Source organism: Acidovorax sp. NB1 (assembly GCF_005405905.1).
Classification (GTDB): Bacteria; Pseudomonadota; Gammaproteobacteria; order Burkholderiales; family Burkholderiaceae_C; genus Acidovorax.
On the sequence record NZ_BJHU01000009.1, the window covers coordinates 169,786 to 224,115 of the forward strand.

Annotated in this window: 52 protein-coding genes and 1 tRNA gene (1 of these 53 only partly in view); 28 read left to right on the forward strand and 25 right to left on the reverse strand. The window is 65.1% G+C overall.

The genetic code is table 11. From position 1 onward, the window contains the following. On the forward strand, nt 1-127 hold the final stretch of the coding sequence (locus tag AvAM_RS04150; protein ID WP_137745893.1) for an EamA family transporter. The gene continues 776 nt to the left of window position 1, outside the view; the window shows 127 of its 903 coding nt (coding positions 777-903); its start codon lies off the left edge, out of view; the stop codon is at nt 125-127. Nucleotides 128-401: 274 nt separating this feature from the next. Here AvAM_RS04150 and AvAM_RS04155 read toward each other — a convergent pair. From AvAM_RS04155 to AvAM_RS04185, 7 genes are all read right to left on the reverse strand, one after another. Then, nucleotides 402-476: transfer RNA gene (locus tag AvAM_RS04155), tRNA-Arg, on the reverse strand. 53 nt (nt 477-529) lie between these two features. Continuing rightward, nucleotides 530-4,888 carry a translocation/assembly module TamB domain-containing protein gene (locus tag AvAM_RS04160; RefSeq protein ID WP_171012132.1) on the reverse strand — a complete coding sequence of 1,453 codons (4,359 nt, stop codon included), beginning with the start codon at nt 4,886-4,888 and terminating at the stop codon, nt 530-532. 14 nt (nt 4,889-4,902) lie between these two features. After that, nucleotides 4,903-6,840, reverse strand: coding sequence for an autotransporter assembly complex family protein (locus tag AvAM_RS04165; RefSeq protein ID WP_137745894.1), 1,938 nt, complete (start codon nt 6,838-6,840; stop codon nt 4,903-4,905). Between the two features lie 136 nt (nt 6,841-6,976). Continuing rightward, nucleotides 6,977-8,164, reverse strand: a complete 1,188-nt coding sequence (locus AvAM_RS04170; RefSeq protein WP_137745895.1) for a VWA domain-containing protein — start codon at nt 8,162-8,164, stop codon at nt 6,977-6,979. 21 nt (nt 8,165-8,185) lie between these two features. Next, the gene (locus AvAM_RS04175) at nt 8,186-8,785 is read right to left on the reverse strand and encodes a GNAT family N-acetyltransferase (protein ID WP_137745896.1); all 600 of its coding nucleotides are present in this window, start codon (nt 8,783-8,785) and stop codon (nt 8,186-8,188) included. A 22-nt stretch (nt 8,786-8,807) separates the two neighbouring features. Further along, the gene (locus AvAM_RS04180; RefSeq protein WP_137745897.1) at nt 8,808-9,044 is read right to left on the reverse strand and encodes a hypothetical protein; all 237 of its coding nucleotides are present in this window, start codon (nt 9,042-9,044) and stop codon (nt 8,808-8,810) included. A gap of 17 nt (nt 9,045-9,061) precedes the next feature. Continuing rightward, nucleotides 9,062-9,916 carry a MoxR family ATPase gene (locus AvAM_RS04185; protein WP_063458900.1) on the reverse strand — a complete coding sequence of 285 codons (855 nt, stop codon included), beginning with the start codon at nt 9,914-9,916 and terminating at the stop codon, nt 9,062-9,064. Nucleotides 9,917-10,022: 106 nt separating this feature from the next. Here AvAM_RS04185 and AvAM_RS04190 point away from each other — a divergent pair, with 106 nt between their 5' ends. Then, nucleotides 10,023-10,685 carry a cytochrome c gene (locus AvAM_RS04190; RefSeq protein ID WP_137745898.1) on the forward strand — a complete coding sequence of 221 codons (663 nt, stop codon included), beginning with the start codon at nt 10,023-10,025 and terminating at the stop codon, nt 10,683-10,685. Nucleotides 10,686-10,932: 247 nt separating this feature from the next. Beyond that, entirely contained in the window at nt 10,933-12,195 is a 1,263-nt protein-coding gene (locus AvAM_RS04195; RefSeq protein ID WP_249367931.1) for a putative Na+/H+ antiporter, read from the forward strand. 62 nt (nt 12,196-12,257) lie between these two features. Here the strand turns inward: AvAM_RS04195 and AvAM_RS04200 are convergent, their stop codons facing one another. Together AvAM_RS04200 and AvAM_RS04205 are read right to left on the reverse strand one after the other, a co-directional pair. After that, the gene (locus tag AvAM_RS04200; RefSeq protein WP_137745900.1) at nt 12,258-12,566 is read right to left on the reverse strand and encodes a hypothetical protein; all 309 of its coding nucleotides are present in this window, start codon (nt 12,564-12,566) and stop codon (nt 12,258-12,260) included. A 218-nt stretch (nt 12,567-12,784) separates the two neighbouring features. Next, nucleotides 12,785-13,219: a DUF1841 family protein gene (locus AvAM_RS04205; protein WP_137745901.1), complete on the reverse strand. Its 435-nt coding sequence runs from the start codon at nt 13,217-13,219 to the stop codon at nt 12,785-12,787. A 227-nt stretch (nt 13,220-13,446) separates the two neighbouring features. On the opposite strand from AvAM_RS04205, the gene AvAM_RS04210 reads away from it, so the two are divergent. Beyond that, nucleotides 13,447-13,668 (forward strand): hypothetical protein, encoded by a 222-nt coding sequence (locus AvAM_RS04210; protein WP_015015527.1) that lies wholly within the window; start codon nt 13,447-13,449, stop codon nt 13,666-13,668. 168 nt (nt 13,669-13,836) lie between these two features. Here the strand turns inward: AvAM_RS04210 and AvAM_RS04215 are convergent, their stop codons facing one another. Continuing rightward, the gene (locus AvAM_RS04215; RefSeq protein ID WP_137745902.1) at nt 13,837-14,637 is read right to left on the reverse strand and encodes an IclR family transcriptional regulator C-terminal domain-containing protein; all 801 of its coding nucleotides are present in this window, start codon (nt 14,635-14,637) and stop codon (nt 13,837-13,839) included. A 93-nt stretch (nt 14,638-14,730) separates the two neighbouring features. On the opposite strand from AvAM_RS04215, the gene AvAM_RS04220 reads away from it, so the two are divergent. The 5 genes from AvAM_RS04220 to AvAM_RS04240 all read left to right on the forward strand — a co-directional run bounded on the left by AvAM_RS04220 (nt 14,731) and on the right by AvAM_RS04240 (nt 19,276). After that, nucleotides 14,731-15,432: a 3-oxoacid CoA-transferase subunit A gene (locus tag AvAM_RS04220; RefSeq protein WP_137745903.1), complete on the forward strand. Its 702-nt coding sequence runs from the start codon at nt 14,731-14,733 to the stop codon at nt 15,430-15,432. Between the two features lie 29 nt (nt 15,433-15,461). After that, nucleotides 15,462-16,124 (forward strand): 3-oxoacid CoA-transferase subunit B, encoded by a 663-nt coding sequence (locus AvAM_RS04225; protein WP_137745904.1) that lies wholly within the window; start codon nt 15,462-15,464, stop codon nt 16,122-16,124. A gap of 43 nt (nt 16,125-16,167) precedes the next feature. Then, nucleotides 16,168-17,376: a 3-oxoadipyl-CoA thiolase gene (gene pcaF / locus AvAM_RS04230; RefSeq protein ID WP_137745905.1), complete on the forward strand. Its 1,209-nt coding sequence runs from the start codon at nt 16,168-16,170 to the stop codon at nt 17,374-17,376. After that, nucleotides 17,373-18,116, forward strand: coding sequence for an SDR family NAD(P)-dependent oxidoreductase (locus AvAM_RS04235; protein ID WP_137745906.1), 744 nt, complete (start codon nt 17,373-17,375; stop codon nt 18,114-18,116). Before pcaF ends, AvAM_RS04235 begins: the two co-directional genes overlap by 4 nt. Nucleotides 18,117-18,262: 146 nt before the next feature. Further along, nucleotides 18,263-19,276, forward strand: coding sequence for a tripartite tricarboxylate transporter substrate binding protein (locus AvAM_RS04240; RefSeq protein ID WP_137745907.1), 1,014 nt, complete (start codon nt 18,263-18,265; stop codon nt 19,274-19,276). 97 nt (nt 19,277-19,373) lie between these two features. Here AvAM_RS04240 and AvAM_RS04245 read toward each other — a convergent pair whose 3' ends face one another. Then, nucleotides 19,374-19,976 carry a short chain dehydrogenase gene (locus AvAM_RS04245; protein WP_137745908.1) on the reverse strand — a complete coding sequence of 201 codons (603 nt, stop codon included), beginning with the start codon at nt 19,974-19,976 and terminating at the stop codon, nt 19,374-19,376. Nucleotides 19,977-20,108: 132 nt separating this feature from the next. On the opposite strand from AvAM_RS04245, the gene AvAM_RS04250 reads away from it, so the two are divergent. Next, nucleotides 20,109-20,993, forward strand: coding sequence for a LysR family transcriptional regulator (locus AvAM_RS04250; protein WP_137745909.1), 885 nt, complete (start codon nt 20,109-20,111; stop codon nt 20,991-20,993). A 363-nt stretch (nt 20,994-21,356) separates the two neighbouring features. Here AvAM_RS04250 and AvAM_RS04255 read toward each other — a convergent pair whose 3' ends face one another. From AvAM_RS04255 to AvAM_RS04285, 7 genes are all read right to left on the reverse strand, one after another. After that, complete coding sequence (locus AvAM_RS04255) at nt 21,357-21,800, reverse strand: PaaI family thioesterase (RefSeq protein WP_137745910.1); 444 nt, start codon at nt 21,798-21,800, stop codon at nt 21,357-21,359. Further along, nucleotides 21,797-22,489, reverse strand: a complete 693-nt coding sequence (locus AvAM_RS04260; RefSeq protein WP_137745911.1) for a transglutaminase family protein — start codon at nt 22,487-22,489, stop codon at nt 21,797-21,799. Before AvAM_RS04260 ends, AvAM_RS04255 begins: the two co-directional genes overlap by 4 nt. Before the next feature lie 104 nt (nt 22,490-22,593). Continuing rightward, nucleotides 22,594-23,238: a trimeric intracellular cation channel family protein gene (locus AvAM_RS04265; RefSeq protein ID WP_137745912.1), complete on the reverse strand. Its 645-nt coding sequence runs from the start codon at nt 23,236-23,238 to the stop codon at nt 22,594-22,596. A gap of 167 nt (nt 23,239-23,405) precedes the next feature. Further along, nucleotides 23,406-23,756 (reverse strand): hypothetical protein, encoded by a 351-nt coding sequence (locus AvAM_RS04270; protein WP_137745913.1) that lies wholly within the window; start codon nt 23,754-23,756, stop codon nt 23,406-23,408. Next, nucleotides 23,753-24,598, reverse strand: coding sequence for a hypothetical protein (locus AvAM_RS04275; RefSeq protein ID WP_137745914.1), 846 nt, complete (start codon nt 24,596-24,598; stop codon nt 23,753-23,755). The genes AvAM_RS04270 and AvAM_RS04275 overlap by 4 nt, the downstream gene beginning before the upstream one ends. A 37-nt stretch (nt 24,599-24,635) precedes the next feature. Continuing rightward, entirely contained in the window at nt 24,636-25,784 is a 1,149-nt protein-coding gene (locus tag AvAM_RS04280) for a PepSY domain-containing protein (RefSeq protein WP_137745915.1), read from the reverse strand. 29 nt (nt 25,785-25,813) lie between these two features. After that, entirely contained in the window at nt 25,814-27,955 is a 2,142-nt protein-coding gene (locus AvAM_RS04285; RefSeq protein ID WP_137745916.1) for a TonB-dependent siderophore receptor, read from the reverse strand. Nucleotides 27,956-28,353: 398 nt separating this feature from the next. On the opposite strand from AvAM_RS04285, the gene AvAM_RS04290 reads away from it, so the two are divergent. Continuing rightward, entirely contained in the window at nt 28,354-28,656 is a 303-nt protein-coding gene (locus tag AvAM_RS04290; protein WP_137745917.1) for a YciI family protein, read from the forward strand. A gap of 328 nt (nt 28,657-28,984) precedes the next feature. Here AvAM_RS04290 and kefC read toward each other — a convergent pair whose 3' ends face one another. Continuing rightward, nucleotides 28,985-30,889, reverse strand: a complete 1,905-nt coding sequence (gene kefC, locus AvAM_RS04295; protein ID WP_137745918.1) for a glutathione-regulated potassium-efflux system protein KefC — start codon at nt 30,887-30,889, stop codon at nt 28,985-28,987. A gap of 259 nt (nt 30,890-31,148) precedes the next feature. On the opposite strand from kefC, the gene AvAM_RS04300 reads away from it, so the two are divergent. The 4 genes from AvAM_RS04300 (at nt 31,149) to AvAM_RS04315 (ending at nt 34,240) form a co-directional block, all read left to right on the forward strand. After that, nucleotides 31,149-31,787 (forward strand): LysE family translocator, encoded by a 639-nt coding sequence (locus AvAM_RS04300; RefSeq protein WP_137745919.1) that lies wholly within the window; start codon nt 31,149-31,151, stop codon nt 31,785-31,787. A 132-nt stretch (nt 31,788-31,919) separates the two neighbouring features. Further along, nucleotides 31,920-32,537 (forward strand): ParA family protein, encoded by a 618-nt coding sequence (locus AvAM_RS04305; RefSeq protein ID WP_137745920.1) that lies wholly within the window; start codon nt 31,920-31,922, stop codon nt 32,535-32,537. 96 nt (nt 32,538-32,633) lie between these two features. Then, nucleotides 32,634-33,098 carry a MaoC family dehydratase gene (locus AvAM_RS04310; protein ID WP_137745921.1) on the forward strand — a complete coding sequence of 155 codons (465 nt, stop codon included), beginning with the start codon at nt 32,634-32,636 and terminating at the stop codon, nt 33,096-33,098. A 209-nt stretch (nt 33,099-33,307) separates the two neighbouring features. After that, entirely contained in the window at nt 33,308-34,240 is a 933-nt protein-coding gene (locus AvAM_RS04315; RefSeq protein WP_137745922.1) for a LysR family transcriptional regulator, read from the forward strand. A 6-nt stretch (nt 34,241-34,246) separates the two neighbouring features. Here AvAM_RS04315 and AvAM_RS04320 read toward each other — a convergent pair whose 3' ends face one another. After that, the gene (locus AvAM_RS04320) at nt 34,247-34,774 is read right to left on the reverse strand and encodes a tRNA (cytidine(34)-2'-O)-methyltransferase (RefSeq protein WP_137745923.1); all 528 of its coding nucleotides are present in this window, start codon (nt 34,772-34,774) and stop codon (nt 34,247-34,249) included. A 131-nt stretch (nt 34,775-34,905) separates the two neighbouring features. Beyond that, nucleotides 34,906-35,637: a ComF family protein gene (locus AvAM_RS04325; protein ID WP_137745924.1), complete on the reverse strand. Its 732-nt coding sequence runs from the start codon at nt 35,635-35,637 to the stop codon at nt 34,906-34,908. 34 nt (nt 35,638-35,671) lie between these two features. On the opposite strand from AvAM_RS04325, the gene AvAM_RS04330 reads away from it, so the two are divergent. From AvAM_RS04330 to AvAM_RS04360, 8 genes are all read left to right on the forward strand, one after another. Continuing rightward, a complete protein-coding gene (locus tag AvAM_RS04330; RefSeq protein WP_137745925.1) occupies nt 35,672-36,574 on the forward strand; it encodes a biotin synthase in 903 nt (300 codons plus the stop codon). Between the two features lie 151 nt (nt 36,575-36,725). Beyond that, on the forward strand, nt 36,726-37,202 hold the full coding sequence (locus AvAM_RS04335; RefSeq protein ID WP_137745926.1) for a DUF2244 domain-containing protein: 477 nt from the start codon (nt 36,726-36,728) through the stop codon (nt 37,200-37,202). A gap of 59 nt (nt 37,203-37,261) precedes the next feature. Then, the gene (gene coxB / locus AvAM_RS04340; RefSeq protein WP_137745927.1) at nt 37,262-38,431 is read left to right on the forward strand and encodes a cytochrome c oxidase subunit II; all 1,170 of its coding nucleotides are present in this window, start codon (nt 37,262-37,264) and stop codon (nt 38,429-38,431) included. A gap of 30 nt (nt 38,432-38,461) precedes the next feature. Then, nucleotides 38,462-40,093 (forward strand): cytochrome c oxidase subunit I, encoded by a 1,632-nt coding sequence (gene ctaD / locus AvAM_RS04345; protein WP_137745928.1) that lies wholly within the window; start codon nt 38,462-38,464, stop codon nt 40,091-40,093. A gap of 11 nt (nt 40,094-40,104) precedes the next feature. After that, the gene (locus AvAM_RS25785) at nt 40,105-40,215 is read left to right on the forward strand and encodes a cytochrome oxidase small assembly protein (RefSeq protein ID WP_212742253.1); all 111 of its coding nucleotides are present in this window, start codon (nt 40,105-40,107) and stop codon (nt 40,213-40,215) included. An 18-nt stretch (nt 40,216-40,233) separates the two neighbouring features. Beyond that, on the forward strand, nt 40,234-40,875 hold the full coding sequence (locus tag AvAM_RS04350; RefSeq protein ID WP_137745929.1) for a cytochrome c oxidase assembly protein: 642 nt from the start codon (nt 40,234-40,236) through the stop codon (nt 40,873-40,875). After that, nucleotides 40,872-41,096 carry a DUF2970 domain-containing protein gene (locus AvAM_RS04355; RefSeq protein ID WP_137745930.1) on the forward strand — a complete coding sequence of 75 codons (225 nt, stop codon included), beginning with the start codon at nt 40,872-40,874 and terminating at the stop codon, nt 41,094-41,096. Before AvAM_RS04350 ends, AvAM_RS04355 begins: the two co-directional genes overlap by 4 nt. 64 nt (nt 41,097-41,160) lie before the next feature. After that, on the forward strand, nt 41,161-42,042 hold the full coding sequence (locus AvAM_RS04360; protein ID WP_137745931.1) for a cytochrome c oxidase subunit 3: 882 nt from the start codon (nt 41,161-41,163) through the stop codon (nt 42,040-42,042). Nucleotides 42,043-42,156: 114 nt separating this feature from the next. On the opposite strand, the gene AvAM_RS04365 is transcribed toward AvAM_RS04360, so the two are convergent. Beyond that, nucleotides 42,157-42,378: a twin transmembrane helix small protein gene (locus AvAM_RS04365; RefSeq protein ID WP_137745932.1), complete on the reverse strand. Its 222-nt coding sequence runs from the start codon at nt 42,376-42,378 to the stop codon at nt 42,157-42,159. Between the two features lie 15 nt (nt 42,379-42,393). On the opposite strand from AvAM_RS04365, the gene AvAM_RS04370 reads away from it, so the two are divergent. The 5 genes from AvAM_RS04370 to AvAM_RS04390 are packed head-to-tail and all read left to right on the forward strand — an operon-like array spanning nt 42,394 to nt 46,585. Next, nucleotides 42,394-43,200 carry an SURF1 family protein gene (locus AvAM_RS04370; protein WP_137745933.1) on the forward strand — a complete coding sequence of 269 codons (807 nt, stop codon included), beginning with the start codon at nt 42,394-42,396 and terminating at the stop codon, nt 43,198-43,200. Continuing rightward, nucleotides 43,142-43,885, forward strand: coding sequence for a hypothetical protein (locus tag AvAM_RS04375; protein WP_137745934.1), 744 nt, complete (start codon nt 43,142-43,144; stop codon nt 43,883-43,885). The genes AvAM_RS04370 and AvAM_RS04375 overlap by 59 nt, the downstream gene beginning before the upstream one ends. Then, nucleotides 43,882-45,066, forward strand: a complete 1,185-nt coding sequence (locus AvAM_RS04380; protein WP_137745935.1) for a heme A synthase — start codon at nt 43,882-43,884, stop codon at nt 45,064-45,066. Before AvAM_RS04375 ends, AvAM_RS04380 begins: the two co-directional genes overlap by 4 nt. Next, nucleotides 45,063-45,965: a heme o synthase gene (cyoE, locus tag AvAM_RS04385; RefSeq protein ID WP_137745936.1), complete on the forward strand. Its 903-nt coding sequence runs from the start codon at nt 45,063-45,065 to the stop codon at nt 45,963-45,965. The genes AvAM_RS04380 and cyoE overlap by 4 nt, the downstream gene beginning before the upstream one ends. Before the next feature lie 5 nt (nt 45,966-45,970). Next, entirely contained in the window at nt 45,971-46,585 is a 615-nt protein-coding gene (locus AvAM_RS04390) for an SCO family protein (protein ID WP_171012133.1), read from the forward strand. A gap of 133 nt (nt 46,586-46,718) precedes the next feature. Here the strand turns inward: AvAM_RS04390 and AvAM_RS04395 are convergent, their stop codons facing one another. From AvAM_RS04395 to AvAM_RS04405, 3 genes are all read right to left on the reverse strand, one after another. Then, nucleotides 46,719-47,756: a tripartite tricarboxylate transporter substrate binding protein gene (locus tag AvAM_RS04395; protein WP_137745937.1), complete on the reverse strand. Its 1,038-nt coding sequence runs from the start codon at nt 47,754-47,756 to the stop codon at nt 46,719-46,721. A 116-nt stretch (nt 47,757-47,872) separates the two neighbouring features. Further along, entirely contained in the window at nt 47,873-48,814 is a 942-nt protein-coding gene (gene rpoH, locus AvAM_RS04400) for an RNA polymerase sigma factor RpoH (protein WP_137745938.1), read from the reverse strand. A gap of 729 nt (nt 48,815-49,543) precedes the next feature. After that, on the reverse strand, nt 49,544-53,605 hold the full coding sequence (locus AvAM_RS04405; protein WP_137745939.1) for an NACHT domain-containing NTPase: 4,062 nt from the start codon (nt 53,603-53,605) through the stop codon (nt 49,544-49,546). Nucleotides 53,606-54,330 lie beyond the last annotated feature (725 nt).

Here is a 54,330-nt window from a genome sequence, read left to right on the forward strand (position 1 = left end):
GCTGCTGGGCGAGCACTTGAGCGCGGTGCAGTGGCTGGCCATTGGCTGCATCATGGCCGCCTCGATGGGCAGCGCGCTCACGGCGCGTGGGGCCTCAGCGCAGGGGGCTGCGCCGCAGCCGGCCTGAGAGCCGGTCGCTGGTTGTGTGGCGGTCTGAATCGTCGCTCAGGGGGATGAGCGTCCGTTCGGTTGTTCCACCTTGTGGCGCATCTTGGCGGAGAAGCCCAACCGCATTTCTGCGGCGCGCGCCAGCAGCAGGAAGGGGCGTTCTGCGTGTGCTTGCCGATGTGGATCGGTCTCGGCTGCGAGACATCGCCGGGAGCGATAAATCTTTTTGCTGCGAAATTAATAGCAAAAAGTAATTGCTGGTCGCGCGGTAGAGCCCATTTTTATCAAGACTTTGGTCCCCTCGACAGGAATCGAACCTGTATCTAGCGCTTAGGAGGCACTCGTTCTATCCATTGAACTACGAGGAGAGCGGCCGCCGCGCATTGTAGTGGCGTGAGCGGGCCTCTTTCCCCGCCAAGCGCTAGTCGTACTTCACCGTGTAGATGATGTCCACTGCGCTTTTCTCGCCGGTCTGTCCGCGCAGCGTGAGGCGGCGCGAGAGGTCGTAGAAGATGTAGAGCGTGCCCAGCGTGCCAGACAGGCTGCGCTCGTAGGTCACGTACAAATCCTTGGACAGGCGCTTGCCGAAAGTGAGGGCGGCGGTGCTGGCGTCGTCGCCCGGGGTGGCGCTGCGAAAGCCGATTTCGTCCAGCCCCACGCGGCTGGCGATGTTGCCGGCGCCGGTGTTGTTGCCTCCCTTGCGGCCCAGCAGTGCCAGGGCGGCTTGCTGCAGCACGGCGGCTTCGGCGCCGCCTGCGGCGGCGTTGCGGCCCAGCACCACCCACGAGAGTTTTTCGGCGTCGGGCAGGTCGGGGTCGGAGTAGAGCTTGACGCGCGGCGCCTGCGCGCTGCCCGTGACCTGGACGCCCGCCCGCACGCTGATGTTGGGGCGCAGCGCGAGGATGTCGAGCGAGGGGTTGTTGTAGGGGCCGTTGAAGCGGATGAGGCCGGTTTCCACGTCCAGCATCTGGCCCCAGGCGCGGTAGCGGCCTTCTTCAGTGCGCACCTCGCCCGTCACACGCGGTGGGGCGCCGGGCACGGCGCTGCTGCGGATGTCCACTTCGCCCGTGAGCCGCGTGGTGATGCCGTGGCCGCTGAGCGCAAAGTCACGCCCCAGGTTGAGGGTGATGGCGATGTCGGGTGGCTTGGCGGTTTCGGCCTGCGCGGCGACCTGGCTGGCGCGGGCTGCGGCCTGGGCCCTGGCCTGGTCTTCGCGGTCCTTCGCTGCCGAGCGCACGACCACGTCGGAGCCCAGGCTGGGCGCGGTTTCGTCGGGCAGGATGATGGTGGCGCGGTCGGTGGTGAGCTGGCCGCGCAGGCTGATCTGGCCCTGCTGCAGTTGCGCCTGCAACTGTCCCGACACGCTGACCTGCCGGTCGGCGCGCACCAGCACCTGCAGGGCCTTGGCCTCGGCCTGCAGGGCCATGGTGATGCCGGACATGCCGTTGGATGTGGCGGTGGCGCTGTCCCCCCAGCCCACGCGCCCTGTGGCGATGAGCGTGCCGCCGTCCTGCGGTGCGGCGGTGCGGTTGCCGCTGAAGCCTGCGATGCGTGCGCCGCTGCCACGCCCGCCTTGCAGGCGGAACTCGGTGATGGTGAGCTGGTTGCCCTGCAGCGTGGCGCGCAGGCGGCCGCCTTGCAGGTCCACCCCATCGACCACGGAGCGCACCGCCATGTCGTCGGCGCCCAGCGTGCCCGCCCAGCGCGGCGCATTGCGCGTGCCCGACAGGGTGGCGCTGGCGTCCAGCGTGCCGCGCACACGCCAGCCGGGCGGCGCCAGGGCCGACCACACGCCCACGTCGGGCAGGCGCGCGCGCAAGGTGCCTGCCAGCGGTGCGTCGGCGGCCCAGGTGGGGGCTGATCCCGGCGGGGCGACAGGTGCAAGGCGGGTGCTGACGCTGGCCTGCACTTCGCCCGCCCGGTCGCTGGCCCAGGCGAGCTGGGCGCGCAGGGCTTCGCCTTCGATGTCGATAGAGACCTCGGCCTGGCGCACGCCTGCGGCAGTGCCTGGCCCTGGGCCTGGTGCGGCGCCCGCCGAGGCCTCGGCGGCAATCGCCGTGGTGGCGCCCGCACCTGTGCCCTGGCCGCTGCTTTGCACGGCGGTGATGGCGGTGGCGTCGCCTGCCAGGATGCGCAGGTCGCCACTGGCGCGGCGCAGGCTGGCGCGCGCGCGCAGCGGGCCCTGGGTGGTGTCCACATCCCATTGCCCGTCGAGCAGGATGCTGGTGGCCAGCCCCATGCGGGCAAGCAGCGGCTGGGCAGGGCGGCCTGCAGCGGCCGGGGTGTCGCCGAGGCCCAGGGCATCGACCCAGGCCATGGGCAGGCCCTGCAACGTGCCCTGGGTCTGCAGCTGCAGCGGGGCTGCGCCTGTGGCTGCACGCACGGGTTGCCAGCGCAGTACCGCAGTGCCGGGCAAGGGGCCGGTGATGCGGGCCTGGCCCGCTGAGGCTTGCACGGTGTAGCCCGCAGCAGCCGAGCCCGCGCTGCGGGTAGTGCGGGCGGTCAGCGACAGCGGTTCGGCCAGCTGCAGCGCCCAGGGACCGGGGCGTGTGGCGTCTTGCGCTACCAGCCGCAGCTCGCTGATCTGCACCTGTGCGCCGGGTGCGCCTGGTGTGCCTTGCGTGGGCGGGATCAGCCCGCCGGTGGCCCGGGTGTGCAAGGCCAGCCGCTGCATTTGCCGGGCCTGGGATGCATTCAGGCGGGCTTCGCCCTCCAGTGCCAGCGTGGCCTGCGCCAGGGTGCCAGAGAGGTCGGCCTTGAGGGCGCGCAGCTGCACGGCGGTGGCGCCACCGGCCGCGCTTTGGCCGGGGGGCAGGGACAGGTCCAGTTGGGGGGTGGAGAGGGTGGCTTGCAGCTCGAAGGGGGCTTGGCCCGGCGGCGGTGCGCTGCCTGCGCGGCGGGTGTCGGTGTTTGGGTTGGGGTTTGTAGGGGCGCTGGCGGCGGAGTCCAGTTGCCGGGCCAGCGTGTGCCAGCCCCCTTTCCAGCTGGCGCTCAGCTGCGCGGCGCCCTGGGCCGTCGCGCCTTGCAGGGCCTGTTGCAGGGGGGCGCCCACCAGCGGCAGGCTGGCCAGCCAGCGCTGGGTCTGGCCCACATCGGTCCATTGCATCTGCAGGTCGCCTGCGCCGGTCTGTGGCGCGATGCTGCCCTGCGCACGGGCAGTGGCGCCCGGCACCGCCAGCGTGAGCAGGCCTTGGCCCGACAGATCGCCAGGGGCCACACGCAACTGGGTGGCTTCAATGCGGGCTTGCAAAGCGTCCAGCAACAGGCGCTCCAGTTGCAAGCGGCCGCCAGGCTGTGTGGCCGATGCGGGTTGCCAGCTGCCTTGGGCTGTGAGCGTGTTGATGCGCAGCAGCGGGGCGCGCTTGGGCGGCGTTGTGCCTGGGGTGGCAGCAGCGGGGCCGGTGGCGCGGATGTCCGTCGAGAAACGCACGGCCTCGCCCTGCATCTGCGCATCCACCCGGCCTGCCAGCGAGGCGGCGGCCCAGGCGGTGTGCAGCGCATCGGGGCGCAGATTGCGCAGCGCGGCCTGGCCTTCTAGCGCGCCTGTGGCGGGCGTGTAGTGGCCCTGCAGGGTGACGGTGCCTGTGCCTGCGTTCAACGTGGCGCCGGGCACCGTCCAGCGGGTGCCGTCGTACTTCGCATCGGCCTGCAAGGCGGTGAGGGGCAGTCGGGCCTGATCCCACGGGCCCGCCAGTGCGTTGCGCAGCTGTGCCTGCATGGCCCAGCCGGTGCCGCCGGTGGCGGTGCCCGCGCTGGGCCCAGCCTGCACGGTGCCATCCAGCTGGGTGGCCGGTGCCTGGGGCCACAGGGCTGCGAGGTTGACGGCGCGCAGCGTGGCCTGGGCCGACTGCAGGGGCTGCGGGGACCAGGGCGCTAGCGTGGCCTGTACCTCGGCCTGCATGGGTTCTGTGGCGCGTGCGGGTGGCGGTGCGGCCGGGGTGGCTGGTTGCGCTTGTGTGGCTGTGGGGCGGATCTGCGCCTGCAGTTGCAGCTGTGCCGCCGCTGTGGCCAGCGTGCCCTGCAGTGTGGCGTGTGCGCCCACCTCCAGTGCGGTGGCGCTGCCGGGCACAGCGGTGTGCACCGTGCCGTCCACCGTGGCATTCAGCGCCATGGGAGGCTGGGCCTGCAGCGCCAGCCGGGCGCTGTAGCGGCCCTGGGCCAGCTCTACACCGCCGATGTTCAGGCGGTGCTCACGCCCGTCAAAGTGGTAGTCACCGGCCAGGCCCCGCGCTTCAACGGCCGGGGCACCCGCCCATTGCAGTTGGTCCACGCCAAACGGCAGACTGATCTGGAGGGGCAGCACCAGCTGGGTTGGTGGCGCAGGTGGCTCCGTGCGGGGTGGCCCCCCCAGCGGCGTGATCTGCACACGCGCGGCATGCACTTCGCCCAGCGCCAGGCGGCGTTGGAGCAAGGGCGCCAGCTGCCAGCCCAGGCGCAGGTCGGTCATTTCGACCGACAGGCTGGGGCTGTTCCAGCGCAGCCAGCCAATGCGCCCGCCGCCGCGCAGCGTCCCGGTGACTTCGCGGCTTTCCAGTTGCTGGTCTGCGGGCAGGTACTGCGCTGCACGCGCAATGACCCATGCCAACGAGGTGCTGCTGCCTGCCCACCACCACAGCGCTGCCATGGTGACGATCAACAGCGCGGCCATGGCCACCAGCCACCCGCCGAGCGTGCGCAAAGCCCGGTGTGCCTGGCGTGGTGCCGAGGCCTGGGTGGGCGAGGAGGCTCCAGCACTGAAGTCGGAGGGGTGGGCGCGCGGCGGGGTGGGGCTGGGTGGCATGGAGGTTGCGGGCCTCAGAAGCTGAACCCCAGCCGCAGGTGCAGCCGCAGTTCCTGGGTCTTGATGCCGTAGGCCAGGTCGGCCTGCAGCGGCCCCACGGGGCTGCGCCAGCGTACCCCGGCGCCCACGCCCACGCGCGGGCTCAGGTCGCCCACCTTGTCGGCCACGGCGCCTGCATCCACAAACAAGGTGCTTTCCCAGTCGGTCATGGCACCGTTGTAGACGATGGGGCGCTGCCATTCCACGCTGCCCACGGCCAGGTACCGGCCGCCGTAGAGCTGGCCGTTGTCGGTGCGCGCACCGATGCTGCGATAGCCATAGCCACGCACGGTGGTGTCCCCCCCCGTGATGAACAGCTGCGTCACGGGGATCTGTGCGCTCTCGCGGGCGAGCACGGCACCCGCCTCGGCCCGCAGGGCGATCCGGGCGTTGCGACCTGTGCCGGAGGCGTCCGTCACACGCCCGGCGGGCACGAAGGACTGCCAGCGCACCCGGCTGCGCACAAACGGATCGCGCTCGGGCCGCAGCGTGGTGCCCAGGCCCAGCTCCACCGCCACACCGTGGCCCCGTGTGGGCGCAGTGAGGCTGTTGAAGTACCGGCCTGTCCAGCCGTAGTTCAGGCTCAGGGCCGTGCTGGTGTCGGAGGGCGACTGCGCGTTGGCGGCAAGCCCCTGGCTGTTGGCGTAGTCGTACTGCAGGAAGTAGTTGCGGTCGATGTTCCGGGTGCTTTTGCTGCGGCCCGTGCGCAGGCGGCTGCTGTTCACGTCGTAGTCGCCGGTGGCTTCACGCTGCAGCTCGCCACCAGCAAACCAGCGCCAGCCGTTGTTGTCGGGCAGGTCGGTCCATTCGCTGCTGGCTTGCTGGGTCTCGCGGTCCAGAGCGAGTTTGCTCACGGCACGCCAGCCCAGGCCGGGCATCTGGTTGTGGATGTGTTCCAGCGACAGGCGCGCGCCGCTGTCGGTCGAGAAGCCGGGCCCGAACACCAGCTTTTGCACCTTGGCCTCGCGCACCTGGGCCACCACGGGGGCGGCCTGCGGGTCGGTGCCCTCGGTGTCGAGCGTGAGGAACACTGCGTCGTAGTAGCCACTGTTGGCCAGCCGCAGCTGGGCATCCAGCATTTCGGCCTCGTCGTACACCGCGCCAGTGGGCAGGCGGGCCAGGCGCCGCGCGCCATCGGGGTCATAGCGCTGGCTGCCCTCCACACGCAGAGGTCCGAAGCGGTAGGCGGGGCCGGGGTCGTAGCTCACGCTGAGCTTGGCTTCGTGCTTGTCCGCATCGATCTCGGCGCGGCTGTTGGCGATGCGCGCCGTGGGGTGGCGGCGGGCCTGCAGCTGGCGCAGGCCGTCGTTCTTGGCCGTGTCCCAGGCAGACTGGGTGAAGGGCTGGCCCGGCGTCAGCGACCAGTTGCGCTGCACGCGCTGCTGTTGGCGGGCGCTGGCGTCCGGGGCGCGGTTGTCGGTTTCGGTGGCAGCCGTGCTGTCGGGGCTGAAAACGATGTCTGCGCTGGCCACATGGGTCTGTGGCCCGGGCTTCACGGTGACGACCACGGCGCGCGGTGCGGTAGGGCTGTCCGGGGTTTCGGTCAGCTCCACGGTGATGGTGGGCGCAAAGTAGCCCATCGTGCCCAGCAGCTCGCGGGCGTTGGCGTCGGTGGCGCCCAGCAGGCGCTGCAGTTCGTTGGCGTGCAGGTCGGGCAGGTGGCGAAAGCGCTGCAGCTCCAGGTGGCGCTCCAGGGTGTCCTGTACGGTGGCCGGGGCGCGCACCCGCAGGTCGAATGCGGGTGTGGCGGACTTGGCAATGGCTGCGGTGGAGGCTTCCTGGTTGTCATCTCCTTTCTCAGCGCGCGGCAGCAGGCTGCACCCAGGCAGGCACAGCGCGCCGATAAGCAGCAACGCCGGCCACGGGGCCGGCGTTGGAGAATTGGCAGAGGGGCGCAGAACGCGAAAAGGCACGGCAGCAAAGGAAGGGGGTGGACGACGATGGCGGGCTGACAAAAGCCCGCCCGCCGCCACTATGCACTGAAAAACGGCCCGTCCGTGTCAGACAGCGGCGCGCAATGGTTTCTCAGTGCCGTACCAGCCGCTCGGCTTACTTCGACAGCAGCCGCATGGTCTCTTCCAGCCCCTTGAGAGACAGCGGGTACATGCGGTTGCCGATCAGCTGCTGGATGATGCTGATGCTTTGGCGGTACTGCCACACGCCCTGGGGCTCGGGGTTGATCCACGCGTGTTTGGGGAAGGCGTGTGTGAGGCGCTGGATCCACTCGGCCCCGGCTTCCTCATTGTTGTATTCCACGCTGCCGCCGGGCTGCAGGATTTCGTACGGACTCATGGTCGCATCGCCCACAAAAATCAGTTTGTAGTCGCGGTTGTACTTGCGGATGATGTCCCAGGTCGGGAACTTCTCGGCAAAGCGGCGGCGGTTGTTCTTCCACATGAAGTCATAGACGCAGTTGTGGAAGTAGTAGAACTCCAGGTGCTTGAACTCCGTCTTCACGGCACTGAACAGCTCTTCCACGCGCTGGATGTGTTCGTCCATGGTGCCGCCCACGTCCATCAGCAGCAGCACCTTCACGTTGTTGTGACGCTCGGGCACCATCTTGATGTCCAGGTAGCCCGCATTGGCTGCCGTGCTGCGGATGGTGTCGGGCAGGTCCAGTTCCAGCTCATGTCCTTCGCGCGCGAACTTGCGCAGGCGGCGCAGCGCCACCTTGATGTTGCGCGTGCCCAGCTCCTGCTGGTCGTCGTAATCCTTGTAGGCGCGCTGCTCCCACACCTTCACGGCGCTTTTGTTCTTGCCCGCGCCGCCAATGCGCACGCCCTGTGGGTTGTAGCCTCCGTGACCAAACGGGCTGGTGCCGCCCGTGCCGATCCACTTGCTGCCGCCCTCGTGACGTTCCTTCTGTTCTTCGAGGCGTTTTTTCAGCGTCTCCATCAGCTCGTCCCAGCCCATCTTCTCGATGGCGGCTTTTTGCTCGGGCGTGAGTTCGTTCTCCAGGATCTTGCGCAGCCAGTCGGCCGGGATCTCCTTGGTGAAGTCGGCCACCATCTCCACGCCCTTGAAATAGGCGCCGAAGGCCCGGTCGAATTTGTCGAAGTGCTTCTCGTCCTTGACCAGCGTGAGGCGCGAGAGGGTGTAGAAGTCGTCCAGGCTCCAGGCGTCGTCCGACTTGGGGCCCACCACACCGGCCTGCAGGGCTTTGAGCAGGGTGAGGTATTCCTTGACCGACACGGGCAACTTGGCCGAGCGCAGGGTGTAGAAGAAGTCGATCAGCATGTTTTTGGCTCCTTGCGCTCGTCAGACGGGCTTGTTGCGCTCCAAAAGGTATAGCAACTGCGCGCGCGCCTCGGGCCACTCGCCCGCGCGCATGCTGTACATCACTGTGTCGCGGATGGTGCCGTCGCGGCGCAGCGCATGGCCACGGATCACGCCATCTTTTTTGGCGCCCAGGCGCTCGATGGCCTTTTGCGAGGCGAAGTTGTAGTTGTCGGTGCGCCAGCCCACCACGTTGCAGCCCAGGGTGTCGAAGGCGTGCTGCAACAGCAGTAGTTTGCAGGTGGTGTTGACATGGCTGCGCTGCGCGCTCTGGCAGTACCAGGTGTAGCCAATCTCGACCCGTTTCACGGCAGGCAGGATGTCGTGGAAGCTGGTGCAGCCCAGCACCTTGCTGGTGGCGTCATCGACCACGGCAAACGCAAAGCGGTGGCCTTCTTCGCGGCCCTTCAGGGCGGTTTCGATGTAGGCGCGGGTGTCCTGCGGCTCGGGCACTGAGGTCACGCGCAGCTTCCACAGCTCGCCGTCGGCAGCTGCCAAACGCAGGCCTTCTTCGTGCGCCAGGGCCAGGGGCTCTAGGCGCACTCCGCGGTCGCGCAGGGTGATGGGTTCTACAAAGGCCATGGGTCTTGTTCCGGGCGCTTCGTCAGCTTTTGGAGGACTTGCTGCGGCGACTGGCCTGCCAGCGTTTGGCTGCATGCAGGCCCAGGCCACCGCCCAGGCCGACCAGGGCAATGCCAATCAGGGCCGAGGTGCCATAGCCGGGGGCAAAGATGTCCATGCCCAGCCATTGGCCCAGCCAGAAACCGGCCAGCGCGCCTCCGACAAATCCGACCGCGTCGGAGATGCCGTCCGCGAGGGAGGGGGGATTGGGGGCGGTCATGGGCGGGCCGTCCGAAATCAGCGGTTGCGCTGGTTCATGAACACCAGCTTCTCAAACAGGCTCACGTCCTGCTCGTTCTTCAGCAGCGCGCCCACCAGCGGCGGCACGGCCACCTTGTTGTCGGCGCTTTGCAGGGCGGTGAGGGGGATGTCTTCGGCCACCAGCAGCTTGAGCCAGTCGATCAGTTCGCTGGTCGATGGTTTCTTTTTCAGGCCCGGCAGGTTGCGCACGTCATAGAACGTCTTCATCGCCACGCTGAGCAGTTCGCTTTTGAGCGTAGGAAAGTGCACGTTGATGATCTGCCGCATGGTGTCGGCTTCGGGGAACTTGATGAAGTGAAAGAAGCAGCGGCGCAGGAAGGCGTCGGGCAACTCCTTCTCGTTGTTCGACGTGATGAACACCAGCGGGCGGTGCTTGGCCTTGATGAGTTCGCGCGTCTCGTAGCAGTAGAACTCCATGCGGTCGATTTCGCGCAGCAGGTCGTTCGGGAACTCGATGTCGGCCTTGTCGATCTCGTCGATCAACAGCGCCACAGGGCGGTCGGCCGTGAAGGCCTGCCACAGCACGCCCTGCACGATGTAGTTGCGGATGTTCTTCACGCGCTCGGCGCTGTCGCCATCATTGAGCTGGCTGTCGCGCAGGCGGCTCACCGCGTCGTATTCATACAGGCCCTGCTGGGCCTTGGTGGTGGACTTGATGTGCCATTGCAACAGAGGCATATCGAGCGCCTGCGCCACTTCCTCGGCCAGCATCGTCTTGCCCGTGCCGGGCTCGCCCTTGATCAGCAGCGGCCGTTGCAGCGTGATGGCAGCGTTCACGGCCAGCATCAGGTCTTGGGTGGCGACGTAGTTCTGAGAGCCTTGGAATTTCATGGGGGAAAACACCGGATCGTTGATGAATGGGCTTGACAGGGCGCTGGCTATAATCAACGGCTGATCAGAGCCCAGAGCTGAACTTCCACGAGATTGTGCGCGCAAAATGAACAAAACGCTGACCACGCTATTTGCCCTGGCTGTCGCTTCCGTGACCGCTATCTCCCATGCCCAGGAAGCCAAAGGCGACGTGGAAGCAGGCAAGCAAAAGATCGCCATGTGCATCGGCTGCCATGGCATCCCGGGCTACCAGGCCAGCTTCCCCGAAGTGCACAAGGTGCCCATGATCTCGGGCCAAAGCGCCAAGTACATTGCGGCAGCGCTGGTCGCTTACCAAAAGGGTGAGCGCAAGCACCCCACCATGCGCGGCATCGCCGAGTCGCTGTCTGAAAAAGACATCGCCGATGTGTCGGCCTATTACGAACAACACGGCAAGACCGGCGCCGAGCTGCCCGCCAAGTCATCGCGCGAACCCAGCGTGCAAGTAGCCGAGCTGCTCAAGAAGGGCGCGTGCGTGTCCTGCCACGGTGACAACTTCGCCAAGCCCATCGATCCTTCCTACCCCAAGATCGCGGGCCAGCACGCTGACTACCTCTTTGTGGCGCTCAAGTCTTACAAGGTGGAGAAGAATGCCAGCGTGGGCCGCAACAACGCCATCATGGGTGGCGTGGCCAAGCAGTTCACCAACACTGAGTTGAAGGCCTTGGCCAACTACATCAGCAGCGTTGACGGCGACCTGCACGTGGTGCCCCAGTCGCGCTTCCGCTGATCCGGTCACCCGGCTCACACCCCTGAAAGCCCGCCTTGGCGGGCTTTTTTCATGGGGCTGCTGGCTGAGGCTAATACCTCCGCTATCGGTTTACGGGTCTGCGCCGCATCCCTGAACGCTCCCGAACGCGCCCTGCGCCTACAAGGGGTTTTAGCGGGTTTTCATACAATGGACGCGGGTGTCGCAGTCATGGTGATTCGGCAGGTTCATGCGCTGGTCGGGCCGCCGCGCGGCTTTTCTGCGACCCATGAACACCTCCCCCACCTTGATCCAGGTGGTTGGTGCCGTCCTGTTCGGCCTGGCCATTCTTCACACCTTCTCCACCAAGTACTTCGAGCACCTTGCGCACACGCAGCCTCGGCATGCGGGCATCTGGCATCTGCTGGGCGAGGTAGAGGTCGTCTTCGGCTTTTGGGCGATGGTGCTCATGCTGTTCATGTTCTCCATCAGCGGCAAGCAGGAGGCCACCGCCTACCTGGACTCTCGCAATTTCACCGAACCGCTGTTCGTGTTCGCGATCATGGTGATAGCCGCCACCCGGCCCATCCTGGAACTGTCTGGGGTGCTCGTCCGGGCGATTGCCGCCTTGTTGCCGGTGCAGCGCGGCATGGCCATGTACTTTGTGGTCCTGGCGTTCGTGCCGCTGCTCGGGTCGTTCATCACCGAACCGGCGGCGATGACGCTGGCCGCGCTGATGCTGCGGGACACGCTGTTCTCTCACCCCATCTCCAGTCGGCTCAAGTATTCGACCATCGGTGTGCTGTTCGTGAACATCTCCATTGGTGGAACGCTCACTTCCTTTGCGGCGCCACCCGTGCTGATGGTGGCTGCCAAGTGGAACTGGGACATCTGGTTCATGCTGTCCCACTTTGGCTGGAAGGCAGCGGTGGCCGTGCTCATCAATGCGGCCATCGCGATGCTGATCTTCCGTAACCAGCTGGGCCACATGGGCCGCAAGATCCCTGCTTCCGAGTTCCCCGTGCCGTGGACCGTGACGGGCGTGCACCTTGCCTTCCTGGTGTTGGTGGTGGTGTTTGCTCACCATCCGGCCGTGTTTCTGGGCCTGTTCCTGTTCTTCATGGGGTTCACCACCGCTTACCAGCGCTACCAAAGCCCGCTGATCTTGCGCGAAGCGCTGCTGGTGGCGTTCTTCCTAGCTGGCTTGGTGGTGCTGGGCGGCCTGCAGCAATGGTGGCTGCAGCCCGTGCTCATGAAGATGGACGCCAACGCCGTGTTCTTTGGGGCGGCGGTGCTTACCGCGTTCACCGACAACGCTGCGCTGACCTACCTGGGCTCGCTGGTCGAAGGCCTGAGCGACGAGTTCAAGGTGGCCTTGGTGGCGGGCGCCGTCACGGGGGGTGGCCTGACGGTGATTGCCAATGCGCCCAACCCGGCTGGGGCATCCATCTTGAAGGAGAAGTTTTCGGACGGCGTCATCAACCCGCTGGGCCTGCTGCTGGGGGCCTTGCCGCCTACGCTGGTGGCGGTGATTGCGTTTCGGGTGTTATAGGTGCAAGGAACAACGCTGGGCTGCCTGGCGGCGAAGCATGGCAAGGGGCCTAAGGTGCACGTCTATCTCTGCCCGCGAAAACTTCGCCATTGCACGTGGGTGAACCAGGCGCACACACCACCGAGCCCCGCGTAGAAGGCAAACAGGCTCCAATCCACCGCTGGAAAGTGCGAGACATCGCTGATCACCGCAGACGCGCTGATCGCGCACAGAAGGCCGGAGAGCAGCGCCAAGATCAAGGCAATGGACCGTTCCACGCCGGACTTGACCTGCTCCATGGTGTGTTGAGTTTGTTGCCAGGCGTCTGCCGCATCTTTGAGTGGGCCATCGGCCTGCGCAGCCAGTGCCTGCGCGATGTTGTGCTTTTCCACCAAGGCCGCAAAGTCGCCTTGTCGGGGGCGTGCCGCACATCTGCGCCACCAAAAGCCCCCAAAAACCAAGGCAATGGCCAGAAGAATGAGACCTGCGTACAGCAATTGGTCTTGCCATGGGACCGTGGATGCATGAAGCAGGTAGTGAAGCATGGGCTGTCGGTTGGTGCGATCTGAGGGCGGGCATTGGTTGCCTCTAGCGAATTGACCGCGGCAGTTCAGTCACGCGTGGCGCGGCGTTGCACGGCGGCAATGTAGGCGTTGCCATCCGGCGGTCTGCCGGAGCGCTGGCTCTCCCACAGCATCTCGCCCAGGCAGTCCATGGCGGCGTGGTGTGCGTCGTGCAGCGAGTCGAGGCGTGCTGTCAGCAACTCGACCGCCTGGCGGATGCCACGGGGCTGGTCGATGCTGCACTGTTCGCTGATCGACAGGTGCATCGACAGGTGCAAAAACGGATTGGTCTGGTCCGGTGTTTCGTCGTAGTTGCGCGCCACGGCGGCGTCGGCATCCGACAGGTCGGCGTGGTATTCGGGGTGCTCGGCGATCCACAGGCTGGCCAAAGTTTCGATGGCTTCCATGGGGGCGCCGCTCTGGGTCTTGGCGTGCACGCCGCACAGAAAGCGGCGCACATCGGCTTGGGAGGGGCTGAACATGGAGCGTGAGGGTAGCACGCAGGGCAAGGGCCTGGCACGCGCAGGGGCTGTGAGGGCAGGGCGGTGCGGTGCGGTGCGGTGCGGGTCGCGCCCGCGCGCTACAGGGCGCCGGGGCGGCGTCCTACGCGGGCGGCGGGTTCCCGCACCTACATTGGGCTGGCGCAAAGGCAGGGAGCCGGGTCCCCTTTGTTGCAGTCCTCAAAACCCGGCATGTTGGGAGAACTGTCATGAAGGCAATGCGAATTGTGGGTGTGCTGCTGCTGGTGCTGGGCTTGGCCGGATTTTTGACCGGTGGCTTCAGCTTTACCAAGGACACCACCCAGGCCAAGCTGGGGCCACTAGAGCTCACCGTGAAGGAAAAAGAGTCCGTCAACATTCCGCAGTGGATGAGCCTGGGCGCGATGGTGCTGGGTGGCGTGGTGCTGGTGCTGGGCTTTCGCAAGAACTGAGGTCGCCCACCGTTCACCCGTCGCGGCGAGCTGCTGGGGTTGAGGCTCCGGCCCTTGCCCTATCCACGTAAGACGAGCGCTGGAGCTTCAGTTTCAGGCGTTTCAGGCGCTCGTCGCGATGGGTGACCCCCAACTCCCTTTGGGGATCTTCCGCTCACCCAAAGGCGCCTATCCCCTCGGCGCCCCCATCATGCGCGAGATGGTCCGTGCCGCGCTCAGCAGTGCGGGCAGCAGGCTCTCCTGCATCATGGCCGCACTCGTGCGATTGGCCTGACCGCTGATGTTGAGCGCCGCCACCGTCTGCCCTGTGCGGTTGGTCAGCGGCGCAGCAATCGAAATCAATCCCTCTTCCAGCTCCTGGTTCACCAGACACCAGCCTTGTTGCCGTGCCTGACGGATGTGCGCCAGCAGCGCCTCCATATCCGTGGTGGTGTTCGCCGTAAAGCGCTGCATGGGGTGGCCCTCCAGTCGGGCCTGCAGTTCGTCGTCCGGCAGCCCGGCCAGCAGCATGCGGCCCATGGAGGTCCAGCACGCGGGCAGGCGCGAGCCCACGCCCAGCGTGGTGCGCATGATCTTGTGCGTGGGCACGCGCAGCACATAGACGATGTCCAGGCCGTCGAGCACGGCGGCCGATGACGACTCGCGCACCTCTTCCACGAGGTCTTCCATCACCGGCTCGGCCAGGTTCCAGATGGGCAGCGAGGACAGGTATGCAAACCCCAGGTCCAGGATGCGCGGGCTCAGGCGAAACAGCTTGCCGTCCGTCTCCACATAGCCCAGCGTCTGCAGCGTGAGCAGGATCCGGCGCGCGCCTGCGCGGGTTAGGCCCGTCTGCGCGGCGACTTCACTCAAGGTTTGCTGCGGTGTGGCCGCGCTGAACGAGCGGATCACCTCCAGCCCGCGCGCGAACGACTGCACATAGCTGTCGCTCGGTTTGGGGTCTTTGGCTTCAGGGGTTTGGGAATTCATACGTATGCCAACTATAATTCTTTAAGCGAACATTTGTTCTTTATGCGAACAAATTTCAGAGAGACAACACAAGCAAACCTAGAAAGCGTTGCAATGATCAACAAACTGGCGGACTCGGTGGCCCAGGCCCTTGCGGGGGTGAAGGATGGTGCCACGGTGTTGATAGGAGGCTTCGGCACGGCCGGGATTCCGGGCGAGCTGATCGACGGCCTCATCGCCCAGGGTGCGCGGGACCTCACCGTGGTCAACAACAACGCTGGCAATGCCGACCAGGGCCTGGCCGCGCTGCTCAAGGCCGGGCAGGTGCGCAAGATCATCTGCAGCTTTCCGCGCCAGGTCGATAGTTATGTGTTCGATGAGCTGTACCGCAGTGGCAAGCTCGAACTCGAACTCGTGCCCCAGGGCAATCTGGCCGAGCGCCTGCGCGCTGCGGGCGCGGGCATCGGCGCCTTCTTCTGCCCTACGGCGCATGGCACGGAGCTGGCCGCCGGTAAGGAGACGCGTGAGATCAATGGCAAACACTACGTGCTTGAATACCCCATCCACGGTGACGTGGCCCTGATCAAGGCCGAGAAGGGCGACCGCTGGGGCAACCTCACCTACCGCATGTCGGCGCGCAACTTTGGCCCGGTGATGGCCACTGCTGCCAAGACCACGATTGCCACCGTGCACGAAGTGGTGGAGCTGGGCACGCTGGACCCCGAGGCCATCGTCACCCCCGGCATCTACGTGAGCCATGTGGTAAGGATCGCGCGCACCGCTACCCAGGCGGGTGGGTTCAAGAAATCAGCATGAAATTGGCACCTACCGCCTGAGGAGTAAGCGTGAGTAGCTATCAAAAGCGTAGTAAAGACGAGTTGGCCCAGCGTGTGGCGCAAGACATCCACGACGGCGCCTACGTCAACCTGGGCATCGGCCAGCCGACCTTGGTCGCCAACCACATCCCCGAGGGTCGCGAGGTCATCCTGCAAAGCGAAAACGGCATTCTGGGCATGGGCCCGGCGCCCGCTGCGGGACTGGAGGATTACGACCTCATCAACGCGGGCAAGCAGCCCGTGACGTTGCTGCCCGGCGGCGCGTACTTCCACCACGCCGACAGCTTCGCGATGATGCGCGGCGGCCACCTGGACATTTGCGTGCTGGGCGCGTTCCAGGTGTCGGCCACGGGCGACCTGGCCAACTGGAGCACGGGTGAGCCCGGCGCCATCCCCGCCGTGGGCGGGGCGATGGACCTGGCCATTGGCGCCAAGCAAACCTGGGTGATGATGGACCTGCTGACCAAGCAGGGCGCGAGCAAGATCGTCACGCAATGCAGCTACCCGCTCACCGGTGTCGCGTGCGTGAAGCGTATCTACACCGATCTGTGCACACTGGCCTGCACGCCCACCGGGCTGCAGCTCATCGACACCGTGCCCGGCCTGTCGCTGGCGGAGCTGGAGCAACTGGTGGGCCTGCCCATCCGGGCCCCGCAGACCACGGCGGCCTGACCGAACCTATCCAACCCACCCGAGAACCGAGGAGACAAAAACCATGACGACCCGCCAAGCCTTCATCTGCGACGCGATCCGCACCCCCTTCGGCCGCTACGGCGGCGCCTTGTCCAGCGTGCGCACCGACGACCTGGGCGCCATCCCCATCAAGGCGCTGATGGACCGCAACCCCGGTGTGGACTGGGCGGCCGTGACCGACGTGCTCTACGGCTGCGCCAACCAGGCCGGTGAAGACAACCGCAACGTGGCCCACATGGCCAGTCTGCTCGCAGGCCTGCCCATCGACGTGCCCGGCGCCACGATCAATCGCCTGTGCGGCTCGGGACTCGACGCCGTGGGCACCGCAGCGCGCGCCATCAAGGCGGGCGAGGCGGGCCTGATGATCGCGGGCGGCGTGGAAAGCATGAGCCGCGCGCCCTTCGTCATGCCCAAGGCCGACAGCGCCTTCAGCCGCAACAACGCGGTGTACGACACCACCATCGGCTGGCGCTTCATCAACAAGCTGATGAAAGAAAAGTACGGCGTGGACTCCATGCCCGAAACCGCCGAGAACGTGGCGACCGACTTCAAGATCGAGCGCGAAGCCCAGGACCAGATGGCCCTGCGCAGCCAGCTCAACGCGGTGGCTGCCATCAAGGCTGGCCACCTGGCGCGAGAGATCGTGCCGGTGCACATCCCGCAAAAGAAGGGCGACGCCATCATCGTGAGCCAGGACGAACACCCGCGCGAGACCAGCCTGGAAGCGCTGGCCAAGCTCAAGGGCGTGGTGCGGCCCGATGGCACGGTGACGGCGGGCAACGCATCGGGTGTGAACGACGGCGCCTGCGCGCTGCTGCTGGCTGATGAAGCCAACGCCGCCAAATACGGCCTCAAGCCCCGCGCCCGCGTGGTGGGCATGGCCGTGGCCGGTGTGGCGCCGCGCATCATGGGCTTTGGCCCCACGCCCGCGACGCTGAAGGTGCTGGCGCAGACGGGCCTGACCATCGACCACATGGATGTGATCGAGTTGAACGAAGCCTTTGCCGCGCAAGGCCTGGCCGTGTTGCGCGCCCTGGGTATCAAGGATGACGACGCGCGGGTGAACGCCTGGGGCGGCGCCATTGCACTGGGCCACCCGCTGGGCGCCAGCGGCGCGCGCCTGGTCACCACCGCCGTCAACCGCCTGCATGAACACGCGGGCCAGTACGCGCTGTGCACCATGTGCATCGGCGTGGGCCAGGGCATCGCCATCATCCTGGAGCGCGTGTGACCGTGATCGAGCGCAACCCCACGCCGGTCACTGTCATCACCGGTGCCAGCAACGGCATCGGCCGCGCGATTGCCGAAGCCGTGCTGGCCCAGGGCCACGCCGTGGTCAACCTGGACTACATGCTGCCCACCTGGAGCCACCCGCAACTCACCTCGTACCAGGGCGACCTGACCAATGAGGCATCGACCCGCGAACGCGCGGCCGAGATTGCTGCCAAGCACAACGTCACGGCGCTGGTGAACAACGCGGGCGCCACGCGCCCCGGCACCATCGACACCGCCACCACCGCGCAGCTCGACGACGTGGTGGGCCTGCACCTGCGGGCGCCCATGCTGCTGGTGCAGGCCTTTCTGCCCACGCTGCGTGCCAGCGGCCAGGGCCGCATCGTCAACATGTCCTCGCGTGCCGCTCTGGGCAAAGGTGAGCGCATCGTGTATTCGGCCACCAAGGCTGGAATGATCGGCATGACGCGCACGCTGGCGATGGAGCTGGGGCGTGACGGCATCACGGTCAACGCCATCGGCCCCGGGCCCATCGCCACCGAACTTTTCCGCCAGAGCAACCCCGACGGAGCGCCGCAGACGCAGCGCATCCTCAGCAGCATCGCCGTGGGCCGCATGGGCACGCCCGACGACGTAGCGCGCGCGGCGCTGTTTTTTCTCTCGCCCGACAACGGTTTCGTGACCGGGCAGGTGTTGTACGTGTGCGGCGGCACCACGCTGGGAGTGGCGCCTGTTTAGCCACCTGAACTGATCTTCCCTGCCGCCCTGCAAGGGGCGCACCTCTGTTCTCGCCCGGAGGCCTCGGCGCCCGGTTGAGGCCACGGCGCGGCCGGATGTCGCGTCCGTGAGACCCCTTTCATCCACCTTCTTGAAGGAGACAAACCATGACCCGTTCCATCCACACCACCCGCCGCTTCGCGCTGTCGGCCGCTGCCTGCGCGGGCATTGCCGCTATCGCAGGTGCTGGCCTGCTGGGCAGCAGCGCTGCAATGGCCCAGGCCTACCCGAGCAAGCCCGTCACCATCGTCGTGCCCTTTGCGGCCGGCGGCACCACCGACATCCTGGCCCGCATCATTGGCCAGGGGCTGACCACCGAGCTGGGCCAGTCGGTCATCGTGGACAACCGCGCGGGCGCGGGCGGCAACATCGGCGGCGCTATGGCGGCCAAGGCTCCGGCAGACGGCTACACCCTGTTCATGGGCACGGTGGGCACCCATGCCATCAACGCCAGCCTGTACAAGAAGATGCCGTTTGACCCCATCAAGGACTTCGCGCCGCTCACGCGCGTGGCCAATGTGCCCAACCTGCTGGTGGCCAACCCCGCCCAGCCCTACAAGACGGTGAAGGAACTGATCGCCTACGCCAAGGCCAACCCCGGCAAGGTCAACTTTGGCTCGTCGGGCAACGGCAGCTCCATCCACCTGTCGGGCGAGCTGTTCAAGAGCCTCGCCAAGGTGGACATGGTGCACGTGCCCTATAAGGGCAGTGCCCCGGCCGTGACCGACCTGCTGGGCAACCAGATCGGCATCATGTTCGACAACATGCCCTCGGCCATCCAGCATGTGCGCAGCGGCAAGCTGGTGCCCATTGCCGTGACCACCGCCAAGCGCTCGCCCGAGCTGCCCAACGTGCCCACCATCGCAGAAGCCGGCGTGCCCGGCTATGAAGCCACGTCGTGGTTTGGCATGTTTGCACCCGCGGGCACGCCTGCGCCGGTGCTGGCCAAACTCAACAGCGCACTGGTCAAGGTGCTGAACCAGGCCGACGTGAAGAAGAAGATCAACGAACAGGGCGCTGAAACCTACAGCGAAACGCCCGAGCAGTTTGCCGCCTTCATCCAGGCCGAGTCGGTCAAGTGGGGCAAGGTTGTGAAGGAATCTGGGGCGAGCCTGGACTAAGCGCTACTGAGACTTTTGCAGCTACCAATTTGATAGCTGCTACCGCATGTACTACAGGCGGTAGCAGCTATTTTTGTTTTATATCAGGCAGCCGGGCTCACTGCACCCGGTACACACGCCCCGTCTGCGCACCTTCCACGCTGCGCTGGTAGGCCAGCGCCACGCGCGCAGCGGGCACTGGCTCGAACCCCGGGAAGAACGGCCCGTAGCTGCCCATGGACTCGGTCAGCACCGTGGGGCTGATGGCGTTGATGCGCAGGCTGCGCGGCAGCTCGATGGCTGCGGCGGCCACAAAACCTTCGATGGCCGCGTTCACCGCCGTGGCGCTGGCGCCGTTGCGTATGGGCTCGATGGAAAGCACGCCGCTGATCAGCGTGATGGAGCCGCCATCGTTCAAGTATTTCTGGCCCACCAGCGCCAGTTGCACCTGGCCCAGCAGCTTGTCTTGCAGGCCGATGTTGAACTGCTCGGCCGTCATCTCTGCCAGCGGGCCAAAGTGCAGATTGCCCGCCGTGCTCACGATGGCATCCACCTTGCCCACCGCCTCGAACAGTTGGGCGACCGAGCCCGGCTGCGAAAAGTCCGCGTGGTGCATGCCGCTGCTGCGGCCCACGGTGATCACGTCGTGGCGTGCGCCCAGGTTGGCCAGTACGGCCTGGCCGATGGTGCCGCTGGCGCCGATGAGAAGAATCTTGGACATGGTGTTTTCCTTGGGTGTCAAAAGGGGTTGATGAGGAACTGACAGCCTGATTCTTTTGCTAATCAATCAATGCATAAAGTGTCTGCAAGTTATGCTTGAATTAACTATTGATTAGTAATTGAGGGGGTTGCCATGGACAAGCTGCGCAACATGGAAGTCATGGTGGCGGTGGTGGAGGCGGGCAGCTTTGCCGCCGCTGCGCGCCAGCTGCAGATCTCTGCCGTGATGGTGGGCAAACACATCCAGCAGCTGGAAGCCCACCTGGGCGCCCGCCTGTTCCAGCGCAGCACCCGCCAGAACAGCCTGACCGAGGTGGGCGCCGCGTTCTACGAAGACAGCAAACGCGTGCTGGAGCAGGTGCGCTGGGCCGAATCGGCCGTGGAGCGCAGCCGCGCCGTGCCCCAGGGCCTGCTGCGGGTCAGCGCGCCCTTCACGCTGGGCAACCACGTGATCGCGCCGCTGGTGGCTGACTTTCTGCAGCGGCATGACCAGGTGCGTGTGGACCTGCAGCTGACCGACAGCGTGGTGGACCTGGCAGGCGAGGGCTTTGACGTGGCCGTGCGCATTGGCCAGGTGGTGAACGAGGGCCTGGTGGCGCGCCCGCTGCGCCCCTACCGCATGGTGATTGCCGCAGCACCCGAGTACCTGCAGCGCCACGGCACGCCCAGGCGCGCGGCCGACCTGGCGCGCCACCAGTGCCTGAGCCACTCGGTGTGGCAGCGCCGGGTGGAATGGACGCTGCGCGACGGCAAGGAGGAGTTCTTCTGGCCTGAGAACGCGCGCTTTGTGTGCAACCAGGGCGATGGCCTGCGCCAGGCGGCGCTGCGCGGCCTGGGCCTCATCATGCAGCCCGAAGTGCTATTGGCCGACGACCTGGCTAGCGGCACGCTGATGCCGGTGATGCAGCACTGCCTGCCCGTGCCGCGCCCGGTGCATCTGGTGTATGCGCCCGACCGGCGGCAACTGCCCAAGCTGGCGCGGTTTGTGGAGCATGTGGTGGGCGCGCTGGGGGAGTAGGCTCGACCGCATGCGCGTGTCGGGTGCTGGGCGCCGGACGCTTTCAGTGAGAAGCCACGTACCATCCCAGTGCAATAGTGAGAGCCACAAGGATGGTCACAAGCCAACCCCACAGGACTCTATGCCGCGCGCAGCGATGGCAAAAGTCGACTACCTCGGCCGGGCTCGTCTCCGACATCCGGAGGCGAACGGTCTTCGAACCCCCGCGCAGCGACGCGCCACATTGGTAGCACCTGTACGATGCGTTCCACTTCTCGCTCCTGTAGCGGCGCCACATTGAGGCCGCGACAAAGACGCAAGCTGCGGCTATCAGAAGCGCGATCGTGATGTTGTCCATCTCCCAATGATTGCAAGCCAGGAAGGCTATTCCACCGCAGCTGGCGGCACCGCAGGCCCGATCTTGAACACCCCGCTCACCCGCGCACAGGGCACGCCATCGGCGGTGACCAGGCCCTGCGCAAACACCAGCGAGCGCGTGACGCGCAGCGGCTCGGCCTCACCTTGCACCCAGGCGCCCAGTGGGGCGGGGGCCAGGTAGTCGATCTGCAGGCTGATGGTGGGCAAGAAGCGGTTTGCCACCTCGCTGCTTTTGCGGTGCACCGACAGCGGCAGCAGCATGTCGCAAAAGCTGGCCATCATGCCGCCGTGCAGGTTGTTCATGGGGTTCACATGGCGCTGCTCCACGCGAAAGCCGAACTGCACCGTGCTGCCTTCATGCCGCAGGTAAAGCGGGCCGTTGTGCTGGATGAAGGGGCCGCCAGACTGCAGCGGCGCAAAACCTGCGGGGATCTCGGCGTGGCCGCTCATGCGCGGGCCTCCTTCTCCACGTCCTGCGAAAAATCTGCGCCCTGCAGGCTGCTGTGGGTGGCGCCGTCCTCGGGCAGCCAGCCGCGGTACACCGTGCGGAAGTCCGCCACGATCTGCGCCAGCGGCATGTCGTCAAACGCGCCGCGCTGGTGCACGTATTCCATGTGGCGTGCGCCCGACTTGTCGAACGGGTGGTAGATGGAATCGTTCTCGCCGTCGAACTCCAGCGGCAGCAGCCCGAAGCGTTCGCACAGCTCGATGTTGAACGTGGGTGTGGCCTTGCGCCAGGCGCCATCCAGCCAGATGTCGGTGTAGCCGTGCCAGATGAAGAGGTCGGTCTTCATGGTCTCGCGCATGCGCTCGGTGCTGAGGTGGTTGCGCACGTCGGCAAAGCCCATGCGCGCCGGGAGGCCTGCCGCACGGCACACAGCGGTGAGCAGCGCGGCCTTGGGCACGCACCAGCCGTAGCCGTTGGCCAGCACGGTGCTGGCCGTCATGCCCTGGGGCGAGAGGTCGATGCGGTAGGGGTCGTAGCGAAAGCCGTCGCGCACGGCGAGGTACAGGGCGACGGCGCGTTCGCGGTCGGTGGTGCCGCGTGCGTGTTGGGCTGCAAAGGCCTGGACGGCGGGGGTGTCGCTGTCGATGAGGGCCGTGGCGCGCAGGTGGGAGGGCGTAGGGGGGCTGGTCATGGGCGGGTGTCTCCTGCAGTCTGTCGGGAATCAGTGTGTGGCTTCTGTGCGCGGGATGCTGTCACGGGTGCGCCAGCTTCTGCCGTGGAATGCGCATGACCCTGTCACACCCGCCAGGCGGGCAGCTCCCAGTTGCGCCACAGCGCCAGCCCGCGCAGCCCGGCCGTGAGCAGCACGCAGACCACCAGCGGCGCCCAGTCGGGCGCTTGCAGATGGCGCAGGGCCACGTCGGCCCAGCCGCCCGCAAACGCGCACAGGGCGTAGGGGCGGTGGTCGCTGAAGGCCTGGGGCACCTCGTTGCACAGCACGTCGCGCAGCACGCCGCCGAACACGCCGGTGGTCACGCCCATCATCACGCTGATGATGGGGGGCATGCCGATGGCGGTGGCGATGTCCACACCCACGGCGGCAAACAGGCCCAGGCCGATGGCGTCGGGCAGCAGCATGGCGCGTTCGGTGGGTTTGAAGTGGCGCTGGCGCATGAACAGCATGGCCCCCACACACAGCGCCAGGATGCCCCAGACAAAACCCGTGTGGCGCACCCAGAAGAAGGGCCGCTGGTCCAGCAGCAGGTCGCGCAGCGTGCCGCCGCCGAACGCTGCCACAAAAGCCACCACACACACGCCCACCACGTCCAGCCGCTTGCGCGCGGCGGCGATCACGCCCGACAGCGCAAACGCCACGGTGGCAGCCACCTCCAGAAGAAAGCGCAGGGTGTGCACCCAGGGGGCGTCGAGCAACTGGTCCATGGGCGCGATTGTGCCGTGGGACGGCGGCGCCGCCGTGCGCAGCGTTATGAATGTGAATGCTATAAAAAATATAGCTATAAGGGTATGGTGGTCAGGCGCAAAGGCCGTTTTTGACTCCAATACCAGGTCTGCGGGCGCCGAGGGTGCACCTCACGCCGCCCGCCGCCTTACCCCTGCAGCAGCAGCCAGCCCAGCGCCACCACACAACCCGTGCCACCCAGCACCCCCAGGCGCTGTGCCCAGCGCAGCGCCGCCTCGGGCCACAGGTTCATGGCCAGCACCAGCAGCCAGCCCAGGGCCATCCAGGCGGCGAAGATCAGGGCTACCCCCGCAGTGGGCCCGGCGGCAGCGACCGCTGCCATGCCCTGCAGCACCAGCGTGCCCAGTGCGATGGCCCAGGCCCGGGTGCGGCCCGGGGTGCCGTCGCCCCAGGCGCGGGTGGGCACGGCCCGCGCCCAGTGGCTCAGGCCGATCAGCGATGCCAGCGCGGCACTGGCGCCGATGAGTTCCTCGGTCATGCGGCCTCCGAAGGGTGGTGGCTGCGGGGCTGCGCCGGTTGCCGCCGCAGGGCACGCAACAGGTGCTGCCGCCGCAGCAGCGGTGCGCCTGCAGCGGCCATGCACAGCACCGCTGCGGTGGCCCACTGCCACAGGCCCGCCTTGGCCGCCAGGCCGCCAAAGGCCAGCGCGGTCAGCAGCCACAGCGTGGCCGAGGCGCGGGGTGTCCAGTGGCGCAGAGTGGCGGCAGGCAGGGCCACCAGCAAGGCGAGCAGCAGGCCCAGCATGCCCGACGAGCGTGCGGGCTCGGTCGCCACGATGTGCGCCAGGCGGAACGACTCCACCGCCAGCACGCCACACAGCCAGAACGGCCAATGCACGGGCGCCACCCAGCGGCTCCAGCCACGCGGGTGCTGACGCTGGCGCGCTGTGGCTGTGGCGGCATGCGTGGCGGCGCCCGCTGGGGCCGCTGCAGCCGTCGGGTGACGCACCACCTTGCGCCGGGGTGCCTGTACCCGCTGGGGGCCGATGAAAGCCGCAATGCCTGCGCAGGCCAGGCCCACGGCAACCAGGCTGGCGCACATGGCCGGTGCCTGCGCGCTGCCCAGCACCAGCCCGGTGATGCCCGCCACGGCCAGCAGCGCACCCGCGCCACCCAGTGCGACGCGCCACAGCGCGAGGGTGCGCAGCGCCCACGCGGCCAGGGCCGACATCAGCAGCCACACGCCGATCAGCGCCCACACCGCCCACACGGGCCGCTGCGACAGCGTGGGCAGGCCCGAAGGCCCCCAAAAATGCACGAAAACGGCCACGATGAGTGCGGCGGGCGTGGTGGCGTGCAGGGCCAGAAAGAAACGTTGCATGGTGGGCGCAGCCGTGAAAAATCGTAGGGCCTGGCGGTCAGCCCGCAGCTGCCATGCCATCTGCCGAAGCCTGTTGCGCCGCTTCGGCCTCGCGCCTGCGCTGCTGGCGCGCATCCAGCCAGATCAGCGTGCCCGAGATCGACAAAAACGCGGGCGTCATGCCCAGAAAGAAATACAGCCACTTGAGCGCCAGCCCGCCAAAGTCGCCAAAGTGCAGCGGCTCCATGAGCCCGTTGACCAGCGACCAGAAGCCTGCCGTGCGCGGGTCGTGCACCTTTTTCGGCACGCCGGTGGCAGCGAGGATGTCCACCCGCGCGGTGCTGGCCAGGTGGCCCTGCAGGTTGCCGGTGAAGCCCGCCTCGGCCGTGCTGGTGCCCCAGCGGCGCAGCGACACATAACGCGCCTCCAGCCCCGGCACGGCCTGCTGCGCGGTGGCGTAGAGCGCGTCCAGCGACTGCATCGGGGCGGGCTCGCTGCCCTCGGCCTTGCGCGCGGGTTTGGGGGCTGCCGCTTCGGTGCTGGTGGTGGTCACGTACTTGAAGCCCTGTTCAAACAGCGGCGCCAGCCCCATCCAGGCGCCCGTGGCCGCGATCAGGATGTGAAAACCCAGCCCCCAGATGCCCGCAGACTTGTGCAGGTCCGACATCACCACGCGAAAGCTGCGGCCCCAGCGCTGGGTGAACAGCTCGGCCAGGATCTTGCGATGGATGACGATGCCCGTGGCAATCAGTACCAGCATCGCCGCGCCGAGGAATCCTACGATCCAGCGTGGCCCGAAGAACAGAAACACATGCAGCATGCGCAGGTACTGGCCAAGCTGGCTGTCCACCGGGCCCACCACCGCGCCCGTGTCAGAGCGCAAGGCCACCTTGGTGCGCGTGTTGGCCGGGGCTCCGCGCTCGCGCACAAAAGCGAAGTAGCTCGGGTTGACCGCATCGGGCAGCGCAATGGTTTCCACCGTCGCGCCGGGGTAGTGGGTGTGCAGCTGCGCCAGCACTGCGTCGAGCGGGGCGGGCTTCTCCGCGCGCGGCAGCTGGGCCAGCGACGGGTTGGCCCACAGATCGATCTCGTTCTTGAACACCACCACCGCGCCCGAAAAGCACACGATGAACATCAACAGCCCCGTGACGATGCCCGCCCAGGAGTGCAGGGTGAACAGGCGGTTGAGTGTGCGCTGGCTGGTCATGGTGTGCGGGCATCAGGGGGGGCTGTGCGTCAGAAGAAGTACGTCACGCCCAGGCTGAAGTTGCGCGGCAGCGAGGGCGACACCACGTTGGCGTTGATCGCGCCGTCGTAATACGCCTTGTCGAAAACGTTCTTCACCCCCGCCGTGATGCGGTAGTTCTCACCCACGTAGCTGATGGACGCATCGGCCACAAAGTACGACGGCAGCGTGAACGGGTAGGAGCCGATCTGCTCGCTCACATAGCGCCCGCCCACGCCCAGGGTCACGCGCGGGTACTGCGGCAGCTTGTAGGTGGCCCAGGCCGTGAGCGTGTGGCGCGGCGTGAGGTTCAGCGGCAGGCCCACGATGGCGGCGTTGTTGTCGCGCGTGACCTTGGTCTGTGTGTAGGTGTAGGCGCTGGTCAGCTTCCAGCCGTTCTTCAGGTCCGCGCCCAGCTCCAGCTCCAGCCCGCGTGCGCGCTGCTCGCCGGTCTGCACGCTGAAGCCCGTGTTCACCGGGTCGGCCGTGGTCACGTTCTCGCGCACCAGATCGAAGACCGCAAGCGCGCCAGTGATCTGGCCGTTGGGGGACTCGTACTTCACACCCGCCTCCCACTGCTTGCCGGTTTCGGGCACGAAGTTCGATCCCGCAAAGGTCAGGCCCGACTGGGGCAGGAACGATTCGCCATAGCTGCCATACGCGGCCCAGCCGGGCTTGAACTCGTACACCAGCCCCGCCGACAGCGTGGTGGCGCTGTCCTTCTGGCGCGTCTGGGTTTTGGCCACGCGGTTGTTGGTGTCGTTGGTGGACCAGTCGCGGCGCAGGCCCACCAGCGCCGTCCAGCCCTGGCCGAACTTGATCTGGTCCTGCGCATACAGCCCGGCCACGGTGAGCTTGGAAGGCGCGTCGCTGGTCAGCGCCTCGGGGCAGGTGGCCTGCATGCCATACACGGGGGCGAACAGGTCCAGCGCGCCAATGCGGCAGGTGCGGCTGGCCAGCAGGCTGGTGCCGCTGCGCACATCCAGGCCCGTGACCAACTGGTGCTTCACGCCCAGCGCTTCAAAGCGCGACAGCAGCGAGGTGTCGGTGGCCAGCAGGTCGTAGTCCATGTACTGGCGCGAGGCCTGGCGGTTCTGCAGCCGCTGGTTGGCCTGCAGTGCCTGGTTGGAGACGAAATTGCCCGTGCCCTTTTCGGTCTCGTAGCGCACGTTCTGGCGGAAGGTCAGGGCGTCGGACATCTTGTGCTCCAGCGCATAGCCCACCGTGGTGCTCTCCACGTCGTACACGCCAAAACTCGGGTCGCCCGTGAACATGGTGCGGGACAGCGTGCCGTTGCGGTTGGGCAGCAGCGTGCCGTAGGGCGTGATGCCCTGCTGGCGCATCCACTCGCTCTGGCTGTAGGTGGCAAACAGCACCAGGTCGGTCTGCGCGCCCAGGTCGATGGAGAGCGACGGCGCAAACCAGCGGTCCTTGCGGTAGACGAACTGTGTGGGGTCGTCCACGTCAGAGACATGCGCATTGATGCGCAGCGCCGTCTTGCCCGATTCGGACAGCGGCCGATTGATGTCGGCCTGCAGCGTGCGCTGGCCAAAGCTGCCCACCTCCACGCCCACTTCGCTGAGCGCCTCTTTCTTGGGCCGCTTGCTCACCGCATTGACGATGCCACCCGGCTGCACCTGGCCGTAGAGCACCGAGGCCGAGCCCTTGAGCACTTCAAAGCGCTCGTAGCCATAGGGCTGCAGCTTGGCCCACATGCCCGGGCTTTGCACCAGGCCATCGACCAGGATGGATTCGGTGGAGCGAAAGCCCCGGATGTTGAGGTCGTCAAACCCCCGGCGGCCAAAGTTGACCGGACTCACGCCCGCCACCGTCTGCAGCGCCTGCTGCACGTTGGTGATCTGCCGCGACTCCATCTGCTCGCGCGTGACCACGCTGACCGACTGTGGCGTCTCCAGCCGCCGCATGGGCGCCTTGCTGGCGGTCTGCGCCTCGGCGGGCGCAAAGCCCATGTCTTTTTCAGTGCTGGCGTTGATGCGGACTTCCTGCAGCTGGGGGGCGGCCGTTGCCGGGTCTGCTGCCGGTGTGCTGGGCTGCTGTGCGATAGCAGCTTGGGCGAGGCACAGGGCCAGTGGGGTCAGGGTAAAGAAGCGGGTCGCGCGGACAGACGGCAAGCGCGGGGGCTGAGAAGGCATGGGGATCCCGATGAAGGTGAGCGGACAACAAACGCTGGGGGCGCTGGCTCACGTGACAGGGGACGTTGGCTGGCGGGAGGTGGTGGATTGTAATGCGAATGGTTATCGTTTGAAATTTTGCATTAAAGGGGCTGGAGCGCGAGGAGCCACAGTGCCTTGATGAAGGGAGTTGGGATAACCGCAATCCCGTGCGACGCAAAAACGGAGACTTTGTTGGCTATCCCTGGATAACGCGAAGCGTATCGTTGAAACGAGGTTGCAACCCACGTAGCGGCGCTCGGCCCCGCTGGGAGCCCAAACTGAACTCGGAGGCTAGACTTCTGCCTTCGGCCAGGAGCCGTCATCTACCGCAGCGGGCGAGTATCGAGCATGCTTGACACAGACGCAGAGGGGAACGAGTGAACGAATACATACTTTTGATGCATCAGGACGCTCCCGATACGGAAGCCGCCGACGACTCGAAATGCTGGGCGCAGTACATTGCAAAGCTACGCAGCACCGGCCAATTCGATGGGGGTAGCTCAATAGGACGTGGAGAGCGCCTCAGGAAGAATCAACCGGATCAACCGACCGGCAATGATCTCGGTGGCTTCATCCGAGTGCGTGCAGCCAACCTCGAAAGCGCAAAACAGTTTTTAGCAGGCAATCCAGTGTACGAAGCTGGCGGCACGGTGGAGATCCGGGAGCTGCCCCACTCCTAGTGGTACCGGTGCCGCAATACGGGGCCGCTGTGGGCCCATGGCGGAAGTTGCGGTATGCCCCAGAAGCGAGTCTTGCGGTGCTTGGCGTCTAGGTCATTGACCTAACGATTGGGCGTGGTGCACTGGATGTCAGCAGGCCAGCACCGATGCGTCAGTGTGTGTGCAGCGAAAAGAAATCGCGCCAGATAGGTGGCGCGAAAGCGGTTTGCGCGCCACTTTGTTCGGCTGGTTACCCCCTGCAGATGCGCTTTCTGGAGCCTCGCACCGCACGAGGCCTATTTGCTATCAAAAAAATAGCTATAAAGACATAATGGTCGAGCGAGGAAGACTATTTTTTATCTAATTTCTGGATAGAAGTAGCCTCTTCCCCATCCTCGGCCCCCTCCGCCCCGCCGTACCCCGGGTACGCCCCTTCCGCTGCGTGCAGCGCCGCACTCTCCTGCCGCTCTTTCGCCATCTGTTCGGCCAGCTGGTTGCGCCCCTCGCGGGCCACAGCGATGAATTTGGCGCGGTCCTTGTGGTGGGGGTACATGCGGTCGGCCAGGGCGATGTTGTGGGTGCGAAAGCGTTGGGTGATCGCGGTGGCTTGCGCGGCGGGCAGGCCCATCAGCTCCAGCACGGTGTGCGCGCTTTGGAGGCTGGCCTCGAACAGCTCGCGCTGCACCAGGGTCACGCCCAGGTCGCGCAGCTTGTTCCAGTGGGTGATGTCGCGGGCGCGGGCCACCACCTGCAGCTGGGGGAAGTGCTCGCGCGCGAGCTTGGCGATCTGGAGGGACTGTTCGGCATCGTCCACGGCAATGACGAGGATGCGGGCGTGTTCAGCCCCGGCGATGCGCAGCAGGTCGAGGCGTGTGGCGTCGCCGTAGAACACGCGGTAGCCAAAGGTGCGGGCCACTTCCAGCATGTCCACGCTGTGGTCCAGCACCGTGGTGGGGATGCCCTGGGCCAGCAGCACGCGCGAGACGATCTGCCCGTAGCGGCCGAAGCCCGCGATGATGATGGGCGCCTCTTGCGGCTCGGAGATTTCTTCGGCCTGGGGCGTGGCGGTTTTGAGCTTGGCATAGCGGCGTAGCAGCACGCGGTCCATCACCACGAGCAGCAATGGGCTGATCAGCATCGACAGCGCCACGGCACCGATCAGCAGCGATGCGGTCTCTGCCGGGAACACGTTGGCACCCGCTGCGGCCTGGAACACCACAAACGCAAATTCGCCGCCTTGGGCCAGCAGCAGGGTGAAGACGGGGCGCTCCTGGTAGGGGATCTCGACCACCTTGGCCAGGGTGTAGATGACGACGGCCTTGGCCGCCAGAAAGCCGACCAGGATGGCGGCCATGAGCCCGGGCGAGCGCAGGATCACGCCGAAGTCGATGCTCATGCCCACGGCGATGAAGAACAGCCCGAGCAGCAGGCCTTTGAAGGGCTCGATGTCGGCCTCCAGCTCGCGGCGGTATTCGCTGTCGGCCAGCAGCACGCCCGCAAGGAAGGCGCCCAGGGCCATCGACAGGCCCACCAGCACCATCAGGTAGGCGATGCCCACCACCAGCAACAGTGCGGCAGCGGTGAAGATTTCGGGGGTGTTGCTCTTGGCGATCCAGCGCAGCACGGGGCGCAGCAGCAGGCGCCCGCCGAGGATGATGCCGGCGATCACGCCGACGATCTTGAGGGCCTCCAGCACCAGGTCGCCAGGGGTGTGGCTGGCATCGGCTGCCCCGGCAGCGCCCAGCAGCGGCAGCATGGCCAGGATGGGGATGGCTGCCACGTCCTGGAACAGCAGGATGGAGAAGCCCGCCTGGCCGCTCTGGGTGCGCATGAGGTTGCGCTCGGCCAGCACCTGCAGCGCAATCGCCGTGGACGACAGCGCCAGGCCCAAAGCGCCCACCAGGCTCACGCGCCAGGGCAGGCCCGCCAGCGCGCCCAGCGCAAACAGCGCCGCCGCGCAGCCCAGCACCTGGGCCGTGCCGGTGCCGAAGATGGGGCGGCGCAGCGCCCACAGGCGGCTGGGTTGCAGCTCCAGCCCCACAAGGAAGAGCATGAGCACCACGCCGAACTCGGCAAAGTGCAGGATGTCCTGCACGTTGCTGACCAGCCCCAGGCCCCAGGGCCCGATGGCGATGCCTGCCGCCAGGTAGCCAATGATGGCGCCCAGGCCCAGCGCCTTGGCAATGGGCACGGCCAGCACGGCGGCGGTGAGGTAGAGAAAACCGTAAGTGAGCCAGGTGGGTGCGTGTTCCATGGAGGGCGGAGTGGCGTGAGGGCCGTGGCGGTGGGGCGGGCGCCGCAGGGTGCGGGCGGGCGTGGGATGTCAGGATTTTGGCATTGCTGCAGCGCTGCGGAAGGGTGCCTGCGCCATGCCGCATGGGTGCTTCAAATTTGATAGCTCATGCGGCAATGGGGTTGCGCGGTAGAAGCCTTTTTTATATAGAAAACCATGGCCGCCCCGTGGAGGCGTTGTTAAGATGCGTGCCCTTCTTCGCACTCGGGCTTGGTGACTCATGGACTTGCAGACTTGGCTGGCTTTTTTTGCGGCATCGTGCCTGATTGCGGTGTCGCCGGGCTCGGGGGCCGTGCTGTCGATGAGCCATGGCCTGTCGTTCGGCGTGCGCAAGACGGGCGCCACGATTTTGGGCCTGCAGCTGGGCCTGTTGCTGATTCTGCTGATCGCCGGGGCGGGCGTAGGCTCGCTGCTGCTGGCGTCCGAGCTGGCGTTCAGCGTCGTCAAGGTGCTGGGCGCGTGCTACCTGATCTATGTGGGCTTCAACCAGTGGCGCGCGGGCGATGCGCCCATTGTGCAGGGCGATGAGCACGAGGCTGCGGGCACCTGGCAAAAGCGCTGCCTCACCGGTTTTCTGACCAACGCCACCAACCCCAAGGGCATCATCTTCATGGTGGCCGTGTTGCCCCAGTTCATGACCGACACACGCCCGTTGTGGACGCAGCTGCTGGTGATGGCCGCCACCACCGTCACGGTGGACGTGGTGGTGATGCACGGCTACGCTTTTGGTGCCAGCGCACTGCGCCGCCTGATGCGCAGCGCCCGGGCGGTGCGGGCGCAGAACCGCGTGTTTGGCGGTCTGCTGATGGCGGTGGGGGCGGGGCTGTTCTTCGTCAAGCGCGGTGGCCAGCACGCCTGAGGGCGTCTAGCTGGTGCGCGGGTGGCGCCTGCGTGCTCTTGATTTGATAGCTTAAAGCGCTTGTCCATCATGCGCAGAGGGCTGATTTGGCTTGTATTTTTTCATGGACCTGCAGATTCCAAGGAGCTTGTCATGCCAGTAGTTGTTGTCGCCAACCCGAAGGGCGGAGTGGGCAAGTCCACGTTGTCCACCAACATCGCGGGCTACTTTGCGAGCCAGGGGCACCCCGTAATCCTGGGCGACACCGACCGGCAGGAATCCGCCCGGCTCTGGCTGGGCCTGCGCCCTCCGGCCGCACGCGCGCTTGGCGGCTGGGACACCAGCTCAGACGTGATCAGCCGCCCGCCCAAGGGCACGACGCACGCGGTGCTCGACACGCCCGCCGGGCTGCACGGCTGGCGCCTGAATGACGTGCTCAAGCTGGCTGACAAGATCATCGTGCCGCTGCAGCCCAGCGTGTTCGACATCTTTGCCACGCGCAGCTTTCTGGACCAGCTGGCGGAACACCGCCGCGCCGAGGGGGTGCAGATCGGCATCGTCGGCATGCGGGTGGATGCGCGCACCAAGGCGGCCGAGCAGTTGCACCACTTTGTGGACAGCCTGGGGTTTCCCGTGCTGGGCTACCTGCGCGACACGCAGAACTATGTGCACCTGGCGGCGCATGGCCTCACGCTGTTTGACGTGGCGCCGGGCCGCGTGGCACGCGACCTGGAGCAGTGGCAGGGCATTTGCACCTGGCTCAATTCTTGAAGGACAGCGTGACGCACAACGTACAACAAGCCCTCCGGGAAAACACCTGTCACCCGGCAGACAAGGCGCGCCTGGGTGCAGGGCTACATTGCAACGATGAAAATCTTCCGCTCTTATTCCGAAGTCAGCGCCTGCGTGGGCCAAGAGGTCGCCGTGACCGACTGGATCACCATCACGCAGGAACAGGTCAACCTGTTCGCCCAGGCGACGGGCGACCACCAGTGGATCCATGTGGACCCCGAGCGTGCCAAGGCTGGCCCGTTTGGCGCACCCATTGCGCACGGCTTTCTCACGCTGTCGCTGATCCCGCAGTTTTTCGAGTCGGGCCTGACCATCGAGGGCGCGCGCATGGGCGTGAACTATGGTCTGAACAAGGTGCGCTTTACGTCCCCCGTACCAGTGGGCAGCCGCTTGCGTGCGCGCCTGACGCTGCAGGCCGCCGAGCCGATCGCACCCGATGGCATGCAGATGACCTGGCTGGTGACGGTGGAGCGCGAGGGCGGCGACAAGCCGGTGTGCGTGGCCGAATCGCTGGCACGCAATTTCGGCGCCCCGGCGTAGAGGGACAACCCCCTGAGCGGCTGCGCCGCTTCCCCCTTCTCTCGAATGGCTGCGCCATTCGGGAAGGGGGACACCGCCAGTGCACGCAAGTGAAGCGCCGCTACGCAGCGTGGGCGGCCCTTGCGCGGCGGTCGCTGGCCTGGATCGCGCGTGTTACACGGACTGCGCTCTCGTTAGGCGCTCGTGTTTTTAGGCAGGATGTTTGAACCATGGACCGCCTGCAAGCCATGAAAATTTTCGAGCGCGTGGTGGAAGAGGGCGGCTTTGCCGCCGCCGCCCGCGCCATGGACATGTCGCCCCCCGTGGTCACCCGCATGGTGGCCGAGCTGGAGCAGCACCTGGGCACGCGCCTGCTGCAGCGCACGACGCGCAAGCTCTCGCTCACCGACGCGGGCGAGGCTTATCTGCAGCGGGTGCGCGCCATCCTGCACGAGATCGACGACGCCGAGGCCGCCGCTGCCGCCAGCACGCGCGACCTGCGCGGCACCATTCGCATCGTGGCTGCGCCCGTGCTGGCCACCAATTTCCTCGCGCCCATGGTGGCGCTGTGGCATGCGCACTACCCCAAGCTGATGCTCGACATCAGCATGGACGCCTATGCCTCCAGCCGTGTGGATGAGTTCGACGTGACCATCATGGTGGTGGGCGAAGACTTTGACGCCAACATCGTGGCGCGCCCGCTGGTGCAGGGCGAGGCCATCGTGGTGGCGTCGCCCGACTACCTGAAGCGCCGGGGTGTTCCGCGCGAGCCGCAGGATCTTGCGCAACACGACTTCCTGCGCGACTCCAGCGCGCCGGTGCGCGCGCAGATGGGGCCGGGCCGCAAGCTGCGCCTGCAGTCGCTGCGGCCCGATGTGCCCGATGAGGAGGTGGAAACACCTGCGGTGCTGCAGTCCATGAGCACCGAGCTGCTCATGCGCGCTGCCGTGGATGGCGCGGGGGTGACCGTCACCTCGCGCCTGCTGGCCGAGGACCACCTGGCGCGGGGCGAGCTGGTGCACATCCTGCCGGACTGGATTTTTTCGCGCTACACGATCTATGCGGCGCTGCCCTCGGGCCGCATGCTGCCAGCGCGCACACGGGTGTTTCTGGATTTCCTGACCGAGCAGGTGCCGCTGGCGATGGCGGAGAAGCGGGGATAGCCCCTTTCAGCTGAGCTGCGCAAAGCCGCTGATGATGGTGCCCTCGGGCTCCACAGTGATCTGGCCGTCGGGCATCGCAAAGCTGTTTTGGCGCCAGGCCTCGAACACCGTCACCGCCACCGCGTTCGACAGGTTGAGGCTGCGCTGACCCGCCACCATGGGCAGGCGCAGGCGCTGGGCGGGCGGGAAACTCTCACGCAACTCGGCGGGCAGCCCCCGGGTCTCGGCGCCAAACACCAGCCAGTCCCCCGGCAGGAAGCAGGTGGAAAACACCGGCTGCGAGCCGTGTGTGGTCATGGCAAACATGCGCGTGGCGTCGGGCTGTGCGTCCCGCAAAAAAGCGGTCCAGCCGCTGTGGCGCAGTACCCGCGTGTACTCGTGGTAGTCCAGCCCCGCGCGGCGCATCAACCGGTCCTCCATCGAGAACCCCAGCGGCTCGATCAGGTGCAGCGTGCAACCCGTGTTGGCCGCCAGGCGGATGATGTTGCCTGTGTTGGGTGGGATTTCGGGTTCGACGAGGACGATGTAGAACATGCCCGCTATTGTCTTCGCCCCGGATGTGAGTTGAGCAACCGCTCGTAATCAAAAGTATCCCGCCTGGCGGGCGCTGGGGTGAACGTGAGGGTGGGCGTTGCGGCGGACGTTGGCACTGGGGCGGCAGCCTGTCACTCCAGTGCAGTGCGGGCCAGCACCACCACGGTCACCTGCGCCACACCGGCTTCGCGCAGGGCCAGCGTGGCGGCCTGCGCGGTGGCGCCCGTGGTCATCACATCGTCCAGCAGCACCACCCGCTGCCCGCGCAGGGCTGCGGCGCGGGTGGGCTCCACCGCAAACGCGCCCCGCAGGTTGCGTAGCCGCTGGGCGCGGGGCAGGCTGCTCTGGGCTTCGCTGGCATGCAGGCGCAGCAGGCTGCGTGCGTCGGCCTTGGGGCCCACCAGGTGGCGGGCCAGCAAGGCCGACTGGTTGAAGCCGCGCTCGCGCAGGCGTTCGTCCGACAGCGGCACGGGCAGCACCCGGTCGGCGGCCTCCAGGGTGGGCTCCACCCAGGGCGTGCTGCGCAGCAGGGTGGCCAGCGCGCCCGCCCAGCCCGGGTCTGCGCGGAACTTGAAGTCTGCCAGCGCGGTGGCCCAGGGATAGGCGTAGTCCACGGCGGCCAGGCAGGCATCAAACGCGGGCGGGTGCTGCAGGCAGGCTCCGCACACTGCCACGCCCGCAGGCACCCGCAGTGCGCAGCGCTGGCAGCGGTTGGCGGGTTGGGCAAACCGGGCCACGCAGGCATTGCAGATGCGCTGCGATGGCCAGGCATGGCACGCCGCGCACTGGCTGGGCACACGGCCCAGCAGGCCCGCCAGTCCCCGCAGGTGGCGTGAAAACCCTGGCAATCCTTCAAAAAGCATGAATCAATATACTCGCGCGTCCCTGTGAACTGCCATGTCCTCCGAGCGCCCCCCCACCATTGATCCCGTTGCCGCTGCCCGCTGGCAGGCTGCTGCACCCGCCCTGTCCCCGTGGCTCCATGAAGAAGTTGCCCGCCGCATGGAGGACCGTTTGCAGTGGATTCGCCAGGCTCCGGCGTCCTGGTGCCATTGGGATGCCTTGCGTGGCGGGCTGCAGGCCCATGCGCTGGTGAGTGCCCGCTATCCCGAGGCGCGTTGCCAGGTGTACGAATCGGCTGCGCACTGCGAACCTGTGGCGCGCCAGGCGCTGGCCAAGCCCTGGTGGAGCCTCGCCCGCTGGGGCGCCACCAGCCCCCAGTGGGGCCTGCCCACCGACGCCAGCGTGCAGATGCTCTGGGCCAACATGGCGCTGCACACCGCCGCAGACCCCGAGGCCCTGATTGCGCAATGGCACCGCGCCCTGGCGGTAGACGGTTACTTGATGTTCTCGTGCCTGGGGCCCGACACGCTGCGGGAGCTGCACGGGGTCTATGCAGCCCTGGGCTGGCCCCCGGCGGGCCACGCTTTCACCGACATGCACGATTGGGGCGACATGCTGGTGCACGCCGGTTTTGCCGAGCCGGTGATGGACATGGAGCGCATCACGCTCACCTTCGCCACCCCCGAACGGTTGGTTCGGGAGCTGCGCGAGCTGGGGTGCAACCTGCACCCTGATCGCTTTCCCTCATTGCGCGGAAAGCGCTGGCGCGAGAAGCTCTATGCGGCGCTGGCTGAGCGACTGGCCGATCCGCAGCAGGGAGGCCAGCTGGCACTGACTTTTGAAATCATTTATGGCCACGCTTTCAAGCCCGCGCCACGGGTGCGCATGGACTCCAGCAGCACGGTTTCGCTGCAGGATATGCGTTTGATGTTGCGCAAGGGCGGCAAAGAAAACTAACCTGTAACTCCGTGTCAATGACTTGGAACAAGGCACGCTACAATTCAGGGTTATTGAGATTTCGGGCATCTTCCCGCGCAAATTTGCGGGCTGCGCCTGTGGTGCCTGAGGCGCCACACCGGGTGCGCCAGCAGTCTTGTGGGCACGACCTGTGACGGGCTTGGTTTTTCGTTTTGCCACGGTCTCGGGCCAGCGCATTGACTGGCGTTTGGCCCGAAATTGTTCGGTCACGCCGGCACAGTTGGGATGGATGTATCTGTCCTTGTGCCTGGTGTCGCTGGGGATTGCAACGTGCTTCTGGATGCTCGGCGCTTACCTGGTGATGCCCTTTGCGTGGCTCGAAATCTTGGCTGTAGGAATTGCATTCGCCATGTACGGTCGCCATGCGGCGGATGGCGAGAGGATTTCACTGCAAGGCTCACGCCTTGTGGTGGAACGGGAGACGGCAGGCCGGCTGGAGCGCGCAGAGTTTGACCGGAGCCGGGTTCGTGTAGAACCCAAGACCGGAGATCGTTCGCTCATCATGCTGTCTGCGCAGGGTCGGTCCGTTGAAGTGGGGCGCTTCGTGCGCCCCGAACTTCGACCGGCCCTGGCATCGGAGATCCGCATGGCTTTGCGCGCCGCCTGACCCCACGCAGGCACGCGCAAGGGATTGGTTAAATTGAGGCTTAGAAGTAAGTGAGAACTATGAAGAGCATTTCCAACAAGCTGGCTTCTCTGCTGCTGATTGCCGGTGCATGGGTGGGCTCCGCAGCCCATGCCGTCCAGGACCTGCCTGGCGGTCCCGCAGTCAACCAGCTGAACCTGCATCCCCCGGTGACCAAAATTGCTGAAGAGCAGCATTTTCTGCACTGGATGATGCTGATCATCTGTACGGTGATCTTTGTTGCAGTGTTCTCCGTGATGTTCTATTCGATTTGGAAACACCGCCGCTCCAAGGGCGCCAAGTCGGCCAATTTCCATGAGTCCGTCACCGTCGAAGTGGTCTGGACCATCATCCCCTTCATCATCGTGATCCTGATGGCCCTGCCTGCCACCAAGGTTCTGGTGGCGCAGAAGGACACCACCAATGCCGACCTCACGATCAAGACCACGGGCTACCAGTGGAAGTGGGGCTACGACTACATCACCGGCGAGGGTGAAGGCCTGGCGTTTATCTCTACGCTGGACAGCAGCCACCGCGTGATGTCTGACAGTGGCAAGGTCGCCGACGCACCCGCCGACTACTTGCTCAAGGTGGACAACCCGATGGTCGTGCCTGTGGGCAAGAAGATCCGCATCATCACCACCGCCAATGACGTGATCCACGCCTTTATGGTGCCTGCCTTCGGTATCAAGCAGGATGCGATCCCCGGCTTTGTGCGCGACACCTGGTTCCGCGCCGAGAAGATCGGTGACTACTACGGCCAGTGCGCCGAGCTGTGCGGCAAGGAACACGCCTACATGCCCATCCACGTGAAGGTCGTGTCTGCAGAGGACTACACCGCCTGGGTCGCCGACCAGAAGAAGAAGGCTGCCGCCAAGCTGGACGACCCGACCAAGGTTTGGGCGCTGGACGACATCCTGAAGCGTGGCGAGAAGGTCTACGCCGCCAATTGCGCTGCCTGCCACCAAGCCAATGGCAAGGGCGCTGGCCCCATCAAGCCCCTGGACGCCTCGGCCGTGGTGCTGGACGCCGACCATGCCAAGCAGATCCAGATCCTGCTCAAGGGCGCAGCCAATGGCGCCATGCCCTCATGGGCGCAGCTGAGCGACACCGACATTGCCGCCGTGGTCACCTACACCAAGAACTCCTGGTCCAACAAGACCGGCCAGCTGGTGCAGCCTGCCGAAATTGTGGCCCAGCGTGGCAAGTAATCACCGCCCCAACGTATTGAGGAATCCAACATGAGCGCAGTTCTGGACAACCACGGTCACGCGGGCGACCACGCACACGACGACCACGGCCACCATGGCCCCACCGGCTGGCGCCGCTGGGTGTACGCCACCAACCACAAGGACATCGGTACGCTGTACCTGCTGTTCTCGTTCACCATGCTGATGGTGGGCGGCATCTTGGCGCTGCTGATCCGCGCCGAGCTGTTTCAGCCCGGCCTGCAGCTGGTGAACCCTGAGCTGTTCAACCAGCTCACCACCATGCACGGCCTGATCATGGTGTTCGGCGCCATCATGCCGGCCTTTGTGGGCTTTGCGAACTGGATGATCCCGCTGCAGATCGGCGCATCCGACATGGCCTTTGCCCGCATGAACAACTTCAGCTTCTGGCTGATGATTCCTGCGGCGCTCATGTTGGTGACCTCGTTCTTCATGCCTGGCGGTGCCCCCGCCGCAGGCTGGACGCTGTACGCACCGCTGACGCTGCAGATGGGTCCCTCCATGGATGCCGGCATCTTCGCGATGCACATCCTGGGCGCTTCGTCCATCATGGGCTCGATCAACATCATCGTGACCATCCTGAACATGCGCGCCCCTGGCATGACGCTGATGAAGATGCCCATGTTCGCCTGGACCTGGCTCATCACCGCCTACCTGCTGATCGCCGTGATGCCCGTGCTGGCTGGTGCCATCACCATGACGCTGACGGACCGCCACTTCGGTACCAGCTTCTTCAACCCCGCCGGTGGTGGTGACCCGGTGATGTACCAACACATTTTCTGGTTCTTCGGTCACCCCGAGGTGTACATCATGATCTTGCCGGCCTTCGGCATCATCAGCCAGATCGTGCCTGCCTTCGCCCGCAAGAAGCTGTTCGGTTATGCCTCCATGGTGTATGCCACGTCGTCCATTGCCATCCTGTCGTTCATCGTGTGGGCGCACCATATGTTCACGACCGGCATGCCTGTGACGGGCCAGCTGTTCTTCATGTACGCCACCATGCTGATCTCCGTGCCCACGGCCGTGAAGATCTTCAACTGGATCGCCACGATGTGGCGCGGCTCCATGACGTTCGAGACCCCCATGCTGTTCGCCGTGGGCTTCATCTTCGTGTTCACGATGGGTGGCTTCACCGGCCTGATCCTGGCCATGGCGCCCATCGACATCCAGCTGCAAGACACCTACTACGTGGTGGCCCACTTCCACTACGTGCTGGTGGCCGGTTCGCTGTTCTCCATGTTTGCCGGCGTGTACTACTGGCTGCCCAAGTGGACGGGTGTGATGTATTCCGAAACGCGTGGCCAGATTCACTTCTGGGGCTCGCTGATCACCTTCAACATCACCTTCTTCCCCATGCACTTCCTGGGCCTGGCTGGCATGCCCCGTCGCTACGCCGATTACCCCATGCAGTTCGCTGATTTCAACGCGATTGCCTCGGTGGGTGCCTTTGGTTTCGGCCTGATGCAGGTGTACTTCTTCCTGGCTGTCATCGTGCCCGCCATGCGTGGCAAGGGTGAAAAAGCTGCTGCCAAGCCTTGGGACGGTGCCGAGGGCCTGGAATGGGAAGTCCCATCCCCTGCGCCTTTCCACACCTTTGAAAACCCGCCCAAGCTGGACGCCACAGCCACCCGCGTGATCGGCTGAGGACCATGCCCATGACACCCGAGCAGAAGAAAAGCAACCTGCGAATGGCGCTGATCCTGGCGTCGATTGCAGTGGTGTTTTTTGTCGGGTTCATGGCCAAGGTGTTTTTCCTCTCCCGTTGAGCTGAGCACACCCCTGCCATGAGCCTGCGCCGCGAAAACGCCAAGATGGTCGGCAAGCTGGTCGTGATTGCGGCCGGCATGTTTGCCTTTGGCTACGTGCTGATCCCGGTCTATAAGCACATCTGCGAGATGACGGGCATCAACATCCTGTCGCTCTCCGAGCGCCAGGTGCCGGGCAACGGCGTCGCGGGCAAGGATGTGAAGCTGCCGGCCAACACGCAGGTGGACAAGAGCCGCACCATCACCGTCGAGTTCGACGCCAACGCGCGTGGCCCATGGGATTTCAAGCCCGCTCAGCGCTCGGTGCAGGTGCACCCTGGCGAGCTGACCACAGTGATGTACGAGTTCCAGAACGTGCAGAACCGCCGCATGGCTGCGCAGGCCATTCCGAGTTATGCCCCGCGGCAGGCGGCAGCCCACTTCAACAAGTTGGAGTGTTTCTGCTTCAACCAGTATGTGCTGGAGCCCGGCGAAAAGAAGGAATGGCCCGTGGCCTTCGTGATTGATCCGCGTCTGTCCAAGGACGTGACCACCATCACGCTGTCCTATACGTTCTTCGAGGTGGGTGGCAAGACGCCTGCCGCGCCAGAATCCACCGCTGCGGTGGGTGGCACTGTGCCGTCCTCCCCCAGTGTGTTGGCGACAGGGGTTGGCTCATGAATGCTCCCCTCGACCCCTCCGTGGTGAAGCCGCACGAACGCAAAGGCTCCCTGCTGCGCACAGTGCGCGCAGTGGCTTGGTCGCTGATTGGTTTGCGCAAAGGCAGCGAGTACCAGCAGGATGTCGAGAAACTCAACCCCCTGCACATCATCGTGGTGGGGCTGGTGGCGGTTTTTTTGCTGGTGATGGGGCTGATTGCCTTGGTGAATTGGGTAGTGTGAACGGGTCGTTGGACCCGTATCAACAACAAGACTGAAAACAAAGATTTGAGATTCAGGAGCTGAAATGAGTGCATCAACCCACGGCGGAACCCCGTACTACTATGTGCCTGCCGAGTCGCGCCACCCGGTAATGGCGGCTGCTGGCCTGTTCTTTGTGATCCTCGGCGCAGGCCAGTGGATCAACGGCCATGACTGGGGCAAGTATTCCCTGGCCTTGGGCCTGGTGTGGTGGCTGTTCACGCTGTACCAGTGGTTCGGGGACGCGGTCCGCGAAAGTGAAGGTGGCCTGTATGGCCACAAGATCGACCTCTCTTACCGCTGGAGCATGAGCTGGTTCATCTTCTCTGAAGTGATGTTCTTCGGTGCATTCTTCACGGCCCTGTGGTGGGCACGCTCCCACTCTGTGCCCGCGCTGGGCAGCCTGGACAACGCGCTGCTCTGGCCCGACTTCAAGGCCGTGTGGCCCAGCATTGCTGCAGGCGCCACGGCGTCACCGGCGGGCATCGTTGAGCCCTTCCAGACCGTGGGCCCCTTCTGGCTTCCCACCATCAACACTGCGCTGCTGCTCACCTCGGGTGTCACTCTGACGATTGCCCACCATGCGCTGCGCGAAAACCAGCGTGGCAAGACCATTGGCTTCATGTGGGCCACGGTGCTGCTGGGTTTCGTCTTCCTGCTGGTGCAAGGCTATGAGTACTACCACCTGTACACCGACCTGAACCTCAAGCTCAACTCGGGCGTGTTCGGCTCCACCTTCTTCATGCTGACTGGCTTCCACGGCTTCCACGTGTTCTTGGGCATGCTGATGCTGCTGGTGATCACGCTGCGCCTCCAAAAGGGCCACTTCACCGCCGACAAGCATTTCGGCTTCGAAGGTGCCGCCTGGTACTGGCACTTTGTGGACGTGGTGTGGCTGGGTCTGTACGTGCTGGTGTACTGGATGTAAACACCCACGGCAACTACAAAAAAAGCGCCGCGAGGCGCTTTTTTTGTTGGGGGCACCAAGCTCAGGTCAAGCCTTTTGCGGCAGCGATAGCAGTCCGGTGGAAGGCTGCCCCGGTCAGCGCGTCGCGGGCAGGCCCGTAGGCTGGATATAACCCAGTTGCCAGGCCACGAGGATACACACGAACAGCACAATGGACAGCCCCACCCGCACCGCCAGTGCCTTGGCCATGTGCTTGCCCTTGCGCTTGTCACCCTGGCCATTGCGCATCATGAAGAACAAGGCCGAGGCCAGGCTGGCCAAAATGGCGATGAACGCCAGCACTACGAGGTATTTCATGGAGCACATTATCCCGTGACCACTTTCCGCCGTCCCCTGGGCATGCGCTTTTGGCTCATCACGCTGGCCGCCGTGGTGGGCATGTTGGTTACTGCGTCGCTGGGGCGCTGGCAGCTGTCGCGTGCAGCGCAGAAAGAAGCCTTGCAAGCCATGCTGGATGCGCGTGGCCGCATGCCCGCCATGGATGGCCGTGCGCTGCTGTCACTGCCGCCCGGCGGAACCTCTGAGGCCGCGACCCTGGTGCACCGTGTCGTGGTGCTGGAGGGCCGCTGGTTGCCCGAACACACCGTGTACCTCGACAACCGCCAGATGAATGGCCGTCCCGGTTTTTTTGTGCTCACACCATTGCAACTGACCGGCGGACCAGCGGGTGTGGTGCTGGTGCAGCGTGGCTGGGTGCCACGCAATTTCCAGGATCGCACGCAATTGCCCCAGGTGCCGACGCCGCAGGATCAGGTGGTGCGGGTGGCAGGGCGCGTGGCCGCAGCACCTTCGCGCCTGTATGAGTTTGGCAGCGGCGACACCAGCACTGGCGGCCATGGCGCTCAGGGGTCTTCCCGCATCCGGCAAAATCTCGACTTGGCCGCGTTTCGCACCGAAACCGGCCTGGCGCTCGCCCCGCTCACTGTGGTGCAGACGGGCGAGGCAGGTGGTGCGGGCGACGGCCTGCAGCGCGACTGGCCCGTGGTGGGCGCAGGCGTCGATAAACACTACGGTTACGCATTTCAATGGTTCGGGCTCTGCGGCCTGATGGCACTTCTTTATGTCTGGTTCCAAATCGTCCGACGGTTCATTCGCCCGCGCAGCCAGCCTGCCCCCTGAGGTCCGTGCCGAGCACCCGCTTGGGCTGACTGTGCACACCCTGCCCGAGGCCGGGGACGCCGTGGCCAGCGCGCAACGCACGCGCCATGGCCGCTGGAAGATGCTTGGGGTGCTGGCGATTTGCGCCGCACCCGTGATCGCCTCGTATTTCACGTACTACGTCGTCCGCCCTGAAGGCAGGCGCAACTATGGGGAGCTGATCGACCCCCAGCGCACCCTGCCCGCGCTCACCGCCACCACACCAGATGGCGCGTCGCTTCCCCTCGACTCGCTCAAAGGGCAGTGGCTGTTGGTGAGTGTGGCGGGGGGCGCTTGCGACGCGCAGTGCCAGAAACACCTGTACCTGCAGCGGCAGCTGCGCGAAAGCCTGGGCAAGGAAAAGGACCGCCTGGACTGGGTCTGGCTGGTCAATGACAGTGCCGCCGTGCCCGATACGCTGGCGCCCGCCCTGCAAAAGGCCACGGTGCTGCGGGTGGACGGTGCCGCGCTCAGCGCCTGGCTCGCGCCTGCTCCGGGCCACCAGCAGGCCGAGCACCTGTATGTGGTGGACCCCATGGGCAACTGGATGATGCGCTTTCCTGCTGACATGGATGCCAGCGGGGCCGCCAAGGCCAAACGTGACCTGGAGCGCTTGCTGCGCGCATCCTCGTCGTGGGACGACGCTGGCCGGCCGGGCAAGCCATGAGCGATACCCAGCCGCTGTACGACCTGGCCCCCATGCTGGAGCTGATGCTCCTGGGCCTGGTGATTGCTTTGGGGCCCCTGGCCTGGGTCTGGGTGCGCAACCGCCGCAGCACGCCTCTGCGGCGCCTGCAGGCGCTCACGGTGCTGACCTTGTTCCTGACCTTTGACCTGGTGCTGTTTGGTGCCTTCACGCGCCTCACCGATTCTGGCCTGGGCTGCCCTGATTGGCCAGGCTGCTATGGCAGCGCCAGCCCGGTGGGTGCGCGCGCAGAAATTGCGGCAGCGCAAGAGGCCATGCCCACCGGCCCCGTCACCCATGGCAAGGCCTGGGTCGAGATGATCCACCGCTATCTGGCTACCGGCGTGGGCGTGCTGATCATCGTGCTCACGGTGTCCTCCTGGGTGCAGCAGCGGCGCGCCCGGCAGGGCAGGGCCGAGGCGCCGCCGCTCAGCCCCTGGTGGCCCACGGTCACCTTGGTGTGGGTATGCCTGCAGGGGGCCTTCGGCGCGCTTACCGTGACGATGAAGCTCTTTCCCGCCATTGTCACGCTGCACCTTATTGGTGGGCTGGTGCTGTTGGCGCTGCTCTGTGTGCAGGCCGTACGCCACACGCATGCGGCGCAAGGTCGCTTGCCCACCCAGATTTCGCCCGCGCTCCGCCAGGGGCTGGCCTGGACGGGGTTGCTGCTGGCGCTGCAGGTGGTGCTGGGCGGCTGGGTCAGCACCAACTACGCCGTGCTCGCCTGTACCACCTTCCCCACCTGCCAGGGCAGCTGGTGGCCCGCCATGGACTTTGCCCAGGGCTTCCAGATCTGGCGCAAGCTGGGCATGCTGCAGGACGGCAGCCACATCAGTTTTGCGGGCCTCACCGCCATCCACTACGTGCACCGCCTCATGGCCTATGTGGTGCTGGCGGCGCTTGCATGGCTGGCCTGGCGCCTGCACCGCAGTGGCGCGCTGCGCGCGCAAACGCGATGGCTGGCGGGCCTGTCGGTGCTGCAACTGGCCACGGGCCTGTCCAACGTGATCCTGGACTGGCCGCTGGTGGCGGCCGTGTTGCACACCGGTGGCGCAGCGGCCTTGGTCGTGGTGCTGACCTGGGCCCTGGTGTCCAGCCGCGCAGCCGTGCCTGTTTCCCGAGAGTTTTCCGCGTCGCCTGGCGCATCGAGAGTGTCCGCATGAGTGTCGCCCCCCCCCACGTTGTTGCCTTGCCGTCGCGCATGCAGCAGTTCTATGCGCTGACCAAGCCCCGCGTGGTGCAGCTCATTGTTTTCTGTGCCCTGATCGGCATGGTGCTGGCCGTGCCCGGCCTGCCCACCGCCGCGCAGCTGGGCCATATGGTGCTGGCCAGCGCCGGAGTGTGGCTGGTGGCTGGCGCTGCCGCCGCCTTCAACTGCATCGTGGAGCAGGGCATCGACGCCAAGATGAAGCGCACCGCCTGGCGCCCCACGGCCAAGGGCGAGCTGTCCAACGCGCAGACCCTGCTGTTCTCGGCCGTGTTGTGCGCAGCGGGCTCGGCCCTGCTGTACTTCTGGGTCAATCCGCTGACCATGTGGCTCACCTTTGCCACCTTTGTCGGCTATGCGGTGGTCTACACCGTGATCCTGAAACCCCTCACGCCACAGAACATCGTGATCGGCGGCGCATCCGGCGCCATGCCCCCGGTGCTGGGCTGGGCTGCCATGACGGGGGATGTGGGCCCCGAGGCGCTGATCCTCTTCCTCATCATCTTCCTGTGGACACCCCCGCATTTCTGGGCGCTGGCGCTGTACCGCGTGGAGGACTACCGCAAGTCCGGCCTTCCCATGCTGCCGGTCACCCATGGCAACGAGTTCACCCGGCTGCAGGTGTTCCTCTACACCCTGATCCTGTTTGCGGGCTGCCTCATGCCGTTTGTGTACGGCATGAGTTCGTGGATCTATTTGGTAGCGGCTGTGCTGCTGTCGGCGGGCTTTTGTGGCTACGGCTTTGCCCTGTGGCGCACCTACTCCGACGCGCTGGCGCGCAAGACCTTCCGTTTTTCCCTGATTCACCTGAGCGTGCTGTTTGCCGCCCTGCTGGTGGACCACTACGTGCTGTGAATTCCATGCTCAAACGAAATACTCTCAAAACGATAGCTATCAGCGCTTTATCCATAGGCGCAGCGGGCCTTTTTGGTGCTTGTTCTGAGAAAAAGAAGGCCGAGTTTCGCGGCGTGGACATCACGGGGGCCGACTACGCCCGCGACCTCCCGCTGACTGACCACAACGGCCAGGCACGCCACATCCAGGACTTTGCGGGCAAGGTGGTGGTGGTGTTCTTCGGCTTCACGCAGTGCCCTGACGTGTGCCCGACGTCGATGCAGGAGCTGGCAGAGGTCAAGCAGATCCTGGGCAAGGACGGTGATCGCCTGCAAGGCATCTTCGTGACGGTGGACCCGGACCGCGACACCCCCGAGGTGCTCAAGGCCTACATGGCCAACTTCGACCCCAGCTTTCTGGCCCTGCGCGGCACGCCTGAACAGCTCGCGGCCGTCGCCAAGGACTTCAAGATCTACTACAAGAAGGTCGATGGCAAGACGCCCACCAGCTACACCATGGACCATTCGGCGGGCAGCTATGTGTATGACCCCGCCGGGCGCCTGCGTGTGTACAACCGTTACGGCAGCGGCGCCCAGGCCCTGGCGGCTGACATCAAGACCCTGCTGGCCGAAGCGGGCTGAGATTTCTGCGGGCCCGCCATCCCGCCTGCTGGTTTGACAGCACCTGCTACAAAAAACCCGGGCAAGCACGTTGGCCAGACCCGGGTTGATGCTGTCTTGCCGCTAAGGCGCGCGGCCGTTGCTCCGCGCTGGTTTACTCGGCCTTGATGCCGCGCATCGCGATCACGCCGCCCAGCAAGTTCGTGTCGGCCTTGACGCGGTTGGCCAGCCCTTCGGGCGACGAACCGACCGTCTGCCAGCCCTGCTGGAACAGCTTGCCGCGCACCTCTTCGCTGCGGGCAATCTCGCTGATCAGCGCAGCCAGCTTGGCCTGGATGGGCTTGGGCAGGGTCGAAGGCGCTGCAAACGCGTTCCAGATTTCCAGATTGAAGTTGCTGATACCCGCTTCGGCCAGGCTGGGCACATCAGGCGCCAGCGGGCTGCGCCCGGAAGACGTCACACCAATGGCACGCAGCTTGCCCGCACGCACCTGGGCCTGCGCCAGGGCGGGGGGCAGCAGGGCCATCTGCAACTGCCCGCCCAGCATGGCGGTGGCCACCTGCGGGTAGCCCGGGTAGGGCACATGCACCGGGTTGATGTTGCTGCGCGACTTGAGCAGCTCGGTGCCGATGTGGCCCACCGTGCCCACGCCAGGTGTTCCATAGCTCCACTTGTCGCCTCCATTGCGGGCCGCCACAAAGAAGTCGCGGGCGCTGCTGTTGGCGGGCACGCCGGGCTGGCTCACGGGCGCCGTCAGGATCAGGGGCGACGTGCCAATGAGGCTCAGCGGGGCCAGGTCCTTGATCGGGTCGTACGGCACGGCCGGGTTCAGCAGCTTGGCAATCGTCATGTTGCCGTTGATCATCAAGCCGATGGTGTGGTCATCGCGCGCCTTGGCCACGGCATCGGCCGCAATGTTGCCGCCTGCGCCCACCTTGTTTTCCACAATCACCGGCTGGCCCAGGACCTTGGACAGCGGCTCGGAGAACGTGCGCGCCGTGAGGTCGGGCGAAGACCCGGCCGGAAAGCCCACGATGATCTTCAGCGGCTTGGTGGGCCATGCCAGGGGCGCAGCCGCAGCGGCGGCGCCAGGCTTTGTGCTGTTCTGGGCCAGAGCCCAAGGGGAGGCGGCTGCCAGCGCAATCAGCAGCGTGGACGCACGGCGGGAAACAACAGGGCGTGACGACAACATGGGAACGGGTCTCCTCAACAAGAATATTCAGGGGCCAAAACGACACGGGGCCCCAGAACTGGGGCCCCGTGAGGCAACTTCTGCAGCCGGGGATATTAACCCCGCCGCCCGCAGGCTCAGGCGTACTCGGCCAGCGCCTTTTTCATCTTCTTCATCGCGGCCACTTCGATCTGGCGGATGCGCTCAGCGCTCACGCCGTACACCGCTGCCAGCTCGTGCAGCGTCATGCCACCCGTGCCGTCGTCGTTGACCTTGAGCCAGCGCTCTTCCACGATGCGGCGACTGCGATCGTCCAGGCTGGCCAGGGCCGTGGCAATGCCATCGGTGGCCAGCGCATCACGCTGGCGCGACTCGATCATGGCCGTGGGCTCGTGCGAACCATCGGCCAGGTAGGCAATCGGGCCAAACGCCTGCTCACCGTCGTCCGAGGGGGCTGGGTCCAGCAGCACATCACCACCCGACATGCGGGTTTCCATCTCGATGACTTCCTCGCGCTTCACATTCAACTGCGCAGCCACCGAGTCGATCTCGCGGTCGGACAGCGTGTCGCGGTGCGTGGCTGCATCGGCAGCGGCCGCATCGGCCTTGAAGCCCTGCTTCATCGAGCGCAGGTTGAAGAACAGCTTGCGCTGGGCCTTGGTGGTGGCCACCTTCACCATACGCCAGTTTTTCAGGATGTATTCATGGATCTCGGCCTTGATCCAGTGCATGGCGTAGCTCACCAGGCGCACACCCTGGTCCGGGTCAAAGCGCTTGACGGCCTTCATCAGGCCCACATTGCCTTCCTGAATCAGGTCGCCATGGGGCAACCCATAGCCGAGGTACTGGCGCGAAATCGAGACCACCAGGCGCAGATGCGACATCACCAACCGACCGGCGGCATCCACATCGTTGTTGTCCTTGAGTTGGCGCGCATAGGTCTGCTCTTCATCGTGTGTGAGCAGCGGCAGGCGATTGACGGCCGAGATATAGGCGTCAAGGTTGCCCAGCGCGGGCACCAGCGCCCAGGGGTTGGCGGGAGCCAGGGTCATCGTCGCGGTTCCAGACTGAATGTTCATTCCAGGAATCCTTTCCTCTAAGCCAAGATATTAGCACTCCATGTGATTGAGTGCTAAATCCATAGTTCCCCAGCGGGTAGACAAAGCGGCCCGTCTACCATCGCCGGAGCATCCATCTCGGGTGTCGATTCCACTCGAGTTTTGTATTTTTCTCATTGAGTTTTGTATTTTTTGAATGCCTAAAAATATCGTAACTATTTGATTTGTAATGGGAAATTCTCTTTTGATGCCGTTTCATCAATCTTCCGTGTCCGCCTTGTAAGCGGATTGCAGGAAATTTGCCCCACCCCTTTGAGAATCGGATCGTGCGTTGGTTGCGTCGCAACGCGGCTTAGCCAGCAGTTGAAAGTACCTTGTTGGTAAGCGGTTGCTTACTTTTTCTACTGCATTAGTAGGAAGAAGTTTGTGAAAATTTCGCCCCCTATCGATGTGGGCCTAAGCATTGGGAGCAGCGGCGCCCCTCCCCTTTCCAAGGATTGCCGGTTCGCGCGGCAAAGGAGTGCCAGTGCATGCGTCGCGAACGGGCAGGTTTAGGCTGGACCCAGTCACTCAAGATCGAGGGACTGAACGGCAGCTATGGCAATCACTGGTCGTTCGGAGAACGTAAGCTCGAGCGACTGACACGCCTTCGTCCGCGGCCGCTCGACCATGGCGGACCGAGCGGCGGCTCGCGATCGACGACTTGCGCTCGAAGTGATCGGCCGTAGCCGCAGCGGATCCTCGCGCGATTCACTTCTTACCCGACGACAGATCAAGGACGAACACGTCGATAAAGGGCCGGCGCGCCTCCGGGATGAGAGCAATGATCGCATCACGCATCTGCTCGGGGGACAAAGGAGGCGCGACACCAGAGGGGGGCGGTTTCAGCCGCCGGCCCGTGGCGGAGGGCACGTCGCCGAACCACAGGACGCAATAAATTCCACGGCCCTCCGAGCGCCAATCGATCAGGTATTGCGACGCCAATTGCGAATTGACCGCATCCCAAACGTCGGGATGCCATTGGCCCTTAACCTCCATTGGAAGCTGCTTGGGGCCGCGCGCGAAGGCGAGGTCGGCCCGTTTCGATTGGGGCATGTCCGCCTCGGTCATGCGACTGACGCCATAGGACTCGAATAGCGGGCCTTGGACGAGAGCCGCAAGACGGTCGCGACAGCGGTTCTCGTCGCGAGGGATGTTCTGATCGTTCCAGAAATCTCGAACTTGGTCTAGGTCGTCGCCCAACAAGACCTTCTGCGCCTCGGCCAGCTCCTCCCCGACCACTGACCGCAGGTCGTCGATGTTGGATGGCGCGCCCGAGGTCAAAATCGCTGAGAGCTCGGCTGGCGGGAGTGGCGCGAAGCTCTCCTCTGCTCGCTTCTGTGACTGCTCGGCGGCCAAGTGCCGGAACACATCGGAGTAGGTGTCGCTCGGCATCGCTACGAGCTTGGCCATGAGCTGGGCGGCTTGATCCGACGTGCTGCCCGCGATTGCGGAGGCCAGGCCAACAAGGAAGTCCGTCGCGTCGAACGCGTTCTTGTCGCCACTGCTGAGACCGGAGATGGTGGTGTGGGGAAATACGCTCCGGAACTCGGAGACGATCCAAGCGTAGACCTCGAGGTCGGCCTCTACGGGGGGGCCTTGCCGCTTCGTCTGCAGTCGGTCGCGCAAATGCCACAGGAACCGAGGATGGTCGCGGCCGACGTTCGCCAACTCGGGACGGACTTCTTCAAACCGATACGTGATGTCGATCGCCAGCCATGCAAGAGCGTGATCGTCGTCCCGGTAGATGCCCCCATCGCGAGCCTTGGCAACTTCGATGATCGCGTTTGCCCCCTCCGCGCGAATCAGCGCGTCCACAAGGTCCATTTCGGCATCCACCAGCATCTCCGGGTAACCGAGAAGCCATTCGCGTGCGACCGATGCCATGGCGTCGTTCCACAATGGCATGTGCTCGATCACCATGAGCTCATGATGCGGCGAGAGGAGGGCATTGAAATACGGCTCAATCCAAGAGCGCAGCAGGACGCGCTTGTCAGCGAGTTGCGGAGCGGCGGCCTCTTCGAGCGCAACGCGCAGATGGCCGTTGTCGTCGTCTCTTGAAAGTCCGCGTTGCTGCATACAGATGAGAAGCGCCTTCTTCAGCGTGTCGGTGGACACTCCCGAGAACCCTTGGCCGCTGCGATGTCTTCGGAGCAAGGCGGCAACAAGCGGGTAGGCGACATTCCAAATCATGCCTTGCACATGGCTGTGCGCGATCTGCTGCATGGTGGGCAGATCAGACTTGTGCAGTGTTGCCTCGAAGCCGACGAAGAACTCTTCCGCGAGTTGCTCGTTGAAAACTGCGACTAACCGCTCATCTGGCGGCATCGTTTCCTGAGTCCGCGCGGTAATCTGAACTCCCAGGTAAAACTTCGCGGGATCTAACGTCGCGTCAAGGTCTCCCGCCTTGATCTTCGGAACGATCGCTGTGAACTGGGCGATCGCTTGTTGATGATCCGCCTCGACGCGCGCTTGCCGGGCTGCATTTTCCACCTCCTGACGAATCTTCCACTGAGGCTTTGACGGATGCGTGGCGCGACGGACGGTCGCGCGTTCTTTGAGCCCGAATGCGGGGAAGACTCGAGCTGCCGCCAGCACTTTCCCGTTGTCCTTTCCGATCCTGACGCCTAGCGAGACAAGGTCGCGCCAATCGGATCTCGCGCGCCGCGAGCGCGATCGCTTCGCAGCCACATCTCGCAAGAAGAAGGCGATGTCCTCCAAATTGCCGGCAAGGCCAATGGCTCGCATTTGCAAACGGTACTCTGCTTGCCACAGCGTTTTCGATTTGTGGGCGGTCCATATCCCATATCTCTGGATTCTGCGCCGCAACTCTTCGCGCCCGTCGAACGCTTCACGGATTTGCTTCAGGGTGTCCTTGTCGGCAGAGGACTGCTCGTTGATCTGACCGAGCCAAATCCAAACGGATGGCGCGTCCTTGAGTTCGATAGATCCGCCTCGCAGGGCTCGCAAGAGCAGCAGCGCGAGGATTTCGGAGAGGTAGCGCAGGGAGTCGTGGTCCGCGATCACTCGCGGCGGAACACGCGAAGAGATGTCGCGGAGCAGCGTCTTCGAGCGAGACGGGGTTAGCTGAGAAACGAGCGTTTTGAACTGACGGAACTTGATGGGTTGACGTTCGCTCGCTCGAGGGAACTGCGACACTTGCAGACCAATTTGCGCCAGCAGCGTCGACACGAGTAGATCGTCGGCGACGTCGTAGCGGAGCATCGCGATGAGCCGGCCCGCCAGCTGGGCGGAGTCTTCGCTGGCTTGGTCCACCAGCGTTTGTGCGGCAATTGGCCAGAACTGTCGGCTGCGGCTTCCAAACACCGCTTCCAAGGCCTCCTCGCGTTCGCCATAATGGCGCGCGTTATCGAAGACGAGTTTCTCGAGGATCGATGAAAGGGACGGGACAAGCGGCGTGTCCTTGATAGCCTCCAGCAGCAAAGTCCGAAGGTGGAAGTTCGATCCCGCGTCGGCCAGGATCGCATCTATCGGAAAAGCGAGAGAAGGCTGGGCAAGCCCTTTCGCCGAGCGGGCATCCCAGTCTTGCGCGCGAAAATAAGGGTCCGCGCGCGCCAAGCGCTCTAGGGCGTCGAGCAGAGTTGCCGCCTGAGCTGCATCGAGAAGGGCAGTCTCTCCGTAGCGGAGCAAGCCGAAAGGGTCGGCGGCGATGATGCGCGCCGCGAGGTGGGGACTGTGGAACGCGAGCCAGGCATGCAGACCTCGCAAGCTCGATGGAACCGCGCCACCGCCGTGAAATTGGGCGAGAAGCCGACGCCTGCTGATGCTGGTCGTCGCCTGAGCGGCAAGCCAACGAGCGCCCAGAAATTCTGCGATGACGCGGTGAATGGGGGCGGCGCGCCCAACCCCGACATTCTTGAAAAGTTTGGAAGCGACCACGGAGCGCGCGTGGGCGCCGCCGGGCAAATCCTCCAAGTCGCCGATCCACACCTCGCCTTCTTGCCGTTCGGCAATCCCGCCCAGCCTGATGGCATCGACGCCGCCGAAGATCATGGCTGCCATGCACGCGCCAGCCGACGACAGCGCCTGTTCTTGATTGATCTGCGCCAACTGCGTGTTTTGGCGAGCATCGTTCTCCTCACGCCAAATTAGTTCGCAGACATGTCCGAAGAGATCTGCTCGGGTGGCAGGTAGCGATTTCCCGCTGTCAGCGACGCGGCCGAGAAGGCTCAGGGTCAACGGATTTCGGTAGAGATCTGAGAGGCCTTGCTCGTCCAACCCATCCAAGACGGGGTCGACGGAGCTCGTGAAACCCCGAGACGACCAGAACGCGCTGGCCTCCTCGCGCGTGAACTCCTCGATCGAGACCACAAGTGGCTCGACCCCGTAGATCTCTTTGAGGCTACGGAGAGAGCGTGATTGCCACTCCCGAGAGCGACACGAAAGGACGAACCTCGGGCAGCCAGCATCTTCAAGCTGGGCGAGAACCCGGTCTAACGCATCCTTCTCGTCACGCGCAATCGCTTCGTCTAAGCCATCGATGAGCAACGGGTGACCTGGAGTCACATAGCTCCCCGGATTTTTGCTCAGCATGAACCTTGGAGCCGACACTGGCACTACGCCGCTAGCTCGACCAAGCTCGCCAATGAGCTCGCTTTTACCCATGCCTGGCTCACCGAGAACGACTACGGATCGTTCGAGGCCCAACAGGTTCGAGTCTAGGATCTCGCGTTCCGAAGGCTCGTCGAGGATGCGCAACTTGCGCCGGAAATAGGCCGTTTCGACGGATTCGACGCTGTCGCCGCAGGGCACATCAACACCTGAGACACGTTTTTCGAGACTGCTGAGTTTTGTAGACCGCTGCTTACGAAATAGAGGTCGATTAGGGATGGCTGACCGCTGCCTCATTGCACGCTCGCACACTCAGAGTCAGCAGCCAGAATGCCTGGACGTGCCGCAGGTTTCCAAGGGCCTTCGAGGATGAGTTTCAAATGCTTGAGATGAGAGGTCGTCATGCCGGTTCGACGTGAGCTGGCGGGGAGAGCTAGCAGAACCACCGCGCGACGCAAGTGAGACTGGAGGCTGAGTTTAATGACTCGCGAGGGCTTGCATGCTCGAAGCAGATGATGCACGAAAAAGATACTGACGAGTTCCGCCGCGAAGCTGCATGGCTAACCCTCAAGAACAGAGGTGCGACACCGGCCTTGTCATGTCCCATGCGAAGGCGATTTGCTTTATGCAACTTCTCCAGGAGCAGGGAATGAGCGTCCGAATAGCACTGGTGACCCGACGTTCGGCGATGAGTACGGGCAATTCCGCTATCGCTGCTGACTAGACGCTGGGTGCCTCACGTTGGACGCCTGTTAGCGCCAGTGCAATCGTGATCAGCAGTGCCAGTCGAACATTGACCAGGGGCTGAAGCTGGTTCCATTAGAAGCCAGCTGTGGATAACTATAGGTTGGATGGTTCGGTAGCACCTCCTTTTTTTGAACTGGTAGTTGGTATTCCCGAGCCGTCAGGCGAGGCCCCCTCCTGCG

What these genes read in the sequence shown, in the direction of transcription:
- AvAM_RS04160 (WP_171012132.1), bottom strand. Translation starts at nt 4,888, where the DNA reads ATGCCACCCAGCCCCACCCCGCCGCGCGCCCACCCCTCCGACTTCAGT.
- AvAM_RS04170 (WP_137745895.1), bottom strand. Translation starts at nt 8,164, where the DNA reads ATGCTGATCGACTTCTTCTACACCCTGCGCTCGGCCAAGTTGCCCGTG.
- AvAM_RS04175 (WP_137745896.1), bottom strand. Translation starts at nt 8,785, where the DNA reads ATGGCCTTTGTAGAACCCATCACCCTGCGCGACCGCGGAGTGCGCCTA.
- AvAM_RS04180 (WP_137745897.1), bottom strand. Translation starts at nt 9,044, where the DNA reads ATGACCGCCCCCAATCCCCCCTCCCTCGCGGACGGCATCTCCGACGCG.
- AvAM_RS04185 (WP_063458900.1), bottom strand. Translation starts at nt 9,916, where the DNA reads ATGAAATTCCAAGGCTCTCAGAACTACGTCGCCACCCAAGACCTGATG.
- AvAM_RS04190 (WP_137745898.1), top strand. Translation starts at nt 10,023, where the DNA reads ATGAACAAAACGCTGACCACGCTATTTGCCCTGGCTGTCGCTTCCGTG.
- AvAM_RS04195 (WP_249367931.1), top strand. Translation starts at nt 10,933, where the DNA reads ATGAACACCTCCCCCACCTTGATCCAGGTGGTTGGTGCCGTCCTGTTC.
- AvAM_RS04205 (WP_137745901.1), bottom strand. Translation starts at nt 13,219, where the DNA reads ATGTTCAGCCCCTCCCAAGCCGATGTGCGCCGCTTTCTGTGCGGCGTG.
- AvAM_RS04210 (WP_015015527.1), top strand. Translation starts at nt 13,447, where the DNA reads ATGAAGGCAATGCGAATTGTGGGTGTGCTGCTGCTGGTGCTGGGCTTG.
- AvAM_RS04215 (WP_137745902.1), bottom strand. Translation starts at nt 14,637, where the DNA reads ATGAATTCCCAAACCCCTGAAGCCAAAGACCCCAAACCGAGCGACAGC.
- AvAM_RS04220 (WP_137745903.1), top strand. Translation starts at nt 14,731, where the DNA reads ATGATCAACAAACTGGCGGACTCGGTGGCCCAGGCCCTTGCGGGGGTG.
- pcaF (WP_137745905.1), top strand. Translation starts at nt 16,168, where the DNA reads ATGACGACCCGCCAAGCCTTCATCTGCGACGCGATCCGCACCCCCTTC.
- AvAM_RS04240 (WP_137745907.1), top strand. Translation starts at nt 18,263, where the DNA reads ATGACCCGTTCCATCCACACCACCCGCCGCTTCGCGCTGTCGGCCGCT.
- AvAM_RS04245 (WP_137745908.1), bottom strand. Translation starts at nt 19,976, where the DNA reads ATGTCCAAGATTCTTCTCATCGGCGCCAGCGGCACCATCGGCCAGGCC.
- AvAM_RS04250 (WP_137745909.1), top strand. Translation starts at nt 20,109, where the DNA reads ATGGACAAGCTGCGCAACATGGAAGTCATGGTGGCGGTGGTGGAGGCG.
- AvAM_RS04255 (WP_137745910.1), bottom strand. Translation starts at nt 21,800, where the DNA reads ATGAGCGGCCACGCCGAGATCCCCGCAGGTTTTGCGCCGCTGCAGTCT.
- AvAM_RS04260 (WP_137745911.1), bottom strand. Translation starts at nt 22,489, where the DNA reads ATGACCAGCCCCCCTACGCCCTCCCACCTGCGCGCCACGGCCCTCATC.
- AvAM_RS04265 (WP_137745912.1), bottom strand. Translation starts at nt 23,238, where the DNA reads ATGGACCAGTTGCTCGACGCCCCCTGGGTGCACACCCTGCGCTTTCTT.
- AvAM_RS04270 (WP_137745913.1), bottom strand. Translation starts at nt 23,756, where the DNA reads ATGACCGAGGAACTCATCGGCGCCAGTGCCGCGCTGGCATCGCTGATC.
- AvAM_RS04275 (WP_137745914.1), bottom strand. Translation starts at nt 24,598, where the DNA reads ATGCAACGTTTCTTTCTGGCCCTGCACGCCACCACGCCCGCCGCACTC.
- AvAM_RS04280 (WP_137745915.1), bottom strand. Translation starts at nt 25,784, where the DNA reads ATGACCAGCCAGCGCACACTCAACCGCCTGTTCACCCTGCACTCCTGG.
- AvAM_RS04285 (WP_137745916.1), bottom strand. Translation starts at nt 27,955, where the DNA reads ATGCCTTCTCAGCCCCCGCGCTTGCCGTCTGTCCGCGCGACCCGCTTC.
- kefC (WP_137745918.1), bottom strand. Translation starts at nt 30,889, where the DNA reads ATGGAACACGCACCCACCTGGCTCACTTACGGTTTTCTCTACCTCACC.
- AvAM_RS04300 (WP_137745919.1), top strand. Translation starts at nt 31,149, where the DNA reads ATGGACTTGCAGACTTGGCTGGCTTTTTTTGCGGCATCGTGCCTGATT.
- AvAM_RS04305 (WP_137745920.1), top strand. Translation starts at nt 31,920, where the DNA reads ATGCCAGTAGTTGTTGTCGCCAACCCGAAGGGCGGAGTGGGCAAGTCC.
- AvAM_RS04310 (WP_137745921.1), top strand. Translation starts at nt 32,634, where the DNA reads ATGAAAATCTTCCGCTCTTATTCCGAAGTCAGCGCCTGCGTGGGCCAA.
- AvAM_RS04315 (WP_137745922.1), top strand. Translation starts at nt 33,308, where the DNA reads ATGGACCGCCTGCAAGCCATGAAAATTTTCGAGCGCGTGGTGGAAGAG.
- AvAM_RS04320 (WP_137745923.1), bottom strand. Translation starts at nt 34,774, where the DNA reads ATGTTCTACATCGTCCTCGTCGAACCCGAAATCCCACCCAACACAGGC.
- AvAM_RS04325 (WP_137745924.1), bottom strand. Translation starts at nt 35,637, where the DNA reads ATGCTTTTTGAAGGATTGCCAGGGTTTTCACGCCACCTGCGGGGACTG.
- AvAM_RS04330 (WP_137745925.1), top strand. Translation starts at nt 35,672, where the DNA reads ATGTCCTCCGAGCGCCCCCCCACCATTGATCCCGTTGCCGCTGCCCGC.
- coxB (WP_137745927.1), top strand. Translation starts at nt 37,262, where the DNA reads ATGAAGAGCATTTCCAACAAGCTGGCTTCTCTGCTGCTGATTGCCGGT.
- ctaD (WP_137745928.1), top strand. Translation starts at nt 38,462, where the DNA reads ATGAGCGCAGTTCTGGACAACCACGGTCACGCGGGCGACCACGCACAC.
- AvAM_RS25785 (WP_212742253.1), top strand. Translation starts at nt 40,105, where the DNA reads ATGACACCCGAGCAGAAGAAAAGCAACCTGCGAATGGCGCTGATCCTG.
- AvAM_RS04350 (WP_137745929.1), top strand. Translation starts at nt 40,234, where the DNA reads ATGAGCCTGCGCCGCGAAAACGCCAAGATGGTCGGCAAGCTGGTCGTG.
- AvAM_RS04355 (WP_137745930.1), top strand. Translation starts at nt 40,872, where the DNA reads ATGAATGCTCCCCTCGACCCCTCCGTGGTGAAGCCGCACGAACGCAAA.
- AvAM_RS04360 (WP_137745931.1), top strand. Translation starts at nt 41,161, where the DNA reads ATGAGTGCATCAACCCACGGCGGAACCCCGTACTACTATGTGCCTGCC.
- AvAM_RS04365 (WP_137745932.1), bottom strand. Translation starts at nt 42,378, where the DNA reads ATGAAATACCTCGTAGTGCTGGCGTTCATCGCCATTTTGGCCAGCCTG.
- AvAM_RS04375 (WP_137745934.1), top strand. Translation starts at nt 43,142, where the DNA reads ATGTCTGGTTCCAAATCGTCCGACGGTTCATTCGCCCGCGCAGCCAGC.
- AvAM_RS04380 (WP_137745935.1), top strand. Translation starts at nt 43,882, where the DNA reads ATGAGCGATACCCAGCCGCTGTACGACCTGGCCCCCATGCTGGAGCTG.
- cyoE (WP_137745936.1), top strand. Translation starts at nt 45,063, where the DNA reads ATGAGTGTCGCCCCCCCCCACGTTGTTGCCTTGCCGTCGCGCATGCAG.
- AvAM_RS04390 (WP_171012133.1), top strand. Translation starts at nt 45,971, where the DNA reads ATGCTCAAACGAAATACTCTCAAAACGATAGCTATCAGCGCTTTATCC.
- AvAM_RS04395 (WP_137745937.1), bottom strand. Translation starts at nt 47,756, where the DNA reads ATGTTGTCGTCACGCCCTGTTGTTTCCCGCCGTGCGTCCACGCTGCTG.
- rpoH (WP_137745938.1), bottom strand. Translation starts at nt 48,814, where the DNA reads ATGAACATTCAGTCTGGAACCGCGACGATGACCCTGGCTCCCGCCAAC.